At 56.4% G+C, this 57,237-nt stretch carries 54 protein-coding genes and 1 pseudogene (1 of these 55 only partly in view); 35 read left to right on the top strand and 20 right to left on the bottom strand.

The window, feature by feature from the left end; translation table 11 throughout:
- Positions 1–47, top strand: the 3' end of a protein-coding gene (locus tag IEY52_RS21420) for a DedA family protein (protein ID WP_189006718.1). The gene continues 589 nt to the left of window position 1, outside the view; only the last 47 of its 636 coding nucleotides appear in the window; the start codon falls outside the window, past its left edge; its stop codon occupies positions 45–47.
- A 175-nt stretch (positions 48–222) separates the two neighbouring features.
- Here the strand turns inward: IEY52_RS21420 and IEY52_RS21415 are convergent, their stop codons facing one another.
- The 5 genes from IEY52_RS21415 to IEY52_RS21395 form a co-directional block, all read right to left on the bottom strand.
- Entirely contained in the window at positions 223–1,587 is a 1,365-nt protein-coding gene (locus IEY52_RS21415) for a replication initiator protein A (protein WP_189006715.1), read from the bottom strand.
- A 1,605-nt stretch (positions 1,588–3,192) separates the two neighbouring features.
- Entirely contained in the window at positions 3,193–4,089 is an 897-nt protein-coding gene (locus IEY52_RS21410; protein WP_189006711.1) for a ParB/RepB/Spo0J family partition protein, read from the bottom strand.
- On the bottom strand, positions 4,082–5,083 hold the full coding sequence (locus IEY52_RS21405) for an AAA family ATPase (RefSeq protein ID WP_189006708.1): 1,002 nt from the start codon (positions 5,081–5,083) through the stop codon (positions 4,082–4,084). The genes IEY52_RS21410 and IEY52_RS21405 overlap by 8 nt, the downstream gene beginning before the upstream one ends.
- Positions 5,084–5,336: 253 nt before the next feature.
- Positions 5,337–5,657: a hypothetical protein gene (locus IEY52_RS21400; protein ID WP_189006705.1), complete on the bottom strand. Its 321-nt coding sequence runs from the start codon at positions 5,655–5,657 to the stop codon at positions 5,337–5,339.
- Between the two features lie 104 nt (positions 5,658–5,761).
- Positions 5,762–5,923 (bottom strand): hypothetical protein, encoded by a 162-nt coding sequence (locus IEY52_RS21395; protein ID WP_189006702.1) that lies wholly within the window; start codon positions 5,921–5,923, stop codon positions 5,762–5,764.
- A gap of 233 nt (positions 5,924–6,156) precedes the next feature.
- On the opposite strand from IEY52_RS21395, the gene IEY52_RS21390 reads away from it, so the two are divergent.
- Entirely contained in the window at positions 6,157–7,497 is a 1,341-nt protein-coding gene (locus IEY52_RS21390; protein ID WP_189006699.1) for an RNA-guided endonuclease InsQ/TnpB family protein, read from the top strand.
- A gap of 730 nt (positions 7,498–8,227) precedes the next feature.
- The gene (locus IEY52_RS21385) at positions 8,228–8,626 is read left to right on the top strand and encodes a hypothetical protein (RefSeq protein ID WP_189006697.1); all 399 of its coding nucleotides are present in this window, start codon (positions 8,228–8,230) and stop codon (positions 8,624–8,626) included.
- A 16-nt stretch (positions 8,627–8,642) separates the two neighbouring features.
- Here IEY52_RS21385 and IEY52_RS21380 read toward each other — a convergent pair whose 3' ends face one another.
- The 3 genes from IEY52_RS21380 to IEY52_RS21370 form a co-directional block, all read right to left on the bottom strand.
- Positions 8,643–9,116: a hypothetical protein gene (locus IEY52_RS21380; protein WP_189006694.1), complete on the bottom strand. Its 474-nt coding sequence runs from the start codon at positions 9,114–9,116 to the stop codon at positions 8,643–8,645.
- A gap of 147 nt (positions 9,117–9,263) precedes the next feature.
- A complete protein-coding gene (locus IEY52_RS21375; protein ID WP_189006691.1) occupies positions 9,264–11,591 on the bottom strand; it encodes a serine/threonine-protein kinase in 2,328 nt (775 codons plus the stop codon).
- A gap of 56 nt (positions 11,592–11,647) precedes the next feature.
- Positions 11,648–12,310, bottom strand: coding sequence for a M23 family metallopeptidase (locus tag IEY52_RS21370; RefSeq protein WP_189006688.1), 663 nt, complete (start codon positions 12,308–12,310; stop codon positions 11,648–11,650).
- A 618-nt stretch (positions 12,311–12,928) separates the two neighbouring features.
- On the opposite strand from IEY52_RS21370, the gene IEY52_RS21365 reads away from it, so the two are divergent.
- From IEY52_RS21365 to IEY52_RS21240, 26 genes are all read left to right on the top strand, one after another.
- Complete coding sequence (locus IEY52_RS21365; RefSeq protein WP_189006686.1) at positions 12,929–13,294, top strand: hypothetical protein; 366 nt, start codon at positions 12,929–12,931, stop codon at positions 13,292–13,294.
- Positions 13,295–13,663: 369 nt separating this feature from the next.
- The gene (locus IEY52_RS21360; RefSeq protein ID WP_229684905.1) at positions 13,664–14,755 is read left to right on the top strand and encodes a LacI family DNA-binding transcriptional regulator; all 1,092 of its coding nucleotides are present in this window, start codon (positions 13,664–13,666) and stop codon (positions 14,753–14,755) included.
- Between the two features lie 509 nt (positions 14,756–15,264).
- Positions 15,265–16,092: a type 1 glutamine amidotransferase domain-containing protein gene (locus IEY52_RS21355; RefSeq protein WP_189006684.1), complete on the top strand. Its 828-nt coding sequence runs from the start codon at positions 15,265–15,267 to the stop codon at positions 16,090–16,092.
- Between the two features lie 4 nt (positions 16,093–16,096).
- Positions 16,097–17,794 (top strand): thiamine pyrophosphate-binding protein, encoded by a 1,698-nt coding sequence (locus IEY52_RS21350; RefSeq protein ID WP_189006682.1) that lies wholly within the window; start codon positions 16,097–16,099, stop codon positions 17,792–17,794.
- Positions 17,795–17,800: 6 nt separating this feature from the next.
- Complete coding sequence (locus IEY52_RS21345) at positions 17,801–18,223, top strand: hypothetical protein (protein WP_189006679.1); 423 nt, start codon at positions 17,801–17,803, stop codon at positions 18,221–18,223.
- 93 nt (positions 18,224–18,316) lie between these two features.
- Complete coding sequence (locus IEY52_RS21340; RefSeq protein ID WP_189006677.1) at positions 18,317–19,165, top strand: MBL fold metallo-hydrolase; 849 nt, start codon at positions 18,317–18,319, stop codon at positions 19,163–19,165.
- A complete protein-coding gene (locus IEY52_RS21335) occupies positions 19,162–19,578 on the top strand; it encodes a hypothetical protein (RefSeq protein ID WP_189006675.1) in 417 nt (138 codons plus the stop codon). The genes IEY52_RS21340 and IEY52_RS21335 overlap by 4 nt, the downstream gene beginning before the upstream one ends.
- A 10-nt stretch (positions 19,579–19,588) precedes the next feature.
- The gene (locus tag IEY52_RS21330) at positions 19,589–20,347 is read left to right on the top strand and encodes a DJ-1/PfpI family protein (RefSeq protein ID WP_189006673.1); all 759 of its coding nucleotides are present in this window, start codon (positions 19,589–19,591) and stop codon (positions 20,345–20,347) included.
- Between the two features lie 6 nt (positions 20,348–20,353).
- Positions 20,354–21,190 carry an MBL fold metallo-hydrolase gene (locus tag IEY52_RS21325; RefSeq protein WP_189006671.1) on the top strand — a complete coding sequence of 279 codons (837 nt, stop codon included), beginning with the start codon at positions 20,354–20,356 and terminating at the stop codon, positions 21,188–21,190.
- Between the two features lie 41 nt (positions 21,191–21,231).
- On the top strand, positions 21,232–21,624 hold the full coding sequence (locus IEY52_RS21320; RefSeq protein ID WP_189006670.1) for a nuclear transport factor 2 family protein: 393 nt from the start codon (positions 21,232–21,234) through the stop codon (positions 21,622–21,624).
- A 2-nt stretch (positions 21,625–21,626) separates the two neighbouring features.
- Positions 21,627–23,144 (top strand): GMC family oxidoreductase, encoded by a 1,518-nt coding sequence (locus IEY52_RS21315; RefSeq protein WP_189006669.1) that lies wholly within the window; start codon positions 21,627–21,629, stop codon positions 23,142–23,144.
- The gene (locus IEY52_RS21310) at positions 23,141–23,719 is read left to right on the top strand and encodes a DJ-1/PfpI family protein (RefSeq protein WP_229684904.1); all 579 of its coding nucleotides are present in this window, start codon (positions 23,141–23,143) and stop codon (positions 23,717–23,719) included. The genes IEY52_RS21315 and IEY52_RS21310 overlap by 4 nt, the downstream gene beginning before the upstream one ends.
- Complete coding sequence (locus IEY52_RS21305; protein WP_189006668.1) at positions 23,716–24,114, top strand: VOC family protein; 399 nt, start codon at positions 23,716–23,718, stop codon at positions 24,112–24,114. Before IEY52_RS21310 ends, IEY52_RS21305 begins: the two co-directional genes overlap by 4 nt.
- A gap of 89 nt (positions 24,115–24,203) precedes the next feature.
- Positions 24,204–26,066 (top strand): AGE family epimerase/isomerase, encoded by a 1,863-nt coding sequence (locus IEY52_RS21300; RefSeq protein WP_189006667.1) that lies wholly within the window; start codon positions 24,204–24,206, stop codon positions 26,064–26,066.
- Positions 26,067–26,106: 40 nt separating this feature from the next.
- Positions 26,107–26,439: an anti-sigma factor antagonist gene (locus tag IEY52_RS21295; RefSeq protein WP_189006666.1), complete on the top strand. Its 333-nt coding sequence runs from the start codon at positions 26,107–26,109 to the stop codon at positions 26,437–26,439.
- Positions 26,436–28,826, top strand: a complete 2,391-nt coding sequence (glgX, locus tag IEY52_RS21290; protein ID WP_189006665.1) for a glycogen debranching protein GlgX — start codon at positions 26,436–26,438, stop codon at positions 28,824–28,826. The genes IEY52_RS21295 and glgX overlap by 4 nt, the downstream gene beginning before the upstream one ends.
- A gap of 64 nt (positions 28,827–28,890) precedes the next feature.
- The gene (locus tag IEY52_RS21285) at positions 28,891–29,214 is read left to right on the top strand and encodes an anti-sigma factor antagonist (protein WP_189006664.1); all 324 of its coding nucleotides are present in this window, start codon (positions 28,891–28,893) and stop codon (positions 29,212–29,214) included.
- 70 nt (positions 29,215–29,284) lie between these two features.
- A complete protein-coding gene (locus IEY52_RS21280; protein ID WP_189006662.1) occupies positions 29,285–29,728 on the top strand; it encodes an ATP-binding protein in 444 nt (147 codons plus the stop codon).
- Positions 29,718–30,962: a PP2C family protein-serine/threonine phosphatase gene (locus IEY52_RS21275; RefSeq protein ID WP_189006659.1), complete on the top strand. Its 1,245-nt coding sequence runs from the start codon at positions 29,718–29,720 to the stop codon at positions 30,960–30,962. Before IEY52_RS21280 ends, IEY52_RS21275 begins: the two co-directional genes overlap by 11 nt.
- Positions 30,963–30,971: 9 nt before the next feature.
- On the top strand, positions 30,972–31,724 hold the full coding sequence (locus tag IEY52_RS21270; RefSeq protein WP_189006657.1) for a MinD/ParA family ATP-binding protein: 753 nt from the start codon (positions 30,972–30,974) through the stop codon (positions 31,722–31,724).
- A 135-nt stretch (positions 31,725–31,859) separates the two neighbouring features.
- A complete protein-coding gene (locus IEY52_RS21265; protein ID WP_189006654.1) occupies positions 31,860–32,246 on the top strand; it encodes a hypothetical protein in 387 nt (128 codons plus the stop codon).
- Between the two features lie 2 nt (positions 32,247–32,248).
- Complete coding sequence (locus IEY52_RS21260; protein WP_189006650.1) at positions 32,249–32,992, top strand: MinD/ParA family ATP-binding protein; 744 nt, start codon at positions 32,249–32,251, stop codon at positions 32,990–32,992.
- Complete coding sequence (locus IEY52_RS21255; protein WP_189006647.1) at positions 32,989–34,317, top strand: hypothetical protein; 1,329 nt, start codon at positions 32,989–32,991, stop codon at positions 34,315–34,317. The genes IEY52_RS21260 and IEY52_RS21255 overlap by 4 nt, the downstream gene beginning before the upstream one ends.
- A gap of 27 nt (positions 34,318–34,344) precedes the next feature.
- Entirely contained in the window at positions 34,345–35,517 is a 1,173-nt protein-coding gene (locus IEY52_RS21250; RefSeq protein ID WP_189006643.1) for an ECF transporter S component, read from the top strand.
- A gap of 3 nt (positions 35,518–35,520) precedes the next feature.
- Positions 35,521–36,624, top strand: a complete 1,104-nt coding sequence (gene alr, locus IEY52_RS21245; protein WP_189006640.1) for an alanine racemase — start codon at positions 35,521–35,523, stop codon at positions 36,622–36,624.
- 125 nt (positions 36,625–36,749) lie between these two features.
- Positions 36,750–39,095 (top strand): ATP-dependent helicase, encoded by a 2,346-nt coding sequence (locus IEY52_RS21240; protein ID WP_189006638.1) that lies wholly within the window; start codon positions 36,750–36,752, stop codon positions 39,093–39,095.
- A 271-nt stretch (positions 39,096–39,366) separates the two neighbouring features.
- On the opposite strand, the gene IEY52_RS21235 is transcribed toward IEY52_RS21240, so the two are convergent.
- From IEY52_RS21235 to IEY52_RS21225, 3 genes are all read right to left on the bottom strand, one after another.
- Positions 39,367–41,988 (bottom strand): PAS domain-containing hybrid sensor histidine kinase/response regulator, encoded by a 2,622-nt coding sequence (locus tag IEY52_RS21235; RefSeq protein ID WP_189006636.1) that lies wholly within the window; start codon positions 41,986–41,988, stop codon positions 39,367–39,369.
- Positions 41,985–42,932, bottom strand: coding sequence for a diguanylate cyclase (locus tag IEY52_RS21230; RefSeq protein ID WP_189006634.1), 948 nt, complete (start codon positions 42,930–42,932; stop codon positions 41,985–41,987). The genes IEY52_RS21235 and IEY52_RS21230 overlap by 4 nt, the downstream gene beginning before the upstream one ends.
- 454 nt (positions 42,933–43,386) lie before the next feature.
- On the bottom strand, positions 43,387–43,968 hold the full coding sequence (locus IEY52_RS21225; protein WP_189006623.1) for an FMN-binding negative transcriptional regulator: 582 nt from the start codon (positions 43,966–43,968) through the stop codon (positions 43,387–43,389).
- A gap of 345 nt (positions 43,969–44,313) precedes the next feature.
- Between IEY52_RS21225 and IEY52_RS21220 the strand changes: the two genes are divergently transcribed.
- From IEY52_RS21220 to IEY52_RS21205, 4 genes are all read left to right on the top strand, one after another.
- Positions 44,314–44,502, top strand: coding sequence for a hypothetical protein (locus IEY52_RS21220; protein WP_189006621.1), 189 nt, complete (start codon positions 44,314–44,316; stop codon positions 44,500–44,502).
- A 13-nt stretch (positions 44,503–44,515) separates the two neighbouring features.
- Positions 44,516–44,662 carry a hypothetical protein gene (locus tag IEY52_RS21215; protein ID WP_189006618.1) on the top strand — a complete coding sequence of 49 codons (147 nt, stop codon included), beginning with the start codon at positions 44,516–44,518 and terminating at the stop codon, positions 44,660–44,662.
- A gap of 153 nt (positions 44,663–44,815) precedes the next feature.
- Complete coding sequence (locus IEY52_RS21210) at positions 44,816–45,184, top strand: ArsR/SmtB family transcription factor (protein ID WP_189006615.1); 369 nt, start codon at positions 44,816–44,818, stop codon at positions 45,182–45,184.
- A complete protein-coding gene (locus IEY52_RS21205) occupies positions 45,153–45,674 on the top strand; it encodes an SRPBCC family protein (RefSeq protein ID WP_189006612.1) in 522 nt (173 codons plus the stop codon). The genes IEY52_RS21210 and IEY52_RS21205 overlap by 32 nt, the downstream gene beginning before the upstream one ends.
- Before the next feature lie 142 nt (positions 45,675–45,816).
- Here IEY52_RS21205 and IEY52_RS21200 read toward each other — a convergent pair whose 3' ends face one another.
- The 6 genes from IEY52_RS21200 to IEY52_RS21175 are packed head-to-tail and all read right to left on the bottom strand — an operon-like array spanning position 45,817 to position 52,152.
- Positions 45,817–46,428 carry a hypothetical protein gene (locus tag IEY52_RS21200; RefSeq protein ID WP_189006609.1) on the bottom strand — a complete coding sequence of 204 codons (612 nt, stop codon included), beginning with the start codon at positions 46,426–46,428 and terminating at the stop codon, positions 45,817–45,819.
- A gap of 28 nt (positions 46,429–46,456) precedes the next feature.
- Positions 46,457–47,752: an ABC transporter permease gene (locus tag IEY52_RS21195; RefSeq protein WP_189006607.1), complete on the bottom strand. Its 1,296-nt coding sequence runs from the start codon at positions 47,750–47,752 to the stop codon at positions 46,457–46,459.
- Positions 47,749–48,444 carry an ABC transporter ATP-binding protein gene (locus IEY52_RS21190; RefSeq protein ID WP_308425023.1) on the bottom strand — a complete coding sequence of 232 codons (696 nt, stop codon included), beginning with the start codon at positions 48,442–48,444 and terminating at the stop codon, positions 47,749–47,751. Before IEY52_RS21190 ends, IEY52_RS21195 begins: the two co-directional genes overlap by 4 nt.
- Positions 48,441–49,802 (bottom strand): efflux RND transporter periplasmic adaptor subunit, encoded by a 1,362-nt coding sequence (locus tag IEY52_RS21185; protein ID WP_189006605.1) that lies wholly within the window; start codon positions 49,800–49,802, stop codon positions 48,441–48,443. Before IEY52_RS21185 ends, IEY52_RS21190 begins: the two co-directional genes overlap by 4 nt.
- Entirely contained in the window at positions 49,799–50,842 is a 1,044-nt protein-coding gene (locus IEY52_RS21180; protein ID WP_189006603.1) for a TolC family protein, read from the bottom strand. Before IEY52_RS21180 ends, IEY52_RS21185 begins: the two co-directional genes overlap by 4 nt.
- Positions 50,839–52,152, bottom strand: coding sequence for a TolC family protein (locus IEY52_RS21175; RefSeq protein WP_189006601.1), 1,314 nt, complete (start codon positions 52,150–52,152; stop codon positions 50,839–50,841). Before IEY52_RS21175 ends, IEY52_RS21180 begins: the two co-directional genes overlap by 4 nt.
- A gap of 185 nt (positions 52,153–52,337) precedes the next feature.
- On the opposite strand from IEY52_RS21175, the gene IEY52_RS21170 reads away from it, so the two are divergent.
- Positions 52,338–52,769, top strand: a complete 432-nt coding sequence (locus IEY52_RS21170) for a DUF6326 family protein (protein WP_189006599.1) — start codon at positions 52,338–52,340, stop codon at positions 52,767–52,769.
- Here the strand turns inward: IEY52_RS21170 and IEY52_RS21165 are convergent.
- Positions 52,745–54,925: a substrate-binding and GGDEF domain-containing protein gene (locus IEY52_RS21165; RefSeq protein ID WP_189006597.1), complete on the bottom strand. Its 2,181-nt coding sequence runs from the start codon at positions 54,923–54,925 to the stop codon at positions 52,745–52,747. The two genes, IEY52_RS21170 and IEY52_RS21165, sit on opposite strands and share 25 nt — an antisense overlap.
- A gap of 385 nt (positions 54,926–55,310) precedes the next feature.
- On the bottom strand, positions 55,311–55,673 hold the full coding sequence (locus IEY52_RS21160; RefSeq protein WP_189006582.1) for a hypothetical protein: 363 nt from the start codon (positions 55,671–55,673) through the stop codon (positions 55,311–55,313).
- 41 nt (positions 55,674–55,714) lie between these two features.
- On the opposite strand from IEY52_RS21160, the gene IEY52_RS27125 reads away from it, so the two are divergent.
- Positions 55,715–56,731 carry an IS630 family transposase gene (locus IEY52_RS27125; RefSeq protein WP_373289906.1) on the top strand — a complete coding sequence of 339 codons (1,017 nt, stop codon included), beginning with the start codon at positions 55,715–55,717 and terminating at the stop codon, positions 56,729–56,731.
- A gap of 12 nt (positions 56,732–56,743) precedes the next feature.
- Here IEY52_RS27125 and IEY52_RS21150 read toward each other — a convergent pair.
- Positions 56,744–57,166, bottom strand: a pseudogene (locus IEY52_RS21150) (Tn3 family transposase); the annotation flags it as partial.
- Positions 57,167–57,237 lie beyond the last annotated feature (71 nt).

The raw sequence follows: 57,237 nt of genomic DNA, 5'->3' as shown, positions 1-57,237 counted from the left end.
GGGAGCAACAAGGGTCCTCTTTGCCAGAGAGCAAAAAAACATCGTGAAGAGACAATAGAGGCATTCCTCCACAAGGACTTGAATGCTGCAATCTGCGGGGTCAACAGAACCCTGCACATCCTGTTTTGCCCGGTGATGCCTCGAAATTTTGTGAAGCCTTTTCCTGTCCTACAGATGGTTTTTTGCTTAGAATAACGTTATTCTAAATTCCAGCCCTGAAGCTCAGCCTCCCAGCAAAGCACGGATGTCAAAATCATTGAGGCTGTAAGCCACTCTGGGAAACACCTCATCGGCGTTGATGGTGCCGTCCATGACCATGCTGTGCAAAATGTCCTTTTCGATCAGGGTCAGCCTGTAGCGGAACTCTGCCGTCTTGACCAGCCGCTGCGCTTTTTGTTCCAGAGGCAGTTTTTCAAAAGCGTCTTCGGGATCGTGGGCATCTGATAGGGTTGCTTTCACCACTGCTGGCTTTGCAGCCCCCGTTTCCTCTGCCAGAACAAGTTGCTGGGGGTCCAGCAGCAGGTTCAATTGCGCCTGGTATTTTTCGGGACTCTCAATGATGTCGATCAAGAGCCCGGTCTTGCTGCGGGGCTTGTAGCCACTGTTGAGCAAGATCTCCAGGTGCACCAGTGCCGTGTGGATGCGCTCTGGAAAGTTTTGCACCAGTTCCAGGGCCTTGGTTTTGGCCACGCGTTTTTCCTGCAAAAGTTGCAAAAGTTCTGGATCAGGGATGCGTTCAAAGGTGGTGTGAAACAGGTAAGACACCTGCTGCTGCTCTGCCCTGCCTGAGTACTGCACATCCTGCAGGTACCCCACACGCACCAGATCCTCATGGCTGCGTTCCAGGCTGCGCCGGATGCGGTAAGCATCATCGGTGACCGCCAGTTTGAGGATTCTGGCCCAGTCGAACAGATTGAAGTGCAATTCATTCACCTGCCGCATGGGGTCGATGGCATCCCGGCGGTTGGCTTCCAGGGTGCGGTACAGGGCGCGGCTGTTGGGCTGGTCCAATTGGCTGAGCACCCGACCACTGGTGGGAAAAATGTAACCTGCCCGGATGCTGTTGACGATCTCTTCAGGCAGCGTGATTTCCAGCTGACTGGCCGCAGTCAGGTTTTCCAGTTCGCTCTGGGTCTGGGCCATGCGCACGATGTGCTGGAAGGTCACCGACATCCATTTTTTGCTGGTGTGGTCGCGCCATGCGCTCTTGATTTCATACTGGGAACTGTACAGGCGCTCCAGAGAACGCTGCAAAGCCGAATACCCTTTGCCCGAAGGATCAATGTTGGCTTCTTTGAGCAGTTCGTAAGCGCTGCAACTGACCTTGCTGTCCTCGGTACCCTGTTTCATGTACAGGCTGAGGATGGCAGCATACACATCGCTGTCCAGTCCATGTGGAACCCCCAGGTCCAGTTTTCCCGAGCAGGAGATCTTAAATTCCTGCTCTCCACTGATGCCATGGTAGGACCAGGAACTGTAACCCTCGGGGATCTGGCGCTGGATGGCAATCAGGTTCTGGCGTGCCACATTCAATTCGTGATAGCGCCTGATCTGGGCATCTTCGCCCTTGGGTTTCTTTCCAGCCATGAAGACCATTTTAGGGGCAGGGGGATCAAATAAAAAGTATCGGGAAACCTGTGGTTTTTGCCAGGAAGTCATTCAAGGATCAGGTAAAATAACAGAATAAGTTCTCATAATTCACAATAAACATAACATCTTTTCTTGCTGACTTCTGTGAAGAGAGAAAAAGTGGGATTTCCTGCTTGCAATCGAACTTTAGATCCTCCAGAACCGAACTGCACACCCTCCAACCAGAGACTATCGGGAAACCTGTGGTTTTCCCGAAAAATACCGTCCAAAACGCATCTAAAATTTACGCATTCAGAACAAAAGGCACGGGAAACCTGTGGTTTTTCTGGGGGTATCGGGAAACCTGTGGTTTTGCACCCACGGGAAACCTGTGGTTTTTGAAACTTTTTATTGTGACAGAGCCAGAATTTTGCTTGCAGAGGGGGGTATCGGGAAACCTGTGGTTTTTGCCTCAAAAAAGCCCTGAAAAGCACGGGAAACCTGTGGTTTTTGAAAAAGCAGGTATCGGGAAACCTGTGGTTTTTGAGGTCGAAAAGCACGGGAAACCTGTGGTTTTCAAAATGACCACCCACGGGAAACCTGTGGTTTTTGGGGTCAAAAGTATCGGGAAACCTGTGGTTTTCGGTCCAAAAAGCACGGGAAACCTGTGGTTATAGCGCTAAAATTGCTGTCTGGCACTCTCGCCCTGATGATGATCTTTTTAATCAATCAATTATTTAAAAGATTTATCTATAAAAAGAAATCATCAAAACAGGGCTTTTGCAAAAAATTTTGAGCCAGAATTTTCCCCACATTTTTCTCATGATGCCCCTGAGGGGTGGCTGCACTGGACACTGCAGGTGGATCTTGATGATGGTAAAATTCAAATCAACCAATGGCGTCCATTTTGCCCTGTCATTTTGATGAAGCCCTCAAAACCCTGCGGATCCCAGGGCAACAAGTGCCACAGAATGCTCTAAAATGAACAATAACCCGCCTCCGTGACCTTTAGGGTATCCCAATAAGGGTCTGAAATTTCCAGGGGCGTTTATGGCTGTTTTAGAGCGTGATGTTCAAGATGCTGGTGATGCTCATTCTGGTTGCTTGAAGGTGGTGACCCCAGCCCTGAGAATTTTGGGCAGAATCACTTGAAGCCTGAAAGAGGAGTCGTTCCTGAGGGAACAACTTTTTCTGGAATTGTTGATGCTGCGAAATTTGGACCTCGACCTGGAGCAAACTCCGCCCATTTGAATTTTAAAATTCCGTTTGAAGCATCAATCCCATCATTCCCTGTGTTCTGATGTGCCTCGATTTCCTGTAAAAAACGGGATGTTTTGAGGGATGACAAAGTTGCCTTTCAAGTGGGCGAAACAAATGAGTCGTCCCAAAAGAGACAACATTTTTTGATGCTATTGATTTGATGCTGTTGAAGGGTAAGATCTGGGTATTAGATACCGGTGAGGGAAAGGACCAGCAAGTGCACAGATGAAAGTTCAGAGGATACCCTTAAGGATTCCTCCTGAACTTTGTAGAAACCTGAACTTTGTAGAAACCTGAACTTTGTAGAAACCTGAACTTTGTAGAAACCTGAACTTTGTAGAAAAAGGTTGTTTCTTGTCTCGATCAGCTGTTCAGCAGTTCTTGCAGTTCTTTCAATTTGGCTTCCACCAGGGCTTTTTTCTCCTGGTTCAGGCGCTGATATCTGCGTTGCTCTTTGCCTTTCAGGTAAAGGTCCACCAGGCTGGATTGAGGCTGGGATTTTTCCTGGAGCTTTTGCACCTGTGTTTTGAGTTGCTCCAGGCTGTACCCCTTTTCCAGGGTGTCTTGCAGCAGCTTCTGGCGCTGTCCATCCTGTTTGATCTTGCCCAGCACCCTGGCTTTGGTGTACTCCAGTTTGCCTTCCTGCAGAGCCAGTTTCAGGTCCTCTGGGAGTTTCAGAAGGGGCAGGCGGTTTTTGACAAAGCTGAGGAAATTCAGACCAGGTTGAATTTCCCGGAGCAAGGTTTCCACCTCAGCTTTTTTCAGGGCCGCTTCCTCGGAAACATCGTTTCCCAGGCTGCCCAGCCATCGCACCAGGTCCTCCTGTTTTTGCTGGTAGCGCAGGCCCAGAATGCCCACCATGGCCTGGGTCTGGGTGTATTCGTCCAGGTCTTCCCGCTGGGAGTTCTCAATCATTTGCAGCACAGACAGTTGCTCAGGGGTTTGCTCAGGAAGCACCACGGCAGGAATGCTGTCTTTGCCTGCCAGTTGCGAGGCCCGGAACCGCCTTTCTCCAGTGACAATCCAGTAGCCGCCTTCCTGGCGGGGTTGCACCTGAATGGGATTTTGCACCCCCAGTTTGCGGATGCTTTCACTGAGGCTGCCCAGGCTTTCGGAGGCAAAGAACCTGCGCAACTGCTGGGGATCAGGATGCACCTCGCTGAGCGGAAGGTTCTGAATGCTCTGGGTGTCTTCCTGGGCAAGGGCAACATTGAGCAACTTGGCCAGGCTGGCTGCACCTCCTGCAGGACGCTTACTCATTGACATTCACCTGCACATTCAGGCTGGCCAGCAGTTCCTCGGTCACGACCATCACTTCACGGGCTGCTTCGCTGTCCGGGCGGTACTGCAAGATGCTCTTGCGGTTTTGCCAGGCATCCTCGAACATGGTGCGTTCCCCGATGGGCTGGGACACCGGGCCATATTTTTTCAGCACCGGGGCGATTTCCTCGTAGTAGCCTTCATCGGTGCTGTGCACGTTGCGCACAAAACGGGTGGTGACAAAGAGGGCGATGCGGTACTGGGGATTGCTTTTTTTGCAGATGTTGAGGACCTTGAACACCCTGGGCAGGCCCCCCATGGTTTTTTCCTTGGGCGGGGTGGGCACAATCATGGCGTCTCCAGCCAGCAGGCAGGACATGGTCACCTGTCCCACCGAAGGAGGGCAGTCGATCAGCACAAAGTCGTACTGTTCCCGGATGGATTTGAGTGCGGTGGACAGCAAATTCTGTCCATTGATCACTGTGGGAATGCTCAGTTCCAGACCGCTGATTTCGAGCTGACTGGGCACCAGATGCAGTTTTTCAGTGATTCTGGTGGGCTCTGGGAAAGACAGTTCATCGCTTTCCCAGATGTGGTTGATGGTGTTTTCCAGGGGAATCTGGGCAGGATTGAGCCCAAACATCTCTGTCAGGTTGGCCTGGCTGTCGGCATCGATCAACAGCACCCTGAAATGGAAAAGTTCTGCCAGGGCGTATCCAATGTCGCGGGTGGTGGTGGACTTTCCGACCCCTCCAGCGTGGTTGAAGACCGGCAGCACATGGCAGCGGTTGATGTTCAGTTCGATGCCCACACCCAGAGCCTCGGCGTATTTCAGCACGCTGCGGATGGTGGGGTTGTCGCTGTTTTCCAGATCCAGCACACTCTGCTTGGAGCGCACACCAATGCGTTTGGACACCGTGAGCAGGGTGATGTCCCGCCGGGTGCGGATGTCCGCAAGTTGCCGCATCACTTCTTGCATGGAGTTGTCATTCATGGCTGCATGATGTCAGGTTTTAACCTGACTTTCAAGGCAGAAACCCGACATCGGCTTTTTTGTTGTTTGGTATGATTGCAGCCTTGTTGTGCGCTTTTGGGAACCTGGTTTTTGATCGAAGGAACATGCTGGGTTTGTTGAAGTATAAAGCCATTCAAGAACGACAGAAAAGAAATTTAGAATAACGTTATTCTAAACGATTCTTGTTGTCTCAGACATACTTTGCCTTCACAAAAAACAAGCCACTGCAGCCCTATGGATTGAGGGCCTGGAGCACAATAGAGATGACAGCCCAGATTCCATAGATGGCCAGTCCGACCACTGGGATGAGCAAAATGCCTCCAAGTTCTGCCTGCTGGTCCAGTTCTTTGCATGTGGCCTTTGCCTGTTCCAGGCCCACCTTTTGCAACTCGGCATAGGTGACCCCGTGTTCCTGGCATCCTTCCGGCAACAGAACAGTGTCTGGCTGTTCATTTCCCTGAGGCGTGCTGCGGTAGGCTGATCCAGCAGGGATTCTGGGATAGGTGGTGTCAAGATAAGAGACCCTGGGTGCACAGGATTGCAAGACCAGCATCAAACATAATCCAATACAGATGTTTTTCATTTTTATTCCTCAGCTTCAGTATAAAAGGCCAGCAGCCACAAAATGCAAGTTGTCTTGAAAGAGACTGGCGCTGTTCAGCCAACCCTGGAAGCCATTTCTTTTTTCACCACTGGAGCCACTTTGGTGCCCAGCAGTTCAATGGCTTTCATGAGTTGCAGGTGGGGGAGGGTACCCACACTGAACTGGGCCAGAAAACGCTGGTGCCCAAACAATTCATGTTGGGCAACCCTGGACACCCGTGACTTCAGTCATTCTTGGACAGAACGGCTTCTTGGTTAGAACGGCACCCTTCTTGAGCAAAACAGCACCCAGAATGGGGATTGCTCGCAGAATGGGGCCTGATCACACCCAGAATGGGGCCTGATCGCACCCAGAATGGGGCCTGTCCGCTGGGAGGAATGGGTGGAAGCCAAAAGCCTCCCAGGCCGTAAAAGTCTTGATCCTGTTTTTCACCATGAATACTTTCCTTATGAGGGTTACGATCAGCGCCACATTGAAACTGCGACACAATGCGCAACAGAAAGCCGCGTTGGATGCAATTTCTCTGGCCTACCGTGATGCTCTGAATTACGCCTCTCAAAGGGCCTTTGAACTCGACAAAACCTCCTCCGCTCCCAGGCTCCACAAGGCCGTCTATGCGGATCTGCGGGCACAGTTTGGACTCGGGGCTCAACTGGCCTGCACCGTAGAACGTCAGGTCGCGGCAACCTATCAAACCCAATGGACGAAGCTCAAACAGAACCTCAAGGCCAGAGAAGCCAGTCATACCAAACGCAGATACAAAGGCCTGGATGCTGCTCCGAAATTTGTTTCTCGCACCCTGGAATACCAGCATGGGCGTGACTACTCCTGGAAGAAGGGCGGCAAAGTCAGCATAAGTACGCTTGATGGCCGTCTGGTGCTGGAGTACGAAGGCTACCAGAAGCACCTTGATTGTATTGCAAGGGGCTGTGAAACGGGAGCGGCCAAACTCTACCATCAGAAGTCTAAAAAGCGGTATTACCTGATTGTTGCTGTCCACATTGACCTTCCTGACCCGCAACCCGTTGGCCATTCCAACGTGGTGGGTGTGGATGTGGGCCAGAGGTATCATTTCGTTGCCACCGACAAAGACGGCAAATCGCTGTTTGAGAAAGGTGCGCAGGTTCGTCAGCAAAAAGACCATTTTGCTCGTACAAAGAAAGCCCTCCAGCGTAAAGGCACCCGTTCCGCGACTCGCCGTTTGGTGATGTTGTCGGGAAGAGAAAGACGGTTTATCGCTGACCGAAATCACACGCTCGCCAAGATGCTTCTGACCCGATTCCCGAACTCCATTTTTGGGCTGGAAGACCTGAGCAGCATCCGTGAACGCATCGAGAGACACGCTGACCCTAAAGTCAGCAAGAAAGTGAAACGAACGAAACGTCACCAGAGTCAATGGTCTTTTGCGGAGCTTCAAACCATGCTGGCCTACAAAGCTCCCCTCTATGGCTCTCTTGCGGTGCGGGTGGACGCAAATTACACCAGTCAGGCCTGTTACAAGTGCGGTCATGTGTCCAGAGGAAACCGGCCAAATGCAGGATTGGAGTTTAAATGTGAGGCTTGTGGTCATCGGGGTCACGCAGATCGGGTGGCGAGTGTGAACATTGCTTTGAGAACGCTGCTCGTCCGGCAGGACTGGATGAGTACGGGTGCTTTGTCAATGCGCCCTGATGTGTCGGATGGTGAAGCGAGCAGGCCCCATTCTGGGTGCCGTTCTGCTCAAGAAGTCAAAGCTGCGCGCCTGAGAAGGTATGCAGAGTTGCGATGGAATCCAGATACAAGCGCGTGACTTCAGTCATGCGTTATTGACGTTCAAAAAGAATTTTTTCAATACTCTGTAAAAGTAGGGGAGGTGGCTTTTAAGCAGGGTAAGGGCGGCGTTTAGAATAACGTTATTCTAAAGGATTTTTATTGTCTGGAACACCAAAAGCTTTTACAAATTCTGGGGATCTGGTCTGCCTCAATGGCTCCCGAATGTGGTTTCAAAGCACTGTGCATGTTCTGTACATGCTTAAAGGGCCTGCAACGCAAAACAGCCTCCGGAGTAAGAGGCTGTTTGCGGGTTGTGATGGAGCTTTGTGTGCAAAGCCCGCAAATCAGCAACAATCAGGCGTCTGGGTTGAAGCAAAGGATTCTCCTTCTGATGGGTTTCCAAACGCCTGGAGCCAGTATAACACTTTATAGGGGATTTCCCCTATTGACAAAAGGCATCCCGAAGATTCTTCTGGGTATTTTGCAATCGAACGTCAAAAAACAGCCCCAGGACTTGACCCTGACAGAATTGTCACAGACCAAGGGGTTTTGTTTTCTTTTTAGGCTCTCTGTGCAAAAACGATGGATTTCTTGTCTATGATGAGGATTTTGGAGGTTTATGACATCCAGGAAAGGCAGTGAAAAGCCAGAAAAAGGAATTTTTGAATTGAAAATGCATTTTTGCTCAGGCAAATGGTGTTGAAAACGCCCACCATTGCCGCAGCAACAACTAAAGATCTGTCAGCCTCTGTTTTTAAACTGGTACCATGCCCACATCTTCTCTGGCTGTTACAGTGCAGGACCTTCCCCAGACGCTTCAAGAAATTGCTGCCCTGCTGGAAAAAGAGCAAAAAGAGCAGCTGGGATCCCAGGGTGAATTCCACTCGGATGCTTACAGCTGTGTCAGACATGCTGTGCTGGTGCAGCTCCTGAGAGAAATGTACCAGAAAGTGCAACCCCACACCCTGCTGTCTGAACAGCGCCGTCCTTTTGAGGCCCTGCCTGGAAATGTGATTGTGCAGGAGCGCTGGAACAGAGGGAAAAAGGCCATGCAGGATGCCCTGCCTGAACTCCAGAACCTCTGCCAGAAGCTGGTTCAGCATCCAACCACAGCCAGATTCAACCGTCTGGCTGTGGGGCTCAGTGAAGTGCTGCAGGTTTTGTAGGATCGGAAAGGGTCCTTCAGTGGGTGTAGAAGGCTCCATGGTGGCGGGCCAGCGCATCCCGCACCTGTTCTTCTTGCAGGCTGTCTGCGGCATCCACTGAAATCAGAAGCTTGCCTCCTCGCAGGGCATCATTGTAAAAGTGGGATTCTTTTTCAGGATCTGCAGCGGTCACCACCGGATTGTGGGTTCCTGCAGGTTGCTCTTCCAGCGCAGCGGCAGCCAGTACAGCTCCCGCACCAGGCGATCCCAGACCTCCAATGCCCACCGGGACTGCTGCATTGATCACTGGAGGCAGCAAGAAGGATGGACGGTCAGCATCGCCTGTGTCTGTGTTGATGGTCCCATCTGGATCAGGACGCAGTGTTTCGCCAGAGGCCTGCTGGCGGTGGCTGTAATAGGTGTGCTGATCGCTGACCCCCAGCTGGTGCAGCTCTTGCAGGGCAGCCTGGGCATCTTGTTGATTCTGGAAAACAGCGGTGATTCTGGACATGTCAAACCTCCTGAATGTGCATGGTTGTGCATCTGTTGTTCAATGCAACGCTGCTTTCAGTATGGTCTGTGCTGGTCTGTCCGTCTGTTGGAGATAACACGCTCAGGTGAAGGCCCAGGTTTCAATCCATGCGTTTTTGGGCAATCCTCAGAAAATCTTCCAGCGGGGTTTCAGCAGCTTCTTCAGGCGTTCTGCGGCTTCATCGATGCCCTGGTCCTGGGCCAGCTGGTAGCATTCGATGGCCAGTGCACGGTTTTTTGGAGTGCCCCGTCCCTGTTCGTGCATTTTGCCCAGTTGCAGCAGGGCTTCAGGATGATTCTGGTCTGCAGCCTGTTTGTACCAGTGGAACGCTTGCGTTTCGTCCCGGACCACGCCCAGACCTTTCTCATAAAAGGTGGCGGTGCTGAACTGGGCCTCGGCTTCCCCCTGTTCAGCAGATTTCTGGAACCAGTGCAGGGCCTGACCCAGGTCCTGATGCACACCCTTGCCTTCTTCGTAGAGGATGCCCAGGTTGTACTGGGCTGCGGCGTTGCCTCCCTGGGCAGCCAGACGGTACCAGTGGATGGCCTGCTGCATGCTTTGCATCACGCCCCGTCCGGCTTCAAAGAGCACGCCGAGGTTGTTCTGGGCCACCCCATGCCCCTGGTCTGCTGCCCTGCGGTACCACAAAGCGGCCTGTGCAGCGTCCGGTTTGGTGCCCCAGCCTTCTTCCAGGAAAAGCCCCACTTTGAACTGGGCTTCCAGCACGCCTCCCTGAGCCGCCTGCTGAAACATCAGATAAGCCTGTTTGAGGTCTTTGCTGATCCCCAGACCCTGTTCCAGCAGCAGACCCAGCAAAAACTGGGCTTCAAGGTGTCCCTGATCGGCAGCTTTGCGGTGCCAGTAAGCCGCCTGCTGCAAATTGATGGGGGTTCCATGCCCTTCAGAGAAGGACTGGGCCACTTTGAATTGCGCTTCTCTGTGCCCCTGTTGTGCGGCTTTCTGGTACCAGTAGAGGGTGCGGGCGGCGTTGCTGTTCTCTTCCTGTTCACTTAAGAGGCCCAGATGGTGTTGCGAAGAGATGTCTCCCTGTTCGGCAGCTTTCTCGTACCAGAACACCGCCTCTTTGAGGTCGGCTGGGATCCCCAGTCCTTTTTCGTACATGCGGGCCAGTTTGCTCTGGGCCTTCAGGTGTTCCTGGCGGGCCGCTTTGCGGTACCAGTCGAAGGCCTGCACCAGACTCTGTGTTACTCCTGTGCCGTGTTCAAACAGCACGGCCAGATTGTACTGTGCAATGGCGTGGCCCTGCTCTGCAGCCTGCCGGAACAGCTTTGCGGCTTCTGCATGGCTTTGCACCACCCCTCTGCCTTTCATGTACAGGAAACCCAGGTCGTTCTGGGCGGAGGCATGCCCCTGGTCTGCTGCCATGCGGTACCAGTGGGCAGCGGTTTTCTCGTCTCTGGGAACCCCTTCACCTTGCTGGGCTCGGATGCCTCTGGCATAAAGTTCTTCTGCAGAAGGTGCGTGAGGTGGTGGGGGAGGGGAAGGGGTGGGGGTGAAGCTGCGTCCAGAGGGAACCAGGGGAAGCAGCAACTGTTTGAGGCTCTGGGCGGTCTGGGGCCGCTCTTGCACCTGCAGGGACAGGGAATTCTGGATCACTTTTTGCAGCACATGCCCGGCAGGAAGGGGCAGGGGTTCCAGTGCCGCTCCTGTCACCCGGTCAATGGAGGCTGGCGGGGCTTTCCCCAGCAGGGCATGGTAAAGGGTGGCTCCCAGAGAGTAAAAATCGGTGTAGGCTCCAGCCTTGGCCTGGGTGGCGTATTGTTCCAGCGGAGCGTATCCGGGGGTGACCATGCGGGTGTGGTTGCTGGTCTTGTTGGCCTCAAAGTGTCTGGCAGTCCCGAAGTCAATCAGGACGGTGCGCCCGGTGTCGGTCAGGAAGATGTTTTCGGGTTTGATGTCCCGGTGCAGCATTCCGGCGGCATGCACCACCTCCAGGGCTTCGGTGACCTGCAGGCAGATGCTTTGCACCTGATCCAGGTGCAGTTTGCCTTTTTCAGCAATGCGCTCTGCCAGGGTCTGTCCAGTCAGGTGTTCCATCACCAGGTAACCGGTGTTGTTCTCCTCGAAGCCGTCCAGCACCTTGACGATGTTGGGGTGGTCAAACTGGGTGAGCAACTGGGCTTCCCGGCTGAAGCGGGCTTTTTCCTGCTCGAACACCTCTGGGTTGGCAGGGACCACCCGGTCCTGGCTTCCTCTGGTGGTGAGGCCATCCACAAACAGTTCCTTGATGGCCACCGTGCGGCCCAGAAAGGTGTTGGCCCCCAGGTAGGTGATGCCAAATCCGCCGCGTCCCAGCACCTTGCCGATGGTGTATTTGCCCTGCTGCAGTTTGGTGCCCACCTTGAGGTGTTGTTTGAGCAACCAGCCACAGATGGGGCACCGGAAAGGATCATCGGTCAGGGTGTTGTGGCAGTGGGGACAGATCACAGACATGCGCTGTTTTCATTTTAGCCGATGTCTGTGTGGGATTTTTGGGAGTTGCGCAACCTTCAGCGGGCCGAGAGCAGGGTGGTGGGGTTCAGCTCGCGTCCATTGTGGTAAATGCGGAAATCCACATGGGGTCCGGTGGCTGCACCGGTGGCTCCGGCCAGGGCGAGCACTTGCCCGGCCTGCACGGTGCTGCCCACATTCACCAGCAGCCTGCTGTTGTGGCTGTAGCGGGTGGACCAGCCGTTGCCGTGATCGACCACCACGGTGAAACCGAAGCCGCTGCTGTCCCATTTGGCAGTGGTGACCACTCCAGTCTGGGAGGCATGCACTGGGGTTCCGGTGGAGGCGGCAATGTCGATGGCAGGGTGGAAATTGCTTCCTGCAATCCACAGGTTGCGGTAGCCGTAACCACTGGTGATGGGTCCATTGACCGGCCACAGCCAGCTGCGGGCACTGTAACTCACCTTTTTGATGGTGGCTTTCTGGGCGGTTTTGGGTTTGGTGGGGGTTTTGCTAGGCAAAACAATTTTCTGGCCCACTTTGAGGCTGTTGGGGTTTTTCAGGCTGGGGTTGAGGTCGCGGATTGCATCGATGTTGATGCCCTGACGCTGCGCAATGCGGCTCAGGGTGTCCCCAGCTTTCACGGTGTAGCTGGTGCTGGCAAAGACGCTGGAGGTGCCACAGAAAAGGGCAAGCACGACGAGAAGATGTTTGAAGGACATGGGTGGGGCTCCTGCACGATATTTTTGTGGGTTGGGTTTAGAGCATCATGGGCTCGTGACTTCAGCATAGCTTCAGCTGGTGAGCCTGCTGTGAACAAACTCAACTGTAAATGAAGGCCAGCATGAGAGCACCCGGAAGATGGTAAGGGCAGATGCAGTTGTTGACACAAGGATCTCAGGCCACTGTCAGGTCTTTTTGGGACCCATGGAAAAGCAGGATTCGCAAAAATGCTTTGCAGGGCGTCAAAAACCTTTTACTTGTTGTGAATCTTACCCAAAAGGATTTGTGCAGAATTTACCTTATTAAATAAACTTATTGTCTTCAATGAACAAAGTTGTTGACCGCATGGACCCGTGACCATGAGAAATCTCAGGCAAAGTTCCCTCCATGAGACAGAAAGTCCACCCATTCATGAGCGATATAGCGCTTTTTGTGTCAAACTTCAGATCTGACTCAGTGTGCTCCAATGTTGCGTTCTGTGAGGTCGGCTACTCTGAAATCATCCAGTCCAGACTTTTCAGGACGAGCCCTGCACCTGCGCAGGATTTCTTGTCATCCCAGCTCACGCCTTCGAATTCAACACCCGCAGGGTGAAGTTTCACCCCCGAGGAGGATTCATGCAGCACTTCAGAACCCCGAAATTTCAATACCGGCTCTCCGATGGCAGCCAGAACCACTGTGACATTGACGTGTACCTCAGCCCGGAACGCCACGACGTGGTGGTCTACCTGCAGGAAACCCGTGAGGGTCTCACTGCTGAGCCTCACCGGGTGATCAACCAGTTTTACCGCCAGGAGCTGTTCCGGCACCTCACCCCGGCCAGCCGCCTGACTTTTTACTACGTGAATGCCCGTCAGGACTGCTTCCCCATCGATCTGGGAGGCCTCCCGGGCGGCTACACCGAAGGTCAGGTGGAAACCTACCGCCAGGTGCTTCCCGAACTGCAGGCCCTGCCCGTGTCCATGGTGCTGCGCGCACAGTAAATCCCTTTGCCCGCAAGGCGACCTTTCCAATTCGCCCCTTTCGGACTCCCCCAGAGAATGCTGGGGGAGTCCCTTTTTGGAGCAGAGGCAAGGGGTTTCGACACTTGCAGGGTTCTGTTTGCTGCGTTGATTCATTGGAAGGGGAGGCTTCATGAAAAAGTCCCCTTCTCAAGAACACCAGTCCAGCACAAAAGCCTCTTGTTCCAAAGCCTCTTGTTCTTCTGTCAAATGCTTTAAAATGGTTCATCAAGTAAGCGCCTACACCCCATTTGCCCTCAAGGGAGTCCACATGTTGCCTGCCACAAAGCATTTTTTTCATCCCTCCTGCCCAACTGTTCTGTGTGCTCGCTCTGTTTCAGGAGGTGTGCTGTGGCCGGTGTGACCCTGGAACAGGTGGCCCTGGAAGCGAGGGTGTCCACGGCCACTGTCTCCCGCATCATCAATGGTACTGGAAAAGTTAGTGCCAGACGAAAAAAACAGGTGATGGATGCCATTGAAAAACTGGGTTACCGTCCCAATCTGGTGGCCCAGTCCCTGGCCCGTGGGCAATCCATGAACGTGGGCGTGCTCACCCAGGACATTTCCAGTCCCTATTTCAGCCAGATGCACAAGGGGATTGAACAGGGGTTTCAGGGCAGTGGTTACCACCCCATTTTTGTCTCCGAAGAGTGGCGGGATGACCAGGACCATGCTGCACTGGAGGTGCTGCTGTCCAGAAGGGTGGACGCACTGATCGTGCTGGGCGGCTACATCGAAGATGATGTGCTGCTCAAGATCAGCCGGAACACCCCCATGGTGGTGGTGGGCCGTCTGGTGCCAGGCCTGGAAAAACAGTGTTTGCAGGTCAACAACCACCATGGGGGTTTGCTGGCCACCCGGCACCTGCTGGACCTGGGGCACCGTCACATTGCCCACATCGCTGGACCCGACACCCACTATGATGCTGTGGAACGCATGGCAGGCTACATGCAGGCCCTGCAGGAAGCAGGGGTTCCCCTGAACCGCCAGCTGGTGGTGGAAGGGCAGTTCAGTGAGGAGGGGGGCATGCGGGCCACCGAAAAACTGTTGAAACTGGGCATGCCTTTCACGGCCATTTTTGCCTGCAACGACCAATCGGCTCTGGGGGCGCAGCTGGTGTTGCAGAAGAAGGGGTTCAGGATTCCCCAGGACATATCTGTGGTGGGGTATGACGACCTTTCCCACAGTGCTTTCATTTATCCGCCCCTGACCACCGTCCGTCAGCCTGGGTTGAAAATGGGCCGCGCTGCTGCCCAGTGTGTGCTGGATTTGCTCTCAGAAAAATCCCCCCATCTGCCTGCTTTTCACAATGAACTGGTGGTGCGCGAGTCTTCAGGACGGGCTGCCGGAAGCGAAGTGATTGTGCCTGCAGAAACTGCAACACTTGCCGTTGAAGCAAAGCCAGTTCAGAAGCGCAAACGGGCCAGCAAGAAAGACAGCTGAACCCGGCTCTGACCCCGGGGTTTTCCCTGACATTTTTATGGGAACTTCCTGGATGAGGCAGATCAGAACCCCCTGTTGGCTTCTGGATGATGGATTCTTTTGCAAGCCATGTTCCGCAGGCGAACACGGATCAAACCATTCAGGCTGGCTCCCGAATTTTCTTTGTCAAAAACTTTAATTTTTTCATGAAGAACCCAGATTTCAAGGTCAAAATCCATTTTGGTCAAAGAAATTACGGATTTGAACCCGGTATAAAATAGACTGGTCTTGTTGCCAGGGATATGTTTTTGTGCACAATCTCTGTTAAGGAAACCTCAGCATGTGATGAAAAAGGTTCATTGAATTCAAATCCCGGTGTTATACTGAGCTCTGCGCACCACCCTGAATTTCTGCTTCCCAACGTGCATTGCGATGTGCATTGCGACTTGCATTGCGATTCTTCCTGTCCCACCTTCTGAAACACCAAAACAGAGGTGTTTCCTGCAGTTGTGTTGTTCGAAAGGAGTGCTATGAGCAAACGTATTTTGGTGATCCTTTCAGAGTATGGCTACTGGGGCGAGGAACTGATCGGTCCCCTGGAAACCTTTGATCAAGCTGGCTACGAGGTGGTTTTTGCCACCGCCACCGGGAAACGTGCACATGCGCTTCCCCCCAGCATGAGCCCTGAATACATTGATCCTCCGCTGGGCAAGAGTGTGACCTCCAAAGAAGTGGCAGACAAGGTGATTGCCCTGGAAGCCACCGACCGCCTGGACAACCCCCTCAGCATCCAGGACATGATGCCAGAGCGCCCTTATTACAGCGGTTCCAACTTCCTGCGGGACATGGAAGGCTACTACAAAGCCAGAGATGCAAAAGTGGAAGAACTGGTGGAAACCTACGACGCCATCCTGATTGTGGGAGGAAGCGGTCCCATTGTGGACCTCGCCAACAACCAGAGGGTGCACGACATCATCCTGGGATTTTACGGAGCCAACAAACCTGTCGGAGCCGAATGTTACGGCGTGGCCTGTCTGGCCTTCGCCCGCGACTGGGAGAACCGCCAGAGCATCATCTGGGGCAAACGGGTCACCGGGCACTGCAAGGAATACGACTACAAAGACGGCACGGGATTCCTGGGCACCGACTTCAACATGGGTCCACCCCCATACCCCCTGGAATACATCCTCAGAGACGCCACCGGTCCTGACGGAGCCTACATCGGGAACTTTGGCAAAGAAACTTCAGTGATTGTGGATTACCCTTTCATCACCGGCCGTTCCACCCCAGACTCCTACCTGACGGGCCAGAAAATGGTCGAGGTCCTTGAAAAAGGCCTGACCCGATTCGGCTGGTGACGGGATGCCACTGCCTTCTGTGAAAACCGGAAGGCACGCCATCATCGAGCAGTTCATGCTGGATGGCATGCCTTACATGTTTGGCAACCCCGGAACCGTGGAACAGGGCTTTCTGGACGCCCTGGAAGACTACCCGGACTTTCATTACATCCTGACCTTGCAGGAAACCATTGCCGTCGCCATGGCCGATGGTTACGCCCGCGCCCTCAACCACCCTGCACTGGTGCAACTGCACTCCAGCGTGGGGGTCGGAAACGGCATCGGCATGATTTACCAGGCCATGCGGGGCCACGCTCCGCTGGTGGTGATTGCCGGTGAAGCAGGCACCCAGTACGATCCCATGGACGCCCAGATGGCCGTGGATCTGGTGGCGATGGCCAAACCCGTCACCAAGTACGCCACCAGGGTGATTGATCCACAGTCCCTCCTCAGGGTCCTGAGAAGGGCCATCAAGATTGCTGCAACGCCGCCTTGTGGCCCGGTGTTCATCAGTTTGCCCATGGATGTGCTGGACGCCCCCATCACCGAGGAAGTGCGGCCCACCACAAAAATCCACAGCCGGGTGACCCCACCCATCGAGCAACTGCAGGAAGCAGCAAACCTGCTGGCTGCAGCCCAGAATCCCCTGATCCTGATGGGAGACGGCATCAGTTTCTCAGGTGCCCAGGGTGAACTGGCCGCAGTGGCAGAAGCGGTGGGTGCTCCGGTCTGGGGTGTGAACTCCAGCGAGGTGAACCTGCCCGCCAGCCACCCGCTGAACGCAGGTCTGACTGGACACATGTTCGGAGAGACCAGCCAGAAGATCGTGAAAGACGCAGATGTGATTCTGGTGTCTGGTACCTACCTGTTCCCCGAAGTGTTCCCTTCGCTGGGAAGCCCCTTCAAGCCCGACGCCAAATTGATTCACATTGATTTGAACGTCTACGAGATTGCCAAGAACTTCGATGTGGACCTCGCCCTGATGGGAGACCCCAAATCTGCTCTGGCGATCCTGGCGGGACTCCTGAACGTGCAGATGTCTGATGAGCAAAAAAACAGTGCCCACCAGCGCACCGAGAAATACGGTCAGCAGAAACGCCAGCAGGAAGAACAGGCCCGCTCCAGAGACCTGGACCAGAAAACCCAGACCCAGAAGAACCACACGGCCCTGCACATGGCGGCCTTCACCGAAATTCTGGCGGATCTGGTGCCAGAAGACACCATCATCTTTGATGAAGCCCTCACCAACAGCCCGGCTTTGAACCGTTACCTGCCTGCCAACAAACCCGGCCATTTCTTCCAGACCCGTGGAGGATCGTTGGGGGTGGGCATCCCCGGAGCCCTGGGCATCAAACTGGCAAAACCCGACAGCACCGTCATTGCCTTCACCGGAGACGGCGGCAGCATGTACACCATTCAGGCCCTGTGGACCGCCGCGCACCACAACATCAACGCCAAATTTGTGGTCTGCAACAACGGGGCGTATTTGCTTCTCAAGCGCAACATCGACCAGTACTGGAAAGAGCAGGGCATCGAAGCGCACGGTTACCCGAAATCTTTCGATCTGCTGGAACCGGTGATTGACTTTGTGAAGGTCTCAGAAGGCCTGCACGTGCCCGCCATGCGGGTGGAAACTTTAGAGCAAATCCGGCCCGCCATCATACAGATGCTCCGTCATCAGGGACCTTTCCTGATTGATCTGGTGCTCAGCGCAGAAAGTTAGGAACACATGGACGTAGCCGGGGTCGAAAAGCTGGTCAAGGATTGGTACGAAAAGCTGGATGTGCATGCCCCGATGGTGGAAGTGCTGCCCCTGCTGGTGGATTCTGGACTGGAAATGCAGTTTCCAGAAGCAACGCTGTACAGCCTTGCGGATTTTGAAGGCTGGTACCAGGGGGTGATCCGTCTGTTTTTCGATGAGGTGCACCTGCTGAAAAAAGTGGAGGTGAACCTCCAGGAAGACCGGGCAGAAGTGGACATCATCGTGCAGTGGGAGGCCAGTTTCTGGAAAGCCCCTGCCGCACACAGCCAGCGCATTGTTGCCGATGCCTACCAGACCTGGGTGGTGGTCCCCGATTCAGACGGGAACCCCAGAATCCAGCTTTATGTTGTGGACAAATTGGATTTTCATCCTGGCTCCGCTCAATTGTGATGTGTCAGCTGTGATCTGAACTTTTCCGTGTTCAGCCCCAATGAACCCTCAGCAAGACCTTGCAAGAAACAAAGCAAGAAAACAAGGAGGTACATGGTGACGGATTTCAAAGTTCATCTGGTGAGAGGTCGCTTTCCGGTGCTGCCCAGCGCTGTCAATGCCTACGTGGTGGAAACCCCCACCGAGGTGGTGGTGATTGACGCAACCGCAGCGATTTCCAGTTCCCAGGAACTCCGCGCCCTGGCTGAATCGCTGGGCAAGCCCTTAAAAGCCGTCCTGATGACCCACGGACACCCCGATCACTTCACGGGTCTGGTGACCTTCAAAGACCTGCCTGTTTACGCTTCCCAGGGCTGCATTGACTTTGCACACCGGGAAGACGAAACCAAATGGCAGGGCGGCAAGCAGTACCTCGGAGAGGATTTCCCCGACGAGCGCAGCTTTCCCAGTCAGGTGATCAAAGACGGAGACACCCTGAATTTCGGGGGCATTGACTTCACTTACACCGAACTCGGCCCTGGTGAATCCGACGATGATGGCATGTGGCTCACTGAGGTGGACGGCATCCAGCACGCTTTTGTTGGGGACACCATCTGCAACCACACCCACGCCTTTTTCGGAGATGGGCACGCGCTGCACTGGATCGAGAACATCGAACGGCTGCAGAAAACCCTGCGTTTAGACGCAAAGATCTATGTGGGGCACGGGGATTCTCCTGCCCATTACGCAGACCTCGAAGACCAGAAAGCCTACCTGCAACTGTTCATTGACACCATCAAAGACCTGCCCAGAGAAACCCCGGTCACCGAAGAGGTGGTTGGAAAAGTGATGGGCCGCATGAAGGAGTTCCAGCCCACCGAAGAACTGTTCTTCCTGCTGGGCTACGAATTGCCGCAGGGCATTGAGCGGGTCTGGAAACAACTCGACGAGGTGAAAGCATGAGCATTTCAGACACCGAAATTCAGGGACTGGTGCAGGCATGGTTTTCGGGCCTGAATGAACACCGGGCCATGGTCAAGATGATGCCCCTGCTGGACCTGAAAAACCTGCACATGGTTTTTCCCGAGAGCACCCTGACCACCCCCGAGGAATTTGAGAACTGGTACCGCACGGTCACCAGCACCTTCTTTGACCAGGACCACATCATCGAAGAGGTGAGCAGCGACATCCAGGAAAACGGCGCAAACGTCAAAGTCACCGTGATCTGGAAGGCCCACGAATGGAAAGCCCCTGCAGCCTTCAGCACCCGCATTGCCATGCGTGCTGCGCAGGACTGGCAGGTTGTGCGTGATGAAAACGGGCAAGTGGTGATTCAACGTTACGTGGTCAATTCACTGACTCCAGTCGAGTCATAAGGGGGAACACATGGGTAAGAAAGTGCTGGTTCTGGCCTCCAATGTAGGCCTGTGGGCCGAAGAATTGCAGGCCCCCTGGGACGCCCTCAAGAAAGCCGGGCATGATGTCACACTGGCCACCCACAAGGGATTGAAGCCGCTCCCCATGCAGATCAGCATGAACCCGGACTTCATTGACCCTTTCCAGAATTACAACGTGAACCCCCAGGAAGTGGTGGACCGCACCCATGAGCTGCTGCAAAACGGCGAGTGGGACAACCCCATCAAAATTCAGGACGCCAAGATGTCCGATTACGACTCGATTGTGATTGTGGGCGGACCGGGCTCTGCGCTGGATCTGGTGGGCAACCCCAACGTGCACGACCTCTTGCTGGAAGCCTTCCAGGCCGACAAGATGATCGGTGCCCTGTGTTACGCTGTGGGCGCTTTCGTCTGGACCCGCAACCCGGAGAACGGCAAGAGCATCATTTACGGCAAGAACGTGTGTGCGCACCCCAAACAGTGGGATTTCAAAGACGACATGACCTACGATCTGGTCGGCACCGAAGGCGAAAATGCTGGCACCAATCTGGTGACCCGTGGCTTCGTGTTCCCGCTGCAGGTGGTCGTTGAGGACGCTGTGGGTCCAGAAGGCAAGGTCACCTCCGATTACACCGCCAACCGGGAGAAACCCTGCGTGGAGTACGACTGGCCTTTTGTGACGGCCCTCTCGGTGGAGTCCTCCATTGCCTTTGGAGACAAGCTGGTTGAAGTGCTGGAGAGCAGATAAAACCCCATGGCTGCACTGACCTATCAGGGCACCATTGATGTTTTTCGCGGTGAAACCGTTTCGGTGCACAGCTACAGCAGCCCCGAAGCCGGTGAATTTGTGCGCTCCCAGATCATTGAAACCCCACACAGCCTGATCGTGGTGGATGTGCAGCTTTCCCGGCAGTACGCCGCAGAGGTGCGCAGGTACGCGGAAAGCCTGGGAAAACCCATCTCACGAGTGATCATCAGCCACATGCACCCCGACCACTGGCTGGGCATTGATGCCTTCAAGGATTTGCCGCTTTACGCCCTGTCAGAAGTGATCGGGCACCTGGAGATGCTGGGAGATTTCTGGATTGGCCTGAAAAAAGAAGAACTGGGCGACCAGATTCCAGACCAGAAGGTCATTCCCCAGCACGTTTTGCAGGAAGGGGAGGAGGTCATCGACGGGGTGAAGTTTGTGTTCCGCAAAGTCACCCAGGCCGAATGCCTCGCCAACCTGATGATCGAACTTCCTGAGGTGAAAACGCTGTTGCCCCAGGATCTGGTCTACAACAACATCCACCTGTTTGTGGGCGAACTGCACGGTGAAAACCGCGACATCCTCTGCTTTGACGGCTGGATCAAGACGCTGGAGCAGCTGAAAACAGAGGATTTTGAACTGGTGATTCCCGGTCATGGCGACCCCACCGACAGCAGTGTTTTTGACCGCAGCATTGGGTTCCTGAAAGACGCCCAGCAGGTGTTTGAAACTGCGAAAGACCATCAGGAATTCAAGGCCCGATTGATCGAGCTTTATCCGCATTACAAGCTGCCGATGCTGCTGGACATGTCGGTTCTGACCCTTTACAAGTTGATGTGACCCGACCATCCCGACTTTTTGAACCCACAGGAGGAAGCACAATGGATCCCAGAGAAACCCTTGAAAAGTACTACCAGTATGCCAATGCCGGACAGTGGATGGACTGGTGCGACCTCTTCGCTGAAAACATGGTGATGGACGAGCAACTCGCCGGACACATCGAAGGCCTCGCCACCCTGCGCGAAGGCATGAAAGGCGGTCTGGGCGGTTACACCGAGTTCCAGAACAAACCCAAAACCATGTTCGTGAGCGGCAATGAAGGTGCAGTGGTGTCCCACATCACTGGAAAAACCCACCTGGGAGAAGAAATCCAGTGTGGCGTGATGAACTACTTCCGCTTTGACGAAGAGGGCAAGATCGTGTACCTGGCGAACTTCCATGACTCCGTGCCCTTCAAGCCCCTGTTCGATCCCAACAACAAAGCTGCCCAGTGACCATGAAGTGGGATTTCATTGTGGTGGGAGGAGGGTCCGCCGGTTCCGTGGTGGCAGCCCGCCTTTCCGAACACCCCGAATGGAACGTGCTGTTGCTGGAAGCCGGGGCCGGACAGGTCCCGGAGGTGGCCCATGATCCCTCCCTGTGGTTCCTGACCTGGGGCACCGAGATGGACTGGCAGTACAAAAGTGTTCCGCAGGAACACCTGCGGGGCCGCCAGACCGACGAACCCCGCGGGAAAGCGCTGGGGGGCACCAGCCAGATGAACCTGATGATGTACGTGCGGGGGCACCGCCAGGATTACGACAACTGGGCGAAAGTGGCTCCGGGCTGGTCCTACCAGGAAGTGGTTCCTTTCTTCCAGCGTCTGGAAGACCAGGAGGACCACACCAACCCCACCGCCGGGCATGATGGCCCCATGCACATCATCAACGCCAAAAACCACCAGCCCAATCCAGCTTCTGCGGTGTTCATTGACGCCTGTGCAGAGCTGGGTTTTCCCGTGACTGCGGACTTCAACGGTCCGTACATGCACGGTGCAGGCTGGCACCACATCAACATCCGGGATGGCAAACGGGAAAGTGCCTACCGGGCCTACATCAAACCCGTTCAGGACAGGCCCAACCTGCACATTGAAACCGCAGCACGGGCTTCCAGAATCCTGATCGAAAACGGGCGGGCTGTGGGCGTGGAGTACCAGCAGAACGGCGAGGTCAAAACCGCACATGCCGCAAAAGAAGTGGTGGTCTGTTCGGGTGCGATTGATTCTCCCAGACTGCTGCTGCTTTCAGGAATTGGACCAGAAGAACACCTGCAGGATGTGGGTGTGGAAGTGGTGCACAACCTGAAAGGGGTGGGGGAGAACTTCCACAACCACGTTTTGACCGGGGTGGTGTACGGCTGGGATGGGGAACTCGAACCTGCCCGCCTCAACCGCTCGGAAAGCTGCCTGTACACCAGTTCCAGCGATCAGGAAATCGCCCCGGATTTTCAGCTGGGGTTTGTGACCCTGTCTTTTGATGTGGTGATTGGTGCGGCCCACCCCAATGCGGTTTCGATCATTGCGGGCCTCACCAAACCGAAATCCAGAGGTTCGGTGAAACTGGCTTCCAGCGATCCTCTGGCAGCGCCTCTGATTGACCCGAACTATCTGGCCGAAAGTTACGACCTGGACCGCATGGTGGAGCTGGTCAAACTGTCCCGCCAGATTTTCCAGACCCGGACTTTTGCAGGCAAAGTCACCCAGGAACTGCTGCCCGGTCTGGATTGCCACACCGATGAACAACTCCGGGAATTCCTGATTTCCCGCGCCGCTTCCTACCACCACCAGTGCGGATCCTGCCAGATGGGGGAAGGGGAGTGGGCGGTGGTCAGCCCTGAACTGAAGGTGCACGGTCTGGAGGGCCTCAGGGTCGCAGACGCCTCGGTGATGCCCGAAACCCCCTCCTGCAACATTCATGCTGCGGTCCTGATGATCGGTGAACGGGCTGCAGATTTCGTCAAAAAGGAGCACCTGTGAAGCCAAAACTGGTCGGCAAAAAAATCGGCATCCTGATGGAATCGGATTTTTACGATCCCGAAATCTGGTATTACAAGAGCCGCTTCCCCGAAGAGGGGGCGTCCGTGCATTTCCTGTCCAAACTGTGGGGCCAGCCTGGTCTGACCTTCAACGGACACGAGTTTCACACCCCTTTTTACGTGAATGAAGCCTTCACGGACATGGACGATGAAACCCTCAAATCCTTTGATGCGATCATCATTCCAGCCGGGTTTGTCTCGGACCGCCTGAGGTACACCCCGGACGTCACCCAGCCTTCAGACGCTGTGCAGTTCATCAAGCGGGTCTTTGCAGAGGAAAGCATCGTCAAAGGCGTGATCTGTCACGGTTTGTGGCTGCTGGCCTGGGCTCCTGAACTGGTGAGGGGCCGCAAGCTCACCACCCACAACAACCTTTACGCCGATGCCATCAACATGGGGGCAGAGTACGTGAATGAAGATGTGGTGGTGGACGGAGACCTGATCACTGGACGCACCGGAGGCCACCACGCCCAGTTTGCCCGCGCGATCATCGAGAAACTCTCGGGTGAAGCATGAAATTCTCCCATGTGGCCCTCAACTGCGCCGATGTGGACGCAACCGTCGAGTTCTACAGCAAGTACTTCGGCTACCACACCGCCCGGGTCTTTGACATCGGGGGCGGGGCCAAAATTGTCTTTCTGAAACTGGGGGACGCCTACCTGGAACTGTTCCCCGCTGAAGGCGTGGGCCCGGTGCTGGAAAAAGACGGCCCCAAGGAAAAAGGCGTGCTCCGGCACATCGCTTTCCAGGTGGACAGCGTGGACGAGGTGCTGGCAAAACTGGGCGATCAGGCCCAGATTGCCCTTGGCCCGCTGGATTTTGATGCCTTCATTCCTGGCTGGCGCACCGCCTGGGTGAAAGACCCCGATGGCAACATCGTGGAAATCAGCCAGGGTTATCAGGACGCCTGAATTCTGTTTTTGCAGGTTCAAGACGTGTTTTTAAATCCTCCATCCGTGTTTGGGAATTCATGGATTTCAGTGTTAGAGAAGGAGTGCATATGACTGCAACCGATCCATCCGTGCAGCCCTCCGGGGCCTCCAGTGGCAACCAGATCAACTTCACCTTTTCCGACACCATCGCAGGGTACGTCACCGAATTTGACCGGGAGAAGCAGACCTTCGGGCTGAAAACCACCGATGGCCGTGTGTTCACGGTGAACCTCAAGAGCAACACCTACGCCTACCTGTCCCGCAACCTCGGCGAGCCTTACCTGGACGCCACCGGGCAGATCTTCGAGATGCTGGAAGCCGGGCGTTACATGTACGCCTACGGGGTGTTCTACCCCGAGCATGGTGCCCACATTTTTGAAGCCCAGTTTCTGGTTTTTGTGGGCCGCAAGGTAGACGAGTTCTTCTTTGAGAAGCAGAACTGGTGGATCAAGCAGCTTTCCGAAATTGCCCACTTCTACCGCCGCGCACAATTCGGCAAGGGCGAGATCGATTACCGCAATTACCGCACTGAGGTGAACCTGTCCGGTGAGCGCACCCGCGACAACTTCATTCAGGAAACCGACACCATCTCCCGACTGGTGTACGGGTATGCTTCGGCTTACCTGCTGACCGGGGAAGATGAATTCCTGGAAATTGCCGAGAAGGGCACCGAGTACCTGCGGGCCCACATGCGCTTCTACGACCGTGACGAGAACATAGTCTACTGGTACCACGGGATCCGCATCAACGGAGACAAAGAAGAAAAGTTGTTTACCAGCGAGTTCGGGGATGACTACGACGCCATTCCTGCCTATGAGCAGATTTACGCGCTGGCCGGACCCATCCAGACCTACCGCGTGAACGGCGACCCCAGAATCCTCAAGGACGCCGAGCTGACCATCGACCTCTTTGACAACTTCTACCTGGACAAAGAGCGTGGCGGGTACTACTCCCACCTGGACCCCATCACCCTGGATCCCTTATCGGACGCCATCGGGGCCAACAAAGGCAAGAAGAACTGGAACTCTGTCGGAGACCATGCACCTGCCTACCTGATCAACCTGGTGCTGGCCACCGATGATCCCCGCTTCAAAACCTTCCTGGAAGGCACCTTCGACACCATTGCCAAGTACTTCCCGGATTACGAGAACAGCCCCTTTGTGCAGGAGAAGTTCTTCTCCGACTGGTCGCACGACAGCCAGCACATGTGGCAGCAGAACCGTGGTGTGGTCGGGCACAACCTGAAGATCGCCTGGAACATCATGCGCATGCACACCCAGACCCCCAAACCCGAGTACGAGGCGCTGGCCCGCCGCATCGCCCAGGAAATGCCCCTGGTGGGTGGAGACCGCCAGCACGGCGGCTGGTACGACGTGATGGAGCGGGTCAAGCAGAATGACCAGGAATGGCACCGCTACGCTTTCCACGACCGCAAAGCCTGGTGGCAGCAGGAGCAGGGCATCCTGGCTTACCTGATCCTGCACGGCCTTCTCAAGGACGAGGAGTACCTGAAACTGGCCCGCGAGTCCCAGGCCTTTTACAACGCCTGGTTCCTGGACCACGACGACGGAGCTGTGTACTTCAACACCCTCGCGAACGGTTTGCCTTACCTGCTGGGCACCGAGCGCCTGAAGGGCAGCCACAGCATGTCCATGTACCACTCCTCAGAGCTGTGCTACCTCTCTGCGGTGTACAACAACCTCCTGATCTTCAAGAAGCCGCTGGACATGCACTTCAAGCCCATCCCCGGGGGTTTCAAGGACAACATCCTCAGGGTTGCCCCTGACCTGCTGCCCGCTGGATCTGTCAAGATCAGTGCGGTGACCGTGAACGACCAGCCTTACCGCTACTTTGATGCCGACGCCCTGACCGTCACCCTGCCCGAAACCGATGAGCGCGTGAAAATCTGCGTGACTTTGCAGCCCGTTTGATCCTGTTCACCCAGTTTGATTTGACAAGGAGGTAACCCGCATGGAAATTTCATCCAGCACCGTAGACGGTGTGGTGGTGGCGCAGATCATCGGAGACATCGATGGCAAGACGGCCCCGATTGTGCAGCAAAAAGTGGTATCCCTGATTCCAGATGGAGGAAAAATCCTGCTGGACATGGGACAGGTGGAGTACATGTCCAGCGCTGGCCTGAGGATGCTGCTGCTGGTGTACCGCCAGGCCCAGAGCAAGGGCAGCAAGATTGCTTTAAGCGGCCTCAGTGAAGACATTGCAGACACCATGTCTGCCACAGGGTTCCTGGATTACTTCGTGACCAGCACCACTGTGGAAGAAGGACTGCAGGCCCTGGCATGAGCAGTGAGATTCCAGGTCTGGAACCTGATGCTGTCAATCCAGCTGTGACCGAAGCTGTCCCGAAAAAGGCCAGCAAGGGCAAGAAAGCTGCTGAAACTGCCCCTGTAGCAGAAGCCGCCCCGGCCAAGAAGAAAGCTGCTCCCAGGAAGAAAAAAGTGGACGCTGCACCAGAACCCACTCCAGAACCCGCTCAGGAGGCTGCTCCGGCAGCCCCTGCAGCGCGGGAAAGGGTGCAACTCGAGCCCGCCGTTCCCGATTACAGCAACGTGGACAGCCGCATCGATTTCTACCCCACCCACGAGTACCTGGGGTACCGCATCCGGGCCGGGAAACCCCTGCCTTTCGGTGCGACCCTGGTGCCCAACGGGGTGAATTTCAGCGTGTATTCTGCACACGCCACGGCCTGCACCCTGGTGATCTTTGACAAGGGCGACCCCACCCCCAAAGTGGAGATTCCCTTTCCGCATGAGTTCAAGATCGGCAATGTGTTCTCCATGCTGGTCTTCGATCTGGACCCGGAAACCCTGGAGTACGGGTACCGCATGGATGGCCCCTGGGACCCTGCACAGGGCCACCGCTTCGACCCCAGCAAGATCCTCTGCGATCCTTACGCACGGGTGATCAGCGGTCGGGACGTGTGGGGACAGAAGCCTGACTGGGACAACATCTATCCGCACCGTTCCAGGCTCTCCTTCGATGATTTTGACTGGGAGGACGACAAGCAGCTTGAGACCCCCTCCGAAGATTTGATCGTCTACGAGATGCACGTGCGTGGGTTCACCAGACACGGATCTTCCGGGGTCAAGTTTCCCGGAACCTTTGTGGGCATCCGTGAAAAGTTGCCCTACCTGAAAAAACTCGGTGTGAACGCCATCGAACTGATGCCGATTTTTGAATTCGACGAGTTCGAGCACAGCCACACCGACCCCGAAACCGGAGAGATCGACCACCTCAACTACTGGGGGTACTCCACCCTCGGGTTCTTTGCGCCCAAAGCAGGTTACGCTGCCACAGGCAAAAGGGGCATGCAGGTGGATGAACTCAAGGCCCTGATCAAGGCCTGCCACAAGATGGGCATTGAAGTGATTCTGGATGTGGTGTTCAACCACACCGCCGAGGGCAACGAGCAGGGACCCACCCTGTCTTTAAAAGGCCTCGACAACCAGACCTACTACATGCTCACCCCCGAAGGGTACTACTTCAATTTCTCGGGCACCGGCAACACCATCAACTGCAACCACCCCGTGGTCAGAAACATGGTGCTGGACTGCCTGCGTTACTGGGTCAGCGAGTACCACATCGACGGGTTTCGCTTCGATCTGGCGGCCATTCTCGGGCGTGCCCAGGATGGAAGCCCCCTGGCCAACCCCCCTCTGCTGGAAAGCCTGGCCCACGACCCCATCCTGGCCCGCACCAAACTGATTGCCGAAGCCTGGGATGCCGGAGGGCTGTACCAGGTGGGCAGTTTCCCTGCTTACGGAAGATGGGGCGAGTGGAACGGCAAATTCCGTGACACCATCCGCAAGTTCCTCAAAGGCGAAGCCGGAGAGGTGGGCGAGATGGCCATGCGCATTCAGGGCTCCCCGGATCTGTATTCTTCCAGAGGACCCACTGCCAGCATCAACTTCATCACGGCGCACGATGGATTCACCCTGTACGACAGTGTTTCTTACAATGAGAAACACAACCTCGCCAACGGTGAGAACAACAACGACGGAGCCAACGACAACAACTCCTGGAACTGCGGTGCAGAAGGGGAGACCGATGATCCCTGGATCAACGCGCTGCGCCAGCGTCAGGTCAAGAACGCCCTGGCCATGATGCTGACCAGCCAGGGCATCCCCATGATCCTGATGGGCGATGAAATCGGGCGCACCCAGCACGGCAACAACAACACCTACTGCCACGACAACGACCTCAACTGGATGGACTGGGGCCTGGTGGAGAAGAACAAAGACCTGCTGCAGTTTGTTCAGCATGTGGCCGCCTTCCGCCACCGCCACCCGGTGCTCAGAAACCGCTGGCACCTCTCAGGCCGCGATTATGTGGGCAGCGGCTATCCCGACATCAGTTTCCACGGGGAACGCGCCTGGAGTCCCGACTGGTCCAGTGAGAGCCGCACCCTGGCTTTCATGCTGTGCGGCAAGCATGCAAGAGGCGGCACCGTGCAGGACGACTACATCTATGTCGCCATGAACATGCACTGGGAAGACCACGCCTTCGAACTGCCTTACCTCGCCCAGGGCCTGCAATGGCACGTCTTCGCCAACACCGGAGCAGAAGTGACCAGTGTGGAACCCGGAGACGAAATCTGGCTGAAAGACCAGCGCACCTTCTGGATGGGTTCCCGTTCGGTGGCCATTCTGGTCGGCAAAGCCCCCCGTTAAGCCCTCTTTTTCAAGTTTTGCACCCATCCCCAGCAACACCTTCAGCAACACCAAAGGAGTCAACATGTCCATCGATGTGAAAGTGGAATACAGAGGAACAGACGGAGTCATCACCCTGGGAGGCCAGCTGGACGCCAGCGCCGCCCCCGCCTTCAAATCCGCCATTGAAGATGTCTTCAACGGACCCGAAAAAGTGGGCCGTCTGGTGATCCTGATGCAGGACCTGGAATACATGGCCTCTGCCGGACTCCGTGCCCTGGTGTTCGCCAAGCAGAAAGCCGGAGCGGGCGTTCCCATTGTGCTGGTGGCTCCCCAGGAAGGGGTGCTGGAGACCATCGAGATGACCGGTTTCCACCACAGCGTGATCATCGAAGAAACCTACGCGTAAAGCGGCCTGAATGCGTGCTGGGGGAAGGTGTGACCTTCCTCTGGCCTGTTTTACACCAGCAAGGAGGTCTATGGAACCCCTGAATTTGCCTGCGACGCTGGATGCCCTGGATCCCATCGCAGATTTTGTGCTGGAAGCTGCCAAAGCGGCAGGACTTGAGAAGAAAGCGGCCTACCGGTTGCGCCTCGCTGTGGATGAGATCGCCACCAACATCGTCACCCACGGCTATGAAGAGATGGGCATGACTGGAGACATCCAGGTGTATGCAGACATGGACGAAGAATCCCTGACCATCACCCTGGAAGACACCGCTGTTCCCTACAACCCCTTCGAGCAAGACCCGGTTTCTGAAGAAGAACTGCAAAAGCCCCTGGAAGAACGCCCCATTGGTGGTCTGGGACTGTTCCTGACCATTCGGGGGGTGGACCGCTTCTCCTACGAGCGGGTCGCCAACATCAACCGCAACATGTTTCTGATGCTGCGCCCGAAAGAAGGAGCGCCTGATGTTCAGTGAATCCCTCAAAGACAACAGCCTGATTTTCTGGAATTGCCCGGATGCCAAAGCTCCCGGAATCCGCACCCTGCTCAAGGATGCCGGTTACGACCTGAAAGTGGCCGACACCCTGCATGAGGTGCTGCTCTTGCTGGCCAGCAACAACACCACCCCGGTGATCCTGCCCGTGGAACTCGGAGACAGCTGTTTCGAGGATCTGCCCGACAGCATGCTGGTCCCCATGATCGCCTGGGGCGACGACGAGGATTCCCTCAAGCCCTTTCTGGACCGGGGCGTGCGGGCCTACATGCTGCCCCCCTTCACCTACCCCCTGATCCAGACCCAGATTGAAACCAAACGGGATTACCTGCGCCTGAACCTGGACGCGCTGGACATTGGCCGCCATGTGGAACTCAAGCTGATTGAAAGGGATGTGGAAATTGGCCGGGACATCCAGCTGAGCTTCCTGCCCAAATCCCTGCCCGAGCGTCCAGGCTGGGAACTCTCTGCCTTCTTCAGGCCTGCCCGTGAAGTTGCTGGGGATTTCTACGACGGGTTTGAGCTGTTGCACGGTCGCCGCATTGGTGTGGTGATGGCAGACGTGTGCGACAAGGGGGTGCCCGCAGCCATTTTCATGGCGTTGTTCCGCACCCTGATTCGCGCCGGAGCACAGCAGAACATCTCGCTGTCCTGGGCTTCTGACCCCAGTGCTGGTGCAGACGACAAGGTCTGGCTTGGCGGGCTCAAGGGAGAGGGCAGACAGGCTTTGCCCAGAATTGGAACCAGTGCGCTCTTAAATGCAGTGGCCGGAACCAACAACTACATGACCGAAAACCACCTGGAAACCGGGTATTTTGTGACCCTGTTCTTTGGGATTTTCGATCCGCTGACCGGGCAACTGATCTACATCAACGGCGGACACAACCCCCCGGTGATTGTGCGTGCAGACGGCACCCAGGTGATGCTGAAACCCACCGGACCTGCTGTGGGCATGATTCCCGGAGCGACCTTCAAGATCGCCCAGGAGATGCTGAATCCCGGAGACACCCTCTTCACTTACACCGATGGGGTCACCGATGCCAAAAGCGAAACCGGACACTTCTTTGGCAACAAGAACATGCTGGAACTGTTGAAAGAACCCATCACCTCTGCGCAAAGCCTGATCGAGCGTTACCAGACGGCGCTGGACAACCACATTGAGAGCGCCCCCCAATTCGATGACATCACCATGCTGGTGGTGCGTCGCGAGCCGTAAAGGAGATCCATGTCCAAAATCATCTCTGTTCATTCCTTCCGGGGGGGAACTGGCAAATCCAACACCACCGCCAACCTCGGAACCCTGCTGGCCGCCAGAGGGCAGCGGGTCTGCATCATCGACACCGACATCCAGTCTCCCGGCGTGCACGTGCTGTTCGGGCTGGAACCTGAAGACATGCACCACACCCTCAACGATTACCTGTGGGGCAACTGTGACATCGAAGCGGCCGCCCACGACCTCAGCGCCAAAATGGGGGTTTCGGGCAAAGGCAAGGTTTTTCTGGTGCCCTCCAGCGTGAGAAGCCGGGACATCGTACGGATCCTGCGGGAAGGCTACGACATGGGCCTGCTCAACGACGGCTTTCACCGCCTGATCCAGATGCTGGACCTCGATGTGCTGCTGATTGACACCCACCCCGGTGTGGGCGAGGAGACGTTGCTGTCCATCGCCATGTCGGATGTGCTGGTCCTGATCATGCGCCCCGACCAGCAGGACTACCAGGGCACTTCTGTGACCGTGGAGGTGGCAAGACAGCTGGACATTCCCAAGATGCTGCTTCTGGTCAACAAAACCCCCGAAAGCTACAACTTTGCAGATGTCAAACGCCGTGTGGAAGCCACCTACAACTGCGAGGTGGCCGGTGTGATCCCCCACTCTGACGAAATGATGGCTCTGGCCAGTGGGGGGGTGTTCGTGACCCGTTTTCCCAACCACGAAATCACCCGGCTGTACACTGGCATTGCCGACCATTTGCTTTGAGGACTTCCTCTGCTCGTGCTGAAAACCCTTTAAAGTGGAAGCAGGAGGACAATCCAGACCAGAACACACTGCAGCAAGCAGGCCCCTCTTGCTGTGCAAGCGCCCATCAGGCTGTAACCCCATGAGGAAGGCCCCATGACCCACCTTGAGGCATACCAGAAGATCATGCAGGAAATTGACGGCTGGCCCATTCAGGACGGCATCCGCAGTTCTGATTTGACCCTGCTGCAAGACCCGCTGCGCACGGCCCTCACCACCACGGTGAGGGAAGGGCATGTCACCCTGCAGGAATTCAGTGGGTTTCTGGGACTGGACCTGGACAGCACCTCCCATGTGGTGGACGCTTTGCTGGAACATGGTTTTCTGAAAACCAGCCAGGACACCCCTTCAGGAGAAACCGAATACCGGGTGCATTATGCCCGCTCCGGCCGCCAGAGCGGAGATTTGTGGAACCGCCTGAAGTCTTTAGAACCCGAGCAGAAACCCGCACCATCCCAGCACCAGCAGAAACCCGAGGACTGATTTTGAGCAAGACCGATCCACCCCGCTGCCCTGTCATCACCTTCGCCGCCTTTCACCGCAACACGGGCCGCTCCACCCTGCTGGCTGCACTGGCCGTCAAGCTCTGCCAGCAGTCCAGGGTGCTGGTGGTGGATGCCGACATCAGTGCTCCACAGATGCTGACTTTGCTGGGTTTGCCAGAGTCACGGGTGGGGTTCACGCTCAACGATTACCTGGTGGGATTGTGTGACCTGCAGCAGGCGGTGTATGACCTGCCAGACCGGGTGGGGCCTGCAACATCAGGAGCCCTGTACTTGCTGCCCGCCAGCGATGACCTCTCGGTGGCGTCCCGTACCCTGCGTGAAGAGTACGACTCGGTGGTCCTGATGGACGATTTGCACCAGCTGATTCAGGTTTTGCAACTGGATTTTGTGCTGATTGACATGCCGGTGGGCATCAGTGGAACCACCCTCCCCCTGATGTCCCTGGCCGATGTGCTGCTGGTGGTGATGCGCATCGAGAAAAAAGACTTTGAAGGCATCGGGGTGATTGTGGATGTGGCGAGCCGTCTGGACATCCAGCATGTGCTGCTCACCGTGAACATGGTGCATACCGATTATCCTTTGCAGGACGTGAAGCACAAGTTCAAAGAGAGTTTTGGCCGTGAAACCTGGGCTTTGCCGCACATTGCTCCGTTCAGTGCCTCTGCAGAAGGGGAACAGGTCATTGAACAGCTGGGTGGCCGCCTGATGGAACTGAAACGATGAGCGCATCCATCAAACCCACCGTGCGCCGTTCAGAACTGCTGCGTTTCGGGGTGCTGGCCGTGCTGCTGCTGGTGAACATCTTTGTGGCCCAGTCCAGCGATGTGGTTGGCACCAGTGGCATTGTGTCCTATCTGGGTGCCCCCGAAATCCTGTGGGTCTGGGCCGTGGACAACGTGCTGATGTTCCTGCTTTCCATGGGGTACTCGGTGTATGCAGACCGCATCAAACGTGAACACCTCACCATTGGACTCTTCTGCCTCTCCAGCGTGGTGTACCTGGGCATGTATGGCCTGTTTGCTGCAGGGGTGGCAGACTGGATCACCTATCCCTTGCTCCTCATCATTGGAGACCAGCAGTACCTGATTTTTCCGATGATCATCTGGACGCTGGCCAACGACCTCTTTTCGCTGTCCGAGGCCAAGCGCATCTTCCCGATCCTTTCAGGGGTGGTGGTGGGCGGGAGTTTGCTGGGGAATTTGATTCCAGCCCTCACCCACAATGCCCTTTTAAGCAATGTGGATCTGCTGGCCGGAAATGCCGTGTTGATGCTGCTGGGAGGTCTCTTCCTGTCCCTCAGCCTGAAACGCCTGGGTTTGAAAACCAAGCAGGACACCCACACCGATCAGCCTGCAGAGATCCTCAAGGAAGGGCTGGATTTTGTGAAGGGGGTTCCGGTGTTCATGCACCTGGCGGTCTCGATGCTGCTGCTGGGTTTTGCCTTCAACACCCTGGAATTCCACGTGATCCATCAGGCCTCCAAAACCTACCAGAGCGAAGACCTGCAGGTCTTTTATGGTGTTTTCCGGGCGATCAGAACGGCGCTTCTGGTGCTCTTGCAGGTGCTGGTCACCACCCGCTTGCTCAACAAGGTGGGCTTCAAGAAGATGTTCAACGTGATGCCCATCAGCATGGCCTTCGGGGTGGTGCTGTGCCTGTTCTGGCCGGGATTGATCGGGGCCTCGGTGGGCAATGGACTGGTGCGCCTGATGCTGGAAGGCATCGACGAACCCACCCGCCGCACCTTCCTGGGGATGGTCCCGGACGAAAAACGCGGCAGGATCAGTGCTTTTCTGGAAGGTTACCTGTATTCAGCAGGTTCCATCGTCAGCTGCCTGCTGCTGGCCGGGGTGATGGTTTTTTCCCAGCTGGGACTGATCTCGGCCCAGACTGCAAGCATCCTGTACCTGCTGCTGGCTTTGCTTTGTGCAGGAGGGGCGCTGTGGGCCATCCTGAAATTCAATCAGACCTATGATAAGAGCATGCTCAACTGGCGGCTGAAACGCCGCAAGCGCACGGGAGGGGTTCTGGATGACCTCAAACTGTAAACCACCCATCCTGCAGAGAGGCACACCATGAACCATGAACCCAAGCGTCAGGCCCACTGGGGATTCACCCTCCATCAATTGCAGTACACCGTGCTGTGTGGGGTGCTGTATGTGCTGGTGACCTGGCTGACCAGCTTCATGAAACTGACCGACACCAGCGGCCTGGATTTGCGCCCCAGTGTGGTGATTCCCATGGTGTTCGGGTTTCTGTTCGGACCCTGGGTGGGGCTGGTGGGGGGCACCCTCGGCAACACCATCAGCGACTACATCATGTACGGCAACGGCATTTCCGACTGGCAATGGAGCCTGGGGGTGGGCCTGGTGGGTCTGGTGCCCGGCATTTATGCCCTCAAGCCCCGCAGCTACCGCACCATCAAGGACCAGGGGGCAGCCATGCTGGTGGCGATTGTGGGTCTGGTGGTGGGGATGGGCTTCGCTTCCTTTTATGCCATGTGGATCTGCCGGGAAGGCAGCACCTTATCGAGTTGTTTTGTGATTCCCACCACCTTCATGGACGCGCTGAACAACTCCTTCTTGCCTGCCATGCGGGTCAACCTGATCTGCACCCTCTTGCTGCTGCCCATTGTGCTGTTCAATGTGGACCGCCTGAGCCTGAAAGCCGAAGACTGGCACTCGGGATTGCTGCGCCGCCTCCTGATCACCCTCCTGGTCTCTGCGGCTTTGCCCACCCTGCTGATGGGGTTCTTCCTGATGCAGCGTTTTGCCCATGAAAAATCAGATGCCTCCATTTTCTACCAGATCGTGGGAACGCTGGTGGCCACCATCCTGTTCACGGCTGCCAATGCGGGCATCCTGGCCCAGAGTTTTTCCAGACCCCTGATTCGCCTGACCGAAGGGGCACGCCAGATGCGGCAGGGCAAAATGTCCAGAGAAACCGCAGAAACCTTCCGGGACCGCCCGGGCAACGATGAAATTGCCGAACTGGCCCAGACTTTCGGAACCATGGCTTTAGAAGTGATTGCCAGAGAGCAGAACCTGCGCAAACAGGTGGAGGACCTCAAAATCGAAATCGACGAGGCCAAACGCCAGAAGCAGGTCAGTGACATTGTGGACACCGATTTCTTCCGGGACCTCAAGAGCAAAGCATCGCAATTGCGTTCCCGTCAGAGCACACAGAGCACCCAGAACCAGCAAACCCAGAGCACCGAACCTCCCAAAACCGGCGAAACGGGAGACTGAACCTTGAGACCTTCCATTGTGGCCTGGATTGATCCAGAAGCTTTGCTGCACAACCTGCAGGTGATTCATGGGCATGCTGGACAGAAACCCGTGATGGCCGTGCTCAAGGCCAACGCTTACGGGCATGGCCTTTCGCTGGTGGCCCCATTGCTGGACCCCAGGCCGGAAATCTGGGGTTTTGCGGTGTCCACCGGACAGGAAGCCCAGCAGATCCGCCAGTCGGGAAGTCAGAAACCGATCCTGCTGCTTGCCCCTCCTGATCCCAGAGATCTGCCTGAATTGCACCGTGTGTGGGTGCGTTTCACGGTCAGCAGCCTGGAAGAGCTGCAGGATTTGCCTGCCGGGGCAGGGGTGCACCTGAAAATCAACACCGGACTGAACCGTCTGGGGGTGCGTCCTGAGAACCTTGCAGCCTTGCTCGCAGAGGTGCAGGCCAGAAACCTCAGGCTGGAAGGCTGCTATGCCCATTTTGCTTTTGCAGATCAGCCGGACCTCGTGCAGGCCAGACGGGAGCTGGAAGTGTTTCGCCGGGTCTGCACCCTGCTGCCTGAGGGCCTGATCCGGCACATGGGGGCTTCAGAGGGACTGCTGGCGCTGGGAGAGGACGCTGCTTTTGATGTGGTGCGCCCCGGTCTGGCCCTGCTGGGCAATGTGGGGGCCACGCACCTGCGGGGGGTGTTGCCCCTGAAACCCGTGATGACCGTGCAGGCCAGGGTGTGTTTTGTGCACACCGTTCAGCCTGGAGAAACCGTTTCTTATGGCGGCTTCTGGCGGGCCGAGCGCCCGACCCGTGTGGCGGTGCTGCAGGTGGGTTATGCAGATGGCTACCCCATCCGTGCTGCAGGCAAGGCCAGGGTCTTTGCAAAAGGGGAACACAGACCGACCCTGGGCCTTTTTGGGATGGACCAGATCCTCTTTGATGCCACCGACCTGAACGTGCAGGTGGGAGACTGGGTGGAGGTGCTGAACCCCACCACGCTCACTGCAGATGTGCTCAGCGACTGGGGCGAAACCATCAGTTCACAGCTTCTGTCCTGCCTGGGGGCCAGGGTGGAACGCAGGTTGCGGGAATTTGCTGTGGGCCAGCAGCACAACAGAGAAGACTGAGAAATAGAAAACAGAGGGGATGTCCCCAGGCTTCCTCACGTTTCTGTCGGGTCCATCTGTTATGCTATTTACATATGAATGACCCATCTTTTGTTTTAAATGAACCCGAAAGCCTGACCTGACCCATGAACCAGCCCACTGCAGAACAACGCCAGATCATCCAGCACAACACCGGACCTGCCCTGGTCTACGCCGTGGCAGGGGCAGGGAAAACCAGCAGTCTGGTGCAGCGCATCGCAAGACTGGTGCGGGAAGGCCGGTTCCGTGCCGAGCGCATCCTGGCCACCAGTTTCAGCAGGGAAAGCGTGAAGGACATCCAGCAGAAACTGTCTGGGTTTCCAGAAGCCGGGCGGGTTCAGGTGAAAACCCTGCATGCGGTGGGTCTGGCGGTGCTGAAAAAAGCGGTGGAACTGGGCATCCTGCAAAATTTCAAATCCGAAATGGACAGCGAAGGCACCCGTGGCCGCCTGCTGGCCCAGGTGCTCAGGGAAGCCCGTTTGCAAGGGATGCTGCTGGACCCTTTTGATGCAGAGGACTTCATGAATTATGTGGGCACCTGCAAGGCCAGCCTGCAATACGCAGATTTGCTGGTCTGGGACTTTCCAGAAGAAGCCCTGGATGTGGTCAAGCAGGCGGAAGCCCCCCAGCACCTGCCCCATTACCTGCCCCTCTACCAGGCTTTTGAGCGCCTGCGGGAACGGGAGAACTTCATCACCTTCGATGACATGATTTTGCTGGCCTGGGAACTGTCCATCAAGCACCCAGTGCTGTTGCAGGATGTCTCTGGACGCTATGACTGTGTGCTGATTGATGAATACCAGGATTTGAACCTGGCCCAGTCGGAATTTGTGCATCTGCTGGTGCAAAACCACCTGAACATCATGGCCCTGGGAGACGACGACCAGACCATCTACAGCTGGCGTGGCTCCAGCCCGGAATTCATCCGCACTTTCCAGCAGCGTTATGGGGCCAGAAAATACTTCATCACCCACAACTTCCGGTCAAGGTCTTCCCAGCTGGCCCTGGCCCGCTTTGTGATCGAGCAGAACCAGCAGCGGGAACCCAAACCCCTCAGGCTCACCCGGGGTTTTGGTGGCCTGACCGCAGTGCACCCTGTGGAGTCCCAGTTTGAAACCGCCCGGCACATTGCGGACCAGATTGAACAGAACCAGAAAGCAGGGTTTGGTCTGAAAGACCACGCCGTGCTGGTGCGCACCTACGCCCTGACCCCCTTTCTGGAAACCGAACTGATGCAGCGCCAGATCCCTTACCGCATTCTGGGGGGCAAATCTTTTTACCGCCGGGATGAGGTGGTGGTGCTGCTGAATTATTTGCGGGTGGCCCAGGCCCTGCACCAGTTGCAGACCGGAGCAAAATTGAATCCTGTGCAGATCCGGGATTTGCGGGACCAGTTTCTGTCGGTGGTGGGTGCGCCCCGCAGGTTCATCACCCGGCAGTATGTGCATTCGCTGTTCATCCGGGTGCTGCAGCACGAAGAAGATTTGCTGCCCCAGGTGCAGGCAGACAGCGAAAACCCCAACCACCAGCGCTTCCAGGCAGGTTTGCAGGCCCTGCATTTTGTGCTGGACAGCCTGACCCGCATGGTGGCCTACGACACCCCGGCCCACACGGTGCTGGACAACCTGCTGTACTGGACCAATTTCGAGCAGCACCTGCAGAACACCACAGCAGACCCGGATCTGGCAGAGGCCCGCATGCTGGGGGTCAGGAACCTGATCCGTTACGCAGAAAGCCGGGGCAACACCGAGGACTTCCTGCAACACCTGGATTTCCTGGCCTTCCGGGAGGGCACCCTGGAGCAGATCAGCGATGACCGGGTGTTGATCACCACCCCTTACCGGGCCAAAGGGCTGGAATGGCCGGTGGTGTTCATTCCGGGCCTCAATGAAGGCACACTTCCCACCCTGCGCAGCCTGGAAGACCCTGCCCTGCTGGAAGAGGAAAGGCGGGTGCTGTACGTGGCGATCACCCGTGCCAGAGAGCACCTGCACCTGTACCATCTGGCCCGCGAGGATGCGGCCCCCATCAGCAGGTTTCTGGTGCCTTTGCAGGATCCGTCTGCAGACAAAGACCCCTCTGATGTCCCTGAACCCCATTTCCAGCAGGTGTTGCAGGAGGTGCAGCAGATCGAGGAGGCCCTGTCCTGTCCAGAAGAAGAACCCCTCACCCCGGCCCAGGTGCATGTGCTGGTTCGGGGCGTGGCACAACACCATTTTGGGGTTTATCTGGAGCACCACGCTTACCACCACTTCGATCTGGACCAGTTGATGGTGCTCAGCAGCAAGGTGCTGGGGGCCGTGCAGCAGCTCAAAGACATTGGGGGGTACAGTCCTGAGGAACTGCAGGTCTGGCAGGCTTACGGTCAGGCCCCTGCCCCGGTGAAATTCACCCGCCAGGATCTGGATGCTTTTGCAGGGGTGCTCAAGCGTTCCTGTGAGCGCAGCGCCTGAGGTTGCCCCTCCCTTGATGACCTGCTGGCATTGAACCCGGCCGCAGGGGTGGCAACACAAAAAAATGGCCTGTCACATTGCCAGCAGCCCACCGAAAAACATGGCTTCACGGCAGAAGTGCTGGGTGAGGGGAAAAAGGGCTGAATGAAACCCGTTACAGCAGCGAACTGGGCTACGACTTTCAGAAATAGACTTCAGAAATGCTGCACCCCCTCATCGGTGTTCTGTGAGGGGGTGTTTTTCATTCAGCTGAAACAGGTTCTGACGGGTTTCAGCTTCTGCCCATCCCTGAGAGCACCACATCGAAATCGAAGTTCTCAACAGCGTTCTGAATGGCTTTTGACAGCTGTGAATCGGTCTCAGAGAGGGTGTCCAGCAAATCCAGCACAGCCTGATCGTCTCCCATGCGCAGGGCCTGCTCCAGGCGGGTCAGCACCGCTTCGGGAATGCGCGTGAAGCGTTCTGGAATGAGAATCTCCTCGGGTTGCAGGTCCTGGTTTTGCGGTTCAGTGGGCGCATCGGCATACCTGAAACGCACCCCCAGGCGGTCGCTGAGGGTCTGGAAGATGGTTTCCTCCCGGAAAGGCTTGAACACCATGTCATCGCAGCCGGACTGCAGAATGGCTGTGCGCTCCTGCTCGAACACACTGGCCGTGAAAGCGATGATCTTGCAGCGCTCTGCCCCCTGCGTCTGCTCCAGTTCCCGGATGCTGCGGGTGGCCTGGTAGCCGTCCATCACGGGCATGCGGATGTCCATCCAGATCAGGTGGGGGTGCCAGTCCTGCCACACTTCAATGGCTTCCTGTCCGTTGCTGGCTTCTCTGGTTTCAAAGCCCACCGATTGCAGCAACTCGCACATCAGGGTGCGGTTTTCCCACATGTCGTCCACGACCAGCAGGCGCACAGGGGGATGCCCATGTTCCAGTCCCAGCACGTGGCGTTCGTCTTTCGGGCGCACGGCTTCCTGTTCTGCCAGGGGCAGTTTCACATCCATCTCGAAGGTGGTTCCGACCCCATGGCTGCTGCGCACCCGGATGTCTCCGCCCATCAGGCGCACAAAGGTTCTGCTGATCGCAAGGCCAAGCCCTGTGCCCTCGCGGTTTTTGCGTCCACTCTCGGTTTGCACAAAAGGCTCAAAAAGGGTGATGAGTTCTTCCTCTTTGATGCCCTCTCCGGTGTCCTCCACCTCGAAGTGGGCGGTGCTGCCCTCCCACCAGGCCCGCAACACCACGCCCCCATTGGAGGTGAATTTCACGGCGTTGCTGAGCAAATTGATCAGCACCTGACGCAGCTTCCCCTCATCACCACGCACAAAGCGGGGCAGGGAAGCATCAATTTCAAAGAACAGTTCGATCTTGCGGGCCTCGGAGCGCACCCGGATCATGCTTTCCACGGTTTGCAGCAGCAAATGCAGGTCAAAGGGATCTGCGGCCAGATTGACCTTGCCCGCCTCGATCTTGGAAATGGACAGCACATCGTTGATCAGTTCCAGCAGGTGCTCCCCGGAACGCTGGATGATGTCCAGTTGACGGCGGTCCTCCTCGTCCCGTCCGGGTTTGCGTTGCATCACCTGGGCAAAACCCAGCACGGCATTCAGGGGGGTTCTCAGTTCGTGGCTCATGTTGGCCAGAAAGACACTCTTGGCTTTGTTGGCCTCCAGGGCTTTCTTCTCGGATTCGATGGCAGCCTGGGCCTGACCCACCTGCACCACGGCAAGGGCCAGTTCTGCTTCCAGGCTTTTGCGGTCGGTGATGTCGGTCTGGATGGTGATGAAGCCCTGCACCTCTCCTGCTGCATTTTTCAGGGGGGTCACCGAAATCCAGGCCCAATAATTGCTGCCATTTTTGCGCTGCTGGAAAATTTCCCCCTCAAAGGTGCCCCCGGCCTGAATGGTGTTCCCGATTTCCTGCAACAGGCTTTCGTTGGTGCCCGTGGGGGTGAGGATGTCTCCTGGGCGCTGGCCCAGCACCTCTTCCAGGGTGTATCCGGTCAGGCTGGTGAAACCCTCATTGGCCCATTCGATGCAGTCATGAAAATCCGTCACCAGCACGGCATTCCGGGAGCGCCGGACCGCTTCGGCCAGACGGGTCATCTGGGCCTCGTTCAGCCGTTTCATTTCGGCCTCGTAGTATTTGCGCTCGGTGACATCGTTGCTGATGGTGATGAAGCCCTGAAATTCCCCCTTGTTGCCAAAAAGCGGAGTGGCCGAAATTTCCGCCCAGTATCCGGTGCCGTCTTTGCGGTAGTTGAAGATCTCGCCCCGGAAAGGCTCATGGTCCACAGCGCTGGAGTCGAAAGCCACGGCTGCGTCCAGATCGGTGTTGGGACCCCGCAGCACCTCTGCTGGACGCTTGCCACGCACCTCTTCCAGGGTGAAACCGTTGGATTCCGTGAAGTGGTCGTTCACCCAGATCAGTCGGTCTTCGTGGTCGGTGAGCAGCACCGAAACCTCCACCTTGTGGATGGCCTGCACGTAACGGGACAGCTCCCGTTCCATGGTCTTGCGTTCGGTGATGTCGGTCTGGGTGCACAGAAAACCGTCAAAATCGCCTTTTTCGTCATAGAGGGCAGAGACGCTGATCAGGGCCCAGTACCCACTGCCGTCTTTCTTGTAGTTGTAGACTTCGCCTTCAAAGGTCTGCCCTCTGGCAATGCTGTCCTGGATGTCCAGCGTCACAATGCTTTCCGAATTCTCGCCCTGCAGCAGGTCTGGGGGGCTCTTGCCCTCCACCTCTTCCAGGGTGTAGCCGGTCAGCAGGGTGAATCCGGTGTTGACCCAGATCAGTTCGTCTTTGCGGTTGGTGATCATCACGGCGTTCTGGCTTTGCTGGATGGCCAGCAGCAGCAACCTGGGATCCACCTGGCTGGGAAGCTCCTTGCGCGGGTCAATCATGAGATTCCTCCTGCATGCACCCGGTTGCGCCCCGCAGCTTTGGCCTCGTAGAGCAGCGCATCCACCCGCGAACTGAGCGAGGTGAGGGTGTCTGTGGGCTCAAACGCCGTCACGCCAAAACTGGCGGTCACGGCCCCCACCGAGCCGGCTGGAGTCAGGGCCAGGCTTTCCCGCATTTTTTCGGCCATTTTCTCTCCGGCTTTCAGGTCGGTGTGCCTGAGCAGCACCATGAATTCCTCGCCGCCCCAGCGTGCCGTGATGTCGGTGGTCCGCACCCTGGAACGCAGCAGTTTCGCCACATGTCTGAGCACTTCATCTCCCTGGTCGTGCCCGTGGGTGTCGTTGACCTTCTTGAAGTGGTCCACATCCAGCATCACCAGCGCGAAAGGGGTGCCGTGCCGCTGGGAGAACTTGATCTCCTCCTCCGCCGCCTCGATGAATTTGCGGCGGTTGAACAGCCCGGTCAAAACATCGGTGGTGGCGTGGCGGGTCAGTTCAGCGTTTGCCCGTTCCAGTTCACGGTTTTTTTCCTCCAGAATGGCATTCAATGCAGCCAGTTCACGTTGCAACCGGAAGATTTTCAACTGGCAATCCACCCGGGCCAGCACCTCTTCGGCCTGAAAGGGCTTGGTCACGAAATCCACCCCACCCACCTCAAAGCCCCTGACCTTGTCCAGCACGTCATTGAGGGCACTGATGAAGATCACGGGAATCAGGGGGCCATGCTCGGTGGCTTTCAGGCGGCGGCAGGTTTCATACCCGTCCATCTCGGGCATCATGATGTCCAGCATGATCAGGTCCGGGCGTGCAAAACCCGCCTGGTCCAGGGCCAGCTGCCCGCTTTTGGCGGCACGCACCCGGTACCCCGCCTCGCGCAAAATGCCCGCCAGCAAAGTCAGGTTGTGCGGGTTGTCGTCAACAATCAGGATGTCGCCCTTGCTCATTTGGTGCCCCTTCCTCTGCAAGCCAGAGAACTGAATCTGGAAAGTGTTCTCCCAGATTTTACGGGTTTGGGCTGCTGGAGGTACACAGGCCACGGTGTTTGGGATCAATTCAGGGCTTCTGGCAAGCGAAGCTGTCCATCAGCAGTGATAGACAGGCAAACAGTCTGGGATTTTTGTGTTCTGGGCCGTCAGAACATCAGGGCAATGCCGTAAGGGATGATGTGCGGCTTTCCCGTGTCCGGGTCTTCCAGGAAGCAGGCTGTGGATCTCTGGGTTAAGAGGACAGCAGATGGCGGCTGGCCCTCCCACAAAGCAAACCCCTGTGGTTTCACGATCTGCAGAGGCCTGCTGCACAGCAGCAATAAATGAGGACAACAGCTTTTTCGGTCTGTTGCCCTCTCCATGGACGCTGAAGATCAGCGTTTTGCACATCTGTGCTCCTGGATGCTGGACTTCAGGGGCTCCACTTTTTGACAAGGTCCGCCACTTTACCGTCTTTTCTCTGCAAACCTTCCACGACCCTTTCACGCTCCAGGGGGGTGCGGTTCTGGCTGAGCTTGTATTTCCCTTCCAGTCGGGTGATGTGGATGTCAAACACCAGAATGGCCCGCGCCATTTTTTGCAGGGCCTCCTCGCTGAGGTCCAGTTCCCAGGGGGTGGGCTGGTGTTGCTCGTGGTGGGTGACCAGCTGACGCAGGTGCCCGGACACGCGCTGCGGATCGGTCACCGGGTGGAAAGTGCCATAAGCATGCACGGCGGTGTAATTCCAGGTGGGAACCTCTCCGGTCTGCTGGTACCATCCTGCAGAAACGTAAGCATGGGGCCCCTGGAACATCACCAGCACCTCCTGTCCATCGAGTTTGCTGTGCTGGTTTGCTCTGGCCACATGGCCGGAGATGCGGCCTTCTTCGATCAGCAGGGGCAGGTGGGTGGCCATGAAAGGCTGCTGGCTGACCAGTGTGGAGAAGCTGTGGGCCTGCATGAAACGGTGAAGTTCTGTCGGGTCGTCCTGTTTGAAGTAAGGGGGGCGGTACATGGGACCAGTATGGCCTCAAAGTGGTTGCTCCAACAGGTCCATTTTCTGAAAAAATCGAGGGTCCAATGATGGGTCAGCTGCCCTGGAGAGATGAAGTCCAGACCCGACCCCTGATTCAGGTGACAGCTGGCAACCCTTGCGTGGTGAAGAGGTCACAACGGACCTGCGCTGGTTTCAGCACGACTTCAGTTCAACTTGCGTGCCTGACGGCATTCAGACAGGCTGTCAGGTTACGATCAGCTTTCTTCACTTTGACCTCAGTGCGTCTCAGACGCATTTCAGCACGCTCTTTTAGCATCAGATCAGGAAGGGCATGGGGAAAGCTTCCCCGGGAGGTGATGCTGAATGCTGTTTTTGATTTCACTCTTGATTGGCCTGATTTTTGGACTTCTGATTGGCGGAGCGGTTCTGCTGCTTGCTCATGGCATCACTGGCACCCGAATCCTGCAAAAAGCACCAGGGCCCATGAAAGTGCCCATCAAGGCACCCGGCAAAGCTCCTGCACAACCTGCAATGAAACACTGGATTGGATGAAACACTGGATTGGATGAAACACTGGATTTTTGTTTTTGAGGGGGAGGACCGCAAAGCTCTGGCTGGCGGTCTTTTTCAAGCTTTTTCAAGCTTTTTCAAGTTGATGATTTTCTGTGGTGCAAAGCGAAAAAAGCCAGCCCTGAAGAAAGCAGGGCTTTGAAGCCAGAGGTATGGTTCCCTGTGCAGCCACACTGCCCTTGACGCTGGCTTTGCGTGAAGACCGGGATGCTGGGCGTTTCGTTCTGCTCTTGACATCATCTTCAAAACACCGTATATTTTACATATAAGTTAATTAACAGGAGTGTTAAATAACATGACGGAGCAGGATCCCCTCAGCACCACCCTGGCCGCCCTCTCTGACCCGGTGCGTCGGGCCATCCTGATGCGTCTGGCCGAAGGGGAAGCCACTGTGAACGAGCTCGCAGAACCCTTCGACATCTCGCTTCCTGCCATTTCCAGACACCTGAAAGTGCTGGAACATGCAGGCCTGATTTCCAGAAGCAGAGAAGCCCAGTGGCGGCCCTGCAAACTGGAAACCGAAAAACTGAAAGAAGTCTCGGACTGGATTTCCCAGTACAAAAAATTCTGGGAAGAAAATTTTGACCGTCTGGATGATTACCTCAGGCATTTGAAGCAAAAGGAGCAAAACCATGCAGCAAACCCCACAGAACCTGACCAGTGAATCCAGCCAGCATCCTTTCTTTCTGCAACGCACCTTTGATGCCCCCAGAACCCTGCTGTTTGAGGTGTTCACCCAGCCCGAGCACCTGGCCCAGTGGTGGGGGCCTGCCGGAATGAACCTTCAGGTGGAACGCCTGGATTTGCAGGAACAGGGCCTGTTCCTCTACAGCATGGAAAGGGATGGCCAGAAAAGCTACGGACGCTTCCAGTACCAGGACATTCAGGCTCCAGAAAGACTGGTTTACACCAGTGCCTTCTGTGATGAAAACGGCCATGCCATCCGTGCCCCTTTCAATCCCAACTGGCCGCTCGAACTCCTCAACATCCTGACTTTTGAAGAACAGGACGGCAAAACCATCCTGACCCTGCAGGGCGGCCCCATCCACGCCACCCCCGAAGAAACCCAGCTGTACATTGGCTTCATGCAGAACCTCAGGCAGGGCATGGGCGGGACCCTGGACCAGCTTGAAGCGTATTTGCAGCGGCTCTGATGGGGTGAATTTGGCACATAAGCCTCCGGTTACCAGACCATGCAAAGGGTGGCAGACCCTTTGCTGACCCTGTGAACTGACCTGTGAGCATCCAGAGAAAAGAAGGCAGGGAATCCCTGCCTTCTTTTCTTTTTGTGTGGCTTTATTTGATGCCCTGCAGCAAAGTCAGCACCGTTTTCAGTTCGGTCTTGAACGGATCCACCGTGAAAGCGTTGGCGGCTTTCGTGATTGCGCTCATGTTGCCTCTGGGTCCACCCTGAAGGGGTGTTCCATTGGGACCACCCTGAGGAGGGGTGCCCTGCTGGCCACTGGGAGGGGTGTCATTCTGTCCATTGGGACGGTTCTGCACGTTCTGCCCATTGGAACCTGCCTGTCCGTTCTGCCCGCCAGGTCCGAAACCCTGGCTGTCCAGCCAGGTGAGCTGCTTGTCACTCAGGATGGTGTCCTCAATTTTCACCAGGATGCTGTCTGCCTGGGTTGCAGTCAGGGACTTGCGGGTTTGCAGGTCTTTCAGGATGGGGATGAGTTTGGCAGCCTGCGCTTTGCTGATCGCCAGTCCTTTCTGCTTGTGCAGGTTGCCCAGTTGCCGGATTTCACGGGAAAGGTCCAGAATGGGGCGGATCTTGTCCATCTCTGCACGCATCTGGCTGTTCTGGCCCTGGGTCTGGTTTCCGGTCTGGGCTTGCTGGGCGAGGGCGGGGGAGAGGCTGAGGACCAGCAGCGTAACGGCTCTGAGGGTGTTTTTGCTTTTCATGGTGTTTCCTTTCTCACTCGCAACCGCTTTATTCATAACGCAGCGAGTCTACGGGGTCGAGTTTTGCAGCGCGGGTGGCAGGGTAATAACCGAAGAACACCCCCACCACCACCGAAAAAGTGAAGGCCAGCAGCATGCTGGACACCGAAGTGACCGGGGTGATGCCCAGCAGTTTCCCGACCACGCTTGCCAGGGTGAGTCCCAGTCCGATGCCCAGCAGCCCTCCTCCAACGGAGAGGACCACGGACTCGGTGAGAAACTGGGTGAGGATGTCTCTGGGTTTGGCCCCCAGGGCTTTCCTGATGCCGATTTCACGGGTGCGTTCGGTGACCGAGACCAGCATGATGTTCATGATGCCGATGCCGCCCACCAGCAAGCTGATTCCTGCGACCCCGCCCAGAAACAGCGTCAACGTCTGGGACACCTGATTCACACTTGCCAGGGCATCTGCCTGATTCTGCACCTGAAAGTCGTAGGTGCTGGAATCGGTCTGCTCATGGGTGCGGGCCAGAATGCTGGTGATTTCGGTTTGCAGGTCGGTCAGGCTGTCCTTGTCTTTGCCCTGGATGTAGATGTTGGACACCTTGGGGTTGGAGGTGCTGGACCTCGACAACCTTCTCAGGTAGGTGCTCAGCGGAATGATCACCGAGGAGTTCACATTGTTGAAGCCCGCGTTTCCCTTGTCCGGCAGCACACCCACCACCGTGAAAGAAATCCCGCCCAGTTTGATCTTCTGGCCCAGCGGGTCTGCCGTATCAAAGAGGTCCTGGGCCACCTGATACCCCAGCACCACCACGCGCTTTTTGCCTTCCTGGTCTGCGTTTGTGATGAAGGCGCCTTTTTCCACAGCGGAGTTGCGCACCGCTGCGTAATCGGCGGTGGTGCCCATCACCGAGACGTTCTGGTTGTTCTTGCCGGACTTGACCTGATAACGCCCGGAACTGGTGGGGGCAATGCCTGCCACCTGATCCGAGAGTTCGCTCTGGATGGCCTCCAGGTCTTTCATGGTGATGGTCTGGTTGTCTCCTCCGCGCACCAGCCCTCCTGCAGCAGGTCCGCCCCTGCCGCCCATGTTGGTCTGCACGGTGAGCAGGTTGGTTCCGAGGCTCTCTAAAGATTTGGTGATGTTGCTGGTGGATCCCTGCCCAATCTCCACCAGGGCGACCACGGCAGCCACACCAATCACCATGCCCAGCACGGTCAGGGCAGACCTGAGGGGGTTCCCGATGATGGCTTTCCAGGCAATCCGAAAAATCACCCCCGGCCCGATGCTTCGTCTGGCGGGTTTCTCCTTTGTGGGACTCTTTTGCAGGGTGGTGCTCATGCGGTCACCCCCTCGATGTTGCCGTCCCGGATGCGGATGATGCGTCGGGTTCGGGCAGCGACTTCCATTTCATGGGTCACGATGATCACCGTCACCCCTTCCTGATTCAGCGACTCGAACAGGTTCATCACCTCTTCCCCCGTTCGGGTGTCCAGCGCTCCGGTCGGTTCATCGGCCAGCAGCAAACTCGGGTTGGTGGTTAACGCCCTGGCAATCGCCACCCTCTGCTTCTGGCCTCCGGAAAGCTGAGAAGGGAGGTTTCTCCATTTGTCGGCCAGTCCGACTTTTTCCAGCAGGCCCATGGCAACCTCTCTGCGTTCCCGTGTTCCATATCCTGCATAAGTCAGGGGGACCTCGACGTTTTCCAGCACGTTCATTCTGGAGAGCAAGAAGAAAGACTGAAAGACAAAACCGATGTGCTGGTTCCTGAAGTCGCTTCGCTGGTTCTCGCTCAATTGGGTGACATCCTGACCGTTCAGGAAGTACTGACCACTGGAGGGACGGTCTAAGAGGCCGATGATCTGCATGAGGGTGGTTTTTCCGCTGCCAGAGGGTCCAATGAGGGAAACCATTTCGGCTTTTTCTATGGTGACATCCACCCCTTTGAGCGCTTCAAAAGTGTCCTCCCCGATTTTGTAGACCTTGCTGGCCCCCTGAACCTGCACCACCGGATGAAGGGAAAGCAGGCTCATGGAGGGCCTCCGGGTCCTCCACCGAAGCCACCAATGCCCAGCCCACTCTGGTTCTGACGCTGGGTGTTGCCAGAATTGGCAGTGCTGCTGGAAGCTGTGCTGGTGGTGCCGGTGGTGGGCACGATCACCTTCTGACCCGGTTCCAGACCAGAGGTGATCACGGTGTTGGTGCCGTCCTCTGCTCCAGTGCGCACCCGCACCATTTCCTTGCTGCCGTCCTCTTTCTGCACCTCCACATAAGAGCGTTCCCGCACCTGCTGGATGGCTTTGCTGCTCACCACGGTCGCGACAGGCAAATCCAGAATCACGATGCTGGCCTCGGCACTCATGCCCGGTTTCAGCAGGCCCCCCTGGTTCTCAATCAGCACGTAGGCGTTGTAGACCGCAATGTTGCTGGAGATGGTGGCAGAGGGGTCCACCTGGGTGACGGTTCCCTCAAAAGTCTGGTCTGGTACAGCGTCCAGTGTGATTTCCACCTTCTGGCTGGTTTTGACCTTGCTGATCTCGGTTTCATCCACCTGCACCGGGATTTTGATTTTGCTGTCGTCCTGCAGGGTTAAAATGCCAGAGCTGTTTCCCACGGTGCTGCCCGTGCTGGAATCCAGGCTGCTGACCACCCCGGAGATGGGCGCGTAGATTCGGGTGAGGGCCAGATTGTCTTTTGCCGTCTTTACAGTGATTTCAGCTTGCTGCACGGCAAGTTGTGCAGCTTTGAGGTCCTGGGCTCCGGTGGTGTTTTTGGTGGAGATGCTTGCTCGGGCGCTCTCCAGGTTCAGTCTGGCTGTGGTCAGGTTGCTTTCTGCTTTGATCAGGCTGTTTTTAGAGTCCTGCAAGGCCTGGGCACTGATGCCGCCCGCGTTGTAGATCTTCTGGTTGGCATTCAGGGTGGTTAAAGCCGTGTTGTAATCGTTCTGGGCACCGGTGTAGCTGAGCCCGGCAGAATCCATGGCACTTTGCTGGCTGGAAAGGCTGCTTTGCAAGCTGGTCCGGGTGGAGGCCAGTTGCAACTCTGCTTTCTGCAGGGAAATCTGGGCATCGGTTAAACCCCGCTGGTAGGTGTCGGCAGAGATTTCTGCGACCAGCTCACCTTTTTTCACCCGGTCCCCCACCTGCTTCTTGAAGGTCAGGATTCCTGAGACTTCGGATTTCACAGCAAAGCTCTGCACTGCAGCAAGGGAGCCTGAACCATCCACGGTGATTTTGAACTGTTCGCTGCTGACTTCTGCGGTTTGCACGGTGGTGGCCGTCTGGGTGCTTTGCTGGGCCTTGCTGGTCCTGTACCAGTGATACCCACCTCCGCCCCCAAGAACCAGCAGCACGGTGCCTGCAGTCAGCAGTCCGCGCATCTTTCTGTTCATTCCACGCCCCCAATCACGTTCAGGGCATCGGTGCCGGAAGCCACAGCCAGACTGGCCACAGCTTTCAGGTAGCTGTCCTGGGCCTGCAACACAGATTGTTCACTGCTCAGCACGCTGGTTTCGGTTTGCTTGAGGCTGTACCGTGAGATCTGGCCGTTCTTGTACTTGACCTGATCCTGGGCCAGTGTGGCCTGACTGGTTTTCAAATCTTCACTGGCGGCTTTGCTTTTCTCCAGGGCGTTGTTCAGGCTCTGAAACGCATCTTTGATCGAGGTGGTGCTGCTGGTTTTCAGGGTGCTGAGGTTGCGCTGGGCATTTTCCAGGCTGGCTTTTGCACTGTCCAGGGTGTTTTTTGGGGTGTAATCGTTGTCCGAGAACTGCACGGTCATGGTGTTCAGGGCCACGGACTGCATGGCCTGCAGCAGGGTGGGCAAATTCTCAGTGCTGCCTTTCAGCAGCTCATCCAGCTTTTGCAGCTTCAGGTCAAATTTTGGCTGACTGACGATGTAACTGTCGGGCAGGCTGCCCGCAGTGTAGGCGTTCAGTTTCTCCTGCAGCACAGGAAAGCTGGCCTGGGCGTTTTTGAGGTCCTGCTGGCTGGAATTCAGGGTGTTCTGGGCTTTGCTCACGTCCAGCTGCGTGGCGTTTTTGGTGGCCAGTTTGGCCTTCGCCACATCCAGAGACATCTGATTCAGGTCCACCTGGGCCTTCAGGACATTGAGGTTCTCCTGGGCTTCCAGCACACCCAGGTAAGCAGAAAGCACGTTCTGTACGACCTGCAGTTTCACGAAACTCAGGCGCAGGTTTTCCAGTTGCACGCTCTGCTGCGCCTGGGTGAGGGGGGTGATCAGGGTGCTGGAATCGGCAGTCAGGGCCACCAGATTGGCTTTAGCGGTGTCCAGGGTGCTTTTCTGGCTGGCCAGATCGCTGCCCTTCTCCAGGGCCAGTTTCAGCACGTCGCTGTAATTCAGGGTGGGGGCGGCCTGGGCGAAACCGGCTCCCAGGGCAAGGGACACAACAACAACGGTGGCATTTTTCATGGGGTCACTCCTTCAAGGGTCTGGCCTGCGCTGATGAGCAATTCAAGCTGGGCGCTGGTCAGGCTGGATTGGCTGGTTTTGAGGTTGAGCCGGGCATTGTCCAGAGAAAGCTGGGCAGATTGTTCATCCAGGGCGGTGCTCAGGCCTGCTTTGACCCGTGCCTGCACCCCTTTCAGGTGTTCTTCCGCAAGGGAAAGGGCCATCTGGTTGTTCTGCACCTGTGCTGTGGTGTTTTCCAGCTGGGCGTAGCGCTGTTTGATCTCCAGGGTGGCGTTGTTGATGGCGGTGTCCAGCGCATTCTGGGCAGATTTGACGTTCAGGGCCAGGGTGCCCAGACTCGCCTCACTGGCCGGGTCCAGCAGCGGAATGCTGGCCGAAAGGGAGAACTTCACCCCTCCGCTGCTGTTTGACCCGAAGCTGTAACTGCTTTGCAGGCTTCCGACTCCGGTTTTCAGGTTGAGGCCAGCACCCACGCTCAGGTCGCTGTAACTGGCGGTGGTGTTCAGGGTGACATCGGGCAGTTTTTTGTTTTGCTGGGCCTGTTGCAGGTTTTGCTGGGCCTGGGTGACGGCCAGCGCGGCTTTTTGCAGGTCGTTGCGGTTTTGCAGGGCCAGGGTTTGCCATTGTTGCAGGCTGTGGGTCTGAACATTCAGGGTGGTGTCTGTGCTGTATTCCCCGTCTGGGAAAGCCATTCCGGTGCTGGTCAGCAGTTCTTCGCGGGCCAGATTGAGGTTGCTTTCTGCGGTGAGCACGGCGGCTCTGGCCTCCAAAGCTTTTTGCCGGGCCTGCAGCAGGGATTCTGCACTGGTGGTCCCCTGAGTACGCTGCTGCTCACTGACGGCCAGTTGTGCCTCCAGCAGAATCTGGTTCTTGCGGGCCACTTCGATTTTCAGCTGGTTCAGGGCCAGCGTGAAATACCCCTGGGTGGCTTTCATCAGCAGGGTGTTCTGCTGGGTTTGCACCTCCAGCAAAGTTTGTGTCAGGTTCTGTTCGCTGGTGCTGATGGTCTGAAAAGCGCTGGCCCAGGGCAGCACGGCTGCGGAGGCGCTGACGCCCACCGAGCCGCTCTGGTTCAGGCTGGAAAAATCACTGGTGTTCAGGCTGTAATTTCCTGAAGCGTTGACAGTCCACTGGGTGGCGGCCTGGGCTGCTTTCAGGTTCTGATGGGCTTTTTCTGCGGCAAGGTTCAGATTCTGCCACACTGCTGTGGTGGGCAGCTGCTTCAGGGCTTCACCCAGTGAGAAGGGTGCAGCGTGGGCCTGCATGAGTCCAAGGGTGAGCAGCAAGGGGATGGGTCGGGCAAAGCGCACAGGTTTACCTCCGAGATTGAGTGTGCTGGCATCCCGTTAAGCGCCTGTGTTCAGGGTGTTAAGAATGTGTGTAGACCATGGAGAGGGTGAACTTGCCCTTGTGTGTATCGTTTTGATGGTGTACTATTGCACTAAGACACCTGACTGTCTCAGCCCAGCATTGATCCCACCCAGGAGAAACCCATATGAAACCCATTGAACGGCAAACCGTGCTGTCCACCCTGTGGATTTTCGCCATTCTGAACTACCTTTATGCCGATGTGCTGGGCCTGATGGATGGCCCCCTGCTCAAACAGTACCTCTCTGGAACCATCAACGGCATCACCGTTACGCCGGGCTTTCTGTTTCTGTCAGGGGTTCTGATGGAAATTGCCATTGTGATGGTTCCGGTGTCCCGACTCGTTCCTGCAGGTCCCTGGAACCGCTGGCTCAACGTGGGTGCCGCCCTGATTCACACCCTTGCTGTGGCAGGTTCACTCTTTGTGGGACCCAAAGCCTATTATGTTTTCTTTGCCAGCATAGAGATCATGACCACGCTGGCCATTCTGGTGCTGGCCTGGAGCTGGAAAACGGCCCCCTCAATGCCGCACAATCAGCCTTCTGCTTTGAACACCTGATACCCATTGCGACCGCTGTGCTTGGCACGGTAAAGGGCCTGATCTGCACCTTCCACCCATTCATCCACACCCAGTGGGCTGTCCTGCAGGGTGTGGATGCCAATGCTGACGGTCACGTGGCTGGCCACCAGGGATTTTTCATGGGGCAACCCCAGCTGCTCAATGGCCTGCAGGATGCGTTTTGCTGCCCGCTCTGCACCATCCTGTCCGGTGCCAGGCAGCACCACCGCAAATTCTTCCCCGCCATACCGGGCCACAATGTCCCGGCTGTCCCGCACGGTGCTGCGCAGACCCTGAGCCACCTGCTTCAGGCACACATCCCCCTGGCGGTGCCCGTAGCAATCGTTGTACTGCTTGAAATGGTCCACATCCAGCATCAACAGGGAGACAGGCTGATGGGTGATCTGGTGCTCCATCAGAACGCGCTGCAACAGATCGTCCAGCACGGCCCGGTTGAACAGTCCGGTCAGGCCATCGAGCTGGGAAGAGACCTGCAGGGCGGCGTGGGCGGCCTTCAGTTGCTCTTCTGCCCCCAGCCTTTCTGAGATTTCCTGCCGGAGCTGCCTGGTGCGGGCCTCCACCTGCAGTTCCAGCTCCTGCACGCTGCGTTTCTGCTCTTCCACCCTCGCCACCAGATGCACGGCGTGGGCAATGCTCTGCAGGGGGGTTTCATCCTGCAAGGTGTCTTCATGGATGCGGCAGATGAAGAGCCCGTAGTGCTGGTCTCCCACCACCAGCGGGAACACCAGACGGTGCCCGTGGTCCAGTTCATGCTGCAAAAAGTCAGGAAGCAACTGTTTCACCGGGAAAAGCCCCTGGTCTTCCAGGTCCTGTTCCTGCATCAGAACCAGCCTGCCCAGCAAAGGAATCTCCGGGCCAGACCGCTCGTAAAGCACGATCCTGCCCCCCTGAATGCCCAGTTCTTCCAGGTAGGTGCGCACATTGAGCATCAGCTCAATCATGGAAGGCTGCGCCACCACATTGAGGTGTGCAGCATGGCGGGCCCCCAGGGTGTGCTGCAGGCTGGCACTGGACAGGGCAATGCTCAGGGCGTCCAGCAGCATCCGCTGGGCCTGCCCATACACCTGTTCCAGATGCGGCAGTGGGCAGGCACCGGACTGGACGCGCCGGTACACCCCTTCCAGCCAGTTCCTCCAGGCTTGCAGTTTCAACTGGTCCTGCAACTGGATGGGCAGCACCCCCTCCCAGATTTTCAGGAAGGCCCCCAGTTGCTCAGCATCCGCTGCTGCAGCCAGAAACAGGATTTCCAGCTGTTTGTACAGGGGATTTTCCTCCTGGGGCATCTGGGCCGGGGTGCCGCAGGACTGGCGCACCCGCAATTCCGTGGGCAAATCCAGTTCTGCTGGAACACTTTCCCCCTGAATCAGGGCATGCAGGAGTTCTGCGGCCTGCATGCCCTGCTCAAACCAGGGTTGCCGGACCGTGGTGAGGGGAGGCACCGCCAGCACCGCCGAGGGGGTGTCATCAAACCCCACCACCGCCACATCCCCCGGAACCCGCAGGTGGTGTTCCCGCAAAGCCAGCACGGCAGACAGGGCCATTTCATCGTTGGCGCACACCACACACTCAAAGTCCTGTCTGAGGTGCAGGAGTTTGCGCATCTCCAGCAGGGCCTTGACGGCAGAAAAATCCCCATCCACAAACAGGGCATTTGCCGGGTCAAGGTGGTGCCGTTCCAGGCTTTCCCGGAAGGCCTGTTCTCTTTCAATGGCCTCCTGGTTGGTGGGCCAGCCCCGCAGAAACACAAACCGCTGGTATCCCCGCGTCTCAATCAGGTGATCCATCATGTTGTGGATCCCCACCGGGTTGTTCACCGTGACGGTGGGTACATCTGCAATGCGGGTGGTGACACTGACGGTGGGCAGGGGTTTCCGGGCCAGAAAATCCTGCCAGTCCTGCTGTCCCAGGTGGCTGCTGAGGGCATGCAGCAGCAGCACCCGCCCCTGGTGCTGTTCCTGATCGATCAGGTCGTACAGCTGGTTGGCGTGCAGGTGCGGAGAAATCTCCCGACCCAGATACACCTGGGCAGAGGTGCCCATGGCACTGAACCGGGTCAGAATGCCCTTCAGCACAGAAATCTGATAGCTGTAGAGGTGGTCTGCCAGCACCGCCACCCGTTCATGAAGAAATGTCATCGTTGCCCCCACGTCCCTGCAGGATTCTGCTTCTGTTTTAGAACATGGGGCATTACAGTTTTCCCATTTTTCTGTTAAAAACCTGGGTGGACAGAAAACCGCTGTGCTGTGGGGGTTCTTTTGAGGAGGGTTTATTGATCCCAGCGAATTTGGTCCTCCCATTTCTCTTGTCGATGTGAACCTCAATGTGTTGGGTGCCAGCAACGTTGCAGATAACGCTAAACTGAATTCCTCGGGTAGCGTCGTGCTGACTGAAGCCACCTTGCCCACACCAGAGTTGAAGCCAAACCTGGTGGGAAGTGCAGGAAGCTCAGGTTGGTGCACCCGACAGTGAACTCAACCCTTACATTATTGGTAATGACAAAAATCTATGGAACAAGCAGGTCTACTGGGGAGGCATCCAGAGCTTTGTTCCCTCAGAAATCTGGCTGAGCAAGCCGTCCAAGAAGGCAAAAAACTCCTGATCGTCCCCAAAACACTCCTGATAGCCATCATTGAACCCGTATTCAAATTCAGCTTCTTTTTGCTGGTAAACCTCTACGTCCTCAAAGCCGATGCCCCAAAAGCGAACGGAGGGACTGACCTCCCGAAAGTCCACCCAGATCAACATGCCCTGAAAACGGATTTCCACTAGGGGATGCCCGTCAGCCTCTCCCTCAAACTCAAAGCCATCATCGAAATGACTTTTTTGCTGTAGGAGATGGGTCCAGAGCAAGTCAAACTTCTGAGTTTTGATCAACATGCTCACCTCGTATCAGCTTACTGTTTTCTGCGTCCTGAAAACTGAAAATGTCTGCCATGACCTGGCACCCTTCCCGTCTGACACGGTCTCAATTGGAAGAGAGGCGTCTGGCCTTCGCTGCATATCTCCAGCAGCACCCACAACCTTGCCAGATGGTCTGCCAACACTTCAAAATCAGCAAATCCACGTTCTACCTGTGGAGAAAGCAGCTCAACCACGCAGGTATTGAGGGTCTGAAATCCAGAAAAGCATCGGGACGGCCTCGTCGCCTGTCAAAAGAGCAAGAAACAGAGCTGGGAGGGTGCTTACAGGACAATCCCGTCAAACACGGTTTTTCAGATGCTACCTGGACGGGTCCCAGGGTCAGAGACTGGATTGGCCTGCGTTTTGGGGTGTGGTACCATCCGGACCATGTGAGCCGGGTGCTGCGGAGGCTGGGCTTCTCCCACCAGAAACCCGAAAAACGGGCTATCGAACGCAATCAGAGTCAGATTCAACAATGGATCGCAGAGACCATTCCAGAAATCAAAAAGGAAATCCAGTCTGGAACAACCCTGGTCTTTCTGGATGAAGCTGGTTTCAGCATGAAAACCACCACCCGCAAAACCTGGGCCACCCGTGGGAAAACGCCTTTGATTCCTGCTTGCACCAACTGGGAAAAACTCTCTGTGGTCGGTGGCCTGACCAGCAGTGGAAAGTTCTATCAACACACGGTGCAGGGTGCCTGCAAGGGTGAAAAGATTGCTCAGTTTCTTAGACACCTGCTGAAACAGGTTCCTGGAAAGCTGATTGTTGTGCTGGACAATGCTGGCATCCATAAAGGTAAAGCAGTACAGGAGGTCCTAAAATCTACCGACCCACTTTCCCTGCGGTTTTTGCCACCTTACGCACCGGAACTCAACCCGATTGAGTGGATTTGGGCATGGGTGAAAAGCAATCGGCTGGGCAACAAGCTGTCCAGATCTTTGCAGGAACTGAAAGACAGACTCCGTCTGGCCTGGCAGCAGGTCAGGCGGATGGACTTGCAGGCTTTTAACAGGTCAGGCACATGGTCTGACAAATAATGCATCTACCAATAGGGCCGCCAGCAAGCTGTTCCTGCGGCGGAAGGAAGACAATTTGCGCAGGATCACTGAGGCCGTCACATGCCCACTTTTGATGCTGGTCACCAGACGCAGGATGTCCTCCCAGTGTCGGGCGACCAATGCACGGTCATACCCACCTCCGACCACTGAGCCCAATGTGGGGTATTTCTTGCGGCGGTCCGGAACAAAGATCTTCAGGTGCTTCAGATCCCGGATCCTCGGGGTGAACCGGAAGCCCAGCAGGTTCAGCAGGGCAAACACCGCCTCGGTAAAACCATGGGTGTCGGTGGTGTGCTCGGTGATCCGCAAGTCACTCTGGTGGTACAGCAGACCATCCAGGATGTGCAAAGCGTCCCGTTCATTGCTGGCAATCACCTTGGTGTAAAACGGCGAATATTGATCCGGGTCGTTCGTTGAGATGATTGTGTGTTAGGCCAGGCTCCCAGGTGGGAGAATGGACCTGTCATGCCCCCTCGAGTCGGTAA

Origin of the sequence: Deinococcus roseus (genome assembly GCF_014646895.1) — a bacterium.
Lineage (GTDB): Bacteria > Deinococcota > Deinococci > Deinococcales > Deinococcaceae > Deinococcus_C > Deinococcus_C roseus.
The sequence above is the reverse complement of the archived record's forward strand: the minus strand, read 5'-3'. Positions and strand labels throughout refer to the sequence as shown.

Bases quoted from the DNA above. Each gene is read 5' to 3' on its own strand.
- IEY52_RS21165 (WP_189006597.1), bottom strand. From the start codon at position 54,925: ATGACATTTCTTCATGAACGGGTGGCGGTGCTGGCAGACCACCTCTAC.
- IEY52_RS21180 (WP_189006603.1), bottom strand. From the start codon at position 50,842: ATGAAAAATGCCACCGTTGTTGTTGTGTCCCTTGCCCTGGGAGCCGGT.
- IEY52_RS21195 (WP_189006607.1), bottom strand. From the start codon at position 47,752: ATGAGCACCACCCTGCAAAAGAGTCCCACAAAGGAGAAACCCGCCAGA.
- glgX (WP_189006665.1), top strand. From the start codon at position 26,436: ATGAGCAGTGAGATTCCAGGTCTGGAACCTGATGCTGTCAATCCAGCT.
- IEY52_RS27125 (WP_373289906.1), top strand. From the start codon at position 55,715: ATGTCTGCCATGACCTGGCACCCTTCCCGTCTGACACGGTCTCAATTG.
- IEY52_RS21320 (WP_189006670.1), top strand. From the start codon at position 21,232: ATGGATCCCAGAGAAACCCTTGAAAAGTACTACCAGTATGCCAATGCC.
- IEY52_RS21380 (WP_189006694.1), bottom strand. From the start codon at position 9,116: ATGTCCAGAATCACCGCTGTTTTCCAGAATCAACAAGATGCCCAGGCT.
- IEY52_RS21295 (WP_189006666.1), top strand. From the start codon at position 26,107: ATGGAAATTTCATCCAGCACCGTAGACGGTGTGGTGGTGGCGCAGATC.
- IEY52_RS21225 (WP_189006623.1), bottom strand. From the start codon at position 43,968: ATGTACCGCCCCCCTTACTTCAAACAGGACGACCCGACAGAACTTCAC.
- IEY52_RS21285 (WP_189006664.1), top strand. From the start codon at position 28,891: ATGTCCATCGATGTGAAAGTGGAATACAGAGGAACAGACGGAGTCATC.
- IEY52_RS21390 (WP_189006699.1), top strand. From the start codon at position 6,157: ATGAGGGTTACGATCAGCGCCACATTGAAACTGCGACACAATGCGCAA.
- IEY52_RS21385 (WP_189006697.1), top strand. From the start codon at position 8,228: ATGCCCACATCTTCTCTGGCTGTTACAGTGCAGGACCTTCCCCAGACG.
- IEY52_RS21240 (WP_189006638.1), top strand. From the start codon at position 36,750: ATGAACCAGCCCACTGCAGAACAACGCCAGATCATCCAGCACAACACC.
- IEY52_RS21330 (WP_189006673.1), top strand. From the start codon at position 19,589: ATGGGTAAGAAAGTGCTGGTTCTGGCCTCCAATGTAGGCCTGTGGGCC.
- IEY52_RS21340 (WP_189006677.1), top strand. From the start codon at position 18,317: ATGGTGACGGATTTCAAAGTTCATCTGGTGAGAGGTCGCTTTCCGGTG.
- IEY52_RS21350 (WP_189006682.1), top strand. From the start codon at position 16,097: ATGCCACTGCCTTCTGTGAAAACCGGAAGGCACGCCATCATCGAGCAG.
- IEY52_RS21250 (WP_189006643.1), top strand. From the start codon at position 34,345: ATGAACCATGAACCCAAGCGTCAGGCCCACTGGGGATTCACCCTCCAT.
- IEY52_RS21205 (WP_189006612.1), top strand. From the start codon at position 45,153: ATGCAGCAAACCCCACAGAACCTGACCAGTGAATCCAGCCAGCATCCT.
- IEY52_RS21270 (WP_189006657.1), top strand. From the start codon at position 30,972: ATGTCCAAAATCATCTCTGTTCATTCCTTCCGGGGGGGAACTGGCAAA.
- IEY52_RS21370 (WP_189006688.1), bottom strand. From the start codon at position 12,310: ATGTCCTTCAAACATCTTCTCGTCGTGCTTGCCCTTTTCTGTGGCACC.
- IEY52_RS21325 (WP_189006671.1), top strand. From the start codon at position 20,354: ATGGCTGCACTGACCTATCAGGGCACCATTGATGTTTTTCGCGGTGAA.
- IEY52_RS21400 (WP_189006705.1), bottom strand. From the start codon at position 5,657: ATGCTGGTCTTGCAATCCTGTGCACCCAGGGTCTCTTATCTTGACACC.
- IEY52_RS21415 (WP_189006715.1), bottom strand. From the start codon at position 1,587: ATGGCTGGAAAGAAACCCAAGGGCGAAGATGCCCAGATCAGGCGCTAT.
- IEY52_RS21300 (WP_189006667.1), top strand. From the start codon at position 24,204: ATGACTGCAACCGATCCATCCGTGCAGCCCTCCGGGGCCTCCAGTGGC.
- IEY52_RS21210 (WP_189006615.1), top strand. From the start codon at position 44,816: ATGACGGAGCAGGATCCCCTCAGCACCACCCTGGCCGCCCTCTCTGAC.
- IEY52_RS21235 (WP_189006636.1), bottom strand. From the start codon at position 41,988: ATGATTGACCCGCGCAAGGAGCTTCCCAGCCAGGTGGATCCCAGGTTG.
- IEY52_RS21405 (WP_189006708.1), bottom strand. From the start codon at position 5,083: ATGAATGACAACTCCATGCAAGAAGTGATGCGGCAACTTGCGGACATC.
- IEY52_RS21410 (WP_189006711.1), bottom strand. From the start codon at position 4,089: ATGAGTAAGCGTCCTGCAGGAGGTGCAGCCAGCCTGGCCAAGTTGCTC.
- IEY52_RS21230 (WP_189006634.1), bottom strand. From the start codon at position 42,932: ATGAGCAAGGGCGACATCCTGATTGTTGACGACAACCCGCACAACCTG.
- IEY52_RS21265 (WP_189006654.1), top strand. From the start codon at position 31,860: ATGACCCACCTTGAGGCATACCAGAAGATCATGCAGGAAATTGACGGC.
- IEY52_RS21315 (WP_189006669.1), top strand. From the start codon at position 21,627: ATGAAGTGGGATTTCATTGTGGTGGGAGGAGGGTCCGCCGGTTCCGTG.
- IEY52_RS21220 (WP_189006621.1), top strand. From the start codon at position 44,314: ATGCTGTTTTTGATTTCACTCTTGATTGGCCTGATTTTTGGACTTCTG.
- IEY52_RS21275 (WP_189006659.1), top strand. From the start codon at position 29,718: ATGTTCAGTGAATCCCTCAAAGACAACAGCCTGATTTTCTGGAATTGC.
- IEY52_RS21375 (WP_189006691.1), bottom strand. From the start codon at position 11,591: ATGTCTGTGATCTGTCCCCACTGCCACAACACCCTGACCGATGATCCT.
- IEY52_RS21255 (WP_189006647.1), top strand. From the start codon at position 32,989: ATGAGCGCATCCATCAAACCCACCGTGCGCCGTTCAGAACTGCTGCGT.
- IEY52_RS21305 (WP_189006668.1), top strand. From the start codon at position 23,716: ATGAAATTCTCCCATGTGGCCCTCAACTGCGCCGATGTGGACGCAACC.
- IEY52_RS21355 (WP_189006684.1), top strand. From the start codon at position 15,265: ATGAGCAAACGTATTTTGGTGATCCTTTCAGAGTATGGCTACTGGGGC.
- IEY52_RS21190 (WP_308425023.1), bottom strand. From the start codon at position 48,444: ATGAGCCTGCTTTCCCTTCATCCGGTGGTGCAGGTTCAGGGGGCCAGC.
- IEY52_RS21215 (WP_189006618.1), top strand. From the start codon at position 44,516: ATGAAACACTGGATTTTTGTTTTTGAGGGGGAGGACCGCAAAGCTCTG.
- IEY52_RS21345 (WP_189006679.1), top strand. From the start codon at position 17,801: ATGGACGTAGCCGGGGTCGAAAAGCTGGTCAAGGATTGGTACGAAAAG.
- IEY52_RS21170 (WP_189006599.1), top strand. From the start codon at position 52,338: ATGAAACCCATTGAACGGCAAACCGTGCTGTCCACCCTGTGGATTTTC.
- IEY52_RS21280 (WP_189006662.1), top strand. From the start codon at position 29,285: ATGGAACCCCTGAATTTGCCTGCGACGCTGGATGCCCTGGATCCCATC.
- IEY52_RS21365 (WP_189006686.1), top strand. From the start codon at position 12,929: ATGCAGCACTTCAGAACCCCGAAATTTCAATACCGGCTCTCCGATGGC.
- IEY52_RS21335 (WP_189006675.1), top strand. From the start codon at position 19,162: ATGAGCATTTCAGACACCGAAATTCAGGGACTGGTGCAGGCATGGTTT.
- IEY52_RS21200 (WP_189006609.1), bottom strand. From the start codon at position 46,428: ATGAAAAGCAAAAACACCCTCAGAGCCGTTACGCTGCTGGTCCTCAGC.
- IEY52_RS21185 (WP_189006605.1), bottom strand. From the start codon at position 49,802: ATGAACAGAAAGATGCGCGGACTGCTGACTGCAGGCACCGTGCTGCTG.